Source organism: Rhizobium sp. P1_E6 (genome assembly GCF_056405875.1).
Map to the genome: position 1 here is coordinate 113,633 of NZ_JBFUBG010000002.1, position 56,730 is coordinate 170,362.

At 60.8% G+C, this 56,730-nt stretch carries 55 protein-coding genes and 1 tRNA gene (2 of these 56 only partly in view); 32 read left to right on the top strand and 24 right to left on the bottom strand.

Translation table 11 applies throughout. From position 1 onward, the window contains the following. From AC1D35_RS02115 to AC1D35_RS02130, 4 genes are all read right to left on the bottom strand, one after another. Positions 1-598: the 5' portion of a transglutaminase-like cysteine peptidase gene (locus tag AC1D35_RS02115; protein WP_113295476.1), read on the bottom strand. 8 nt of this gene lie to the left of the window's left edge; the window shows 598 of its 606 coding nt (coding positions 1-598); it begins with the start codon at positions 596-598; its stop codon lies off the left edge, out of view. A 383-nt stretch (positions 599-981) separates the two neighbouring features. After that, positions 982-1,941, bottom strand: a complete 960-nt coding sequence (pip, locus tag AC1D35_RS02120; protein ID WP_113309116.1) for a prolyl aminopeptidase — start codon at positions 1,939-1,941, stop codon at positions 982-984. Between the two features lie 180 nt (positions 1,942-2,121). Continuing rightward, on the bottom strand, positions 2,122-2,733 hold the full coding sequence (locus AC1D35_RS02125) for a PilZ domain-containing protein (protein WP_113295478.1): 612 nt from the start codon (positions 2,731-2,733) through the stop codon (positions 2,122-2,124). A 123-nt stretch (positions 2,734-2,856) separates the two neighbouring features. Then, the gene (locus AC1D35_RS02130; RefSeq protein ID WP_113309115.1) at positions 2,857-3,474 is read right to left on the bottom strand and encodes a PAS domain-containing protein; all 618 of its coding nucleotides are present in this window, start codon (positions 3,472-3,474) and stop codon (positions 2,857-2,859) included. Positions 3,475-3,865: 391 nt separating this feature from the next. On the opposite strand from AC1D35_RS02130, the gene AC1D35_RS02135 reads away from it, so the two are divergent. After that, a complete protein-coding gene (locus AC1D35_RS02135) occupies positions 3,866-4,645 on the top strand; it encodes a rhomboid family intramembrane serine protease (protein ID WP_477938201.1) in 780 nt (259 codons plus the stop codon). A 99-nt stretch (positions 4,646-4,744) separates the two neighbouring features. Then, entirely contained in the window at positions 4,745-5,179 is a 435-nt protein-coding gene (locus AC1D35_RS02140; protein WP_477938202.1) for a CBS domain-containing protein, read from the top strand. Positions 5,180-5,254: 75 nt separating this feature from the next. On the opposite strand, the gene AC1D35_RS02145 is transcribed toward AC1D35_RS02140, so the two are convergent. The 3 genes from AC1D35_RS02145 to folE all read right to left on the bottom strand — a co-directional run bounded on the left by AC1D35_RS02145 (position 5,255) and on the right by folE (position 7,432). Continuing rightward, entirely contained in the window at positions 5,255-6,223 is a 969-nt protein-coding gene (locus tag AC1D35_RS02145) for a patatin-like phospholipase family protein (protein ID WP_113295481.1), read from the bottom strand. A gap of 116 nt (positions 6,224-6,339) precedes the next feature. Then, entirely contained in the window at positions 6,340-6,792 is a 453-nt protein-coding gene (hisI, locus tag AC1D35_RS02150) for a phosphoribosyl-AMP cyclohydrolase (protein ID WP_113295482.1), read from the bottom strand. Positions 6,793-6,817: 25 nt separating this feature from the next. Further along, a complete protein-coding gene (gene folE, locus AC1D35_RS02155; protein ID WP_113309114.1) occupies positions 6,818-7,432 on the bottom strand; it encodes a GTP cyclohydrolase I FolE in 615 nt (204 codons plus the stop codon). A gap of 307 nt (positions 7,433-7,739) precedes the next feature. Between folE and AC1D35_RS02160 the strand changes: the two genes are divergently transcribed. From AC1D35_RS02160 to AC1D35_RS02180, 5 genes are all read left to right on the top strand, one after another. Beyond that, entirely contained in the window at positions 7,740-8,186 is a 447-nt protein-coding gene (locus AC1D35_RS02160) for an iron-sulfur cluster assembly scaffold protein (protein WP_113295484.1), read from the top strand. Positions 8,187-8,189: 3 nt separating this feature from the next. Then, the gene (gene yidD, locus AC1D35_RS02165; RefSeq protein ID WP_113309113.1) at positions 8,190-8,591 is read left to right on the top strand and encodes a membrane protein insertion efficiency factor YidD; all 402 of its coding nucleotides are present in this window, start codon (positions 8,190-8,192) and stop codon (positions 8,589-8,591) included. Position 8,592: 1 nt separating this feature from the next. After that, positions 8,593-9,120 carry a DUF1697 domain-containing protein gene (locus tag AC1D35_RS02170; protein WP_113509253.1) on the top strand — a complete coding sequence of 176 codons (528 nt, stop codon included), beginning with the start codon at positions 8,593-8,595 and terminating at the stop codon, positions 9,118-9,120. 122 nt (positions 9,121-9,242) lie between these two features. Further along, on the top strand, positions 9,243-11,249 hold the full coding sequence (gene thrS / locus AC1D35_RS02175) for a threonine--tRNA ligase (protein ID WP_477938203.1): 2,007 nt from the start codon (positions 9,243-9,245) through the stop codon (positions 11,247-11,249). A 123-nt stretch (positions 11,250-11,372) separates the two neighbouring features. Further along, positions 11,373-12,212 carry a lysophospholipid acyltransferase family protein gene (locus AC1D35_RS02180; RefSeq protein WP_113295488.1) on the top strand — a complete coding sequence of 280 codons (840 nt, stop codon included), beginning with the start codon at positions 11,373-11,375 and terminating at the stop codon, positions 12,210-12,212. 33 nt (positions 12,213-12,245) lie between these two features. Here the strand turns inward: AC1D35_RS02180 and AC1D35_RS02185 are convergent, their stop codons facing one another. Then, positions 12,246-13,352 carry a hypothetical protein gene (locus AC1D35_RS02185; protein ID WP_477853269.1) on the bottom strand — a complete coding sequence of 369 codons (1,107 nt, stop codon included), beginning with the start codon at positions 13,350-13,352 and terminating at the stop codon, positions 12,246-12,248. 113 nt (positions 13,353-13,465) lie between these two features. Between AC1D35_RS02185 and AC1D35_RS02190 the strand changes: the two genes are divergently transcribed. The 3 genes from AC1D35_RS02190 to AC1D35_RS02200 all read left to right on the top strand — a co-directional run bounded on the left by AC1D35_RS02190 (position 13,466) and on the right by AC1D35_RS02200 (position 15,907). Further along, entirely contained in the window at positions 13,466-14,050 is a 585-nt protein-coding gene (locus tag AC1D35_RS02190) for a nitroreductase family protein (protein ID WP_113295490.1), read from the top strand. Beyond that, positions 14,050-14,652 (top strand): flavin reductase family protein, encoded by a 603-nt coding sequence (locus AC1D35_RS02195; protein ID WP_113509250.1) that lies wholly within the window; start codon positions 14,050-14,052, stop codon positions 14,650-14,652. The genes AC1D35_RS02190 and AC1D35_RS02195 overlap by 1 nt, the downstream gene beginning before the upstream one ends. 124 nt (positions 14,653-14,776) lie before the next feature. Then, complete coding sequence (locus AC1D35_RS02200; protein WP_113509302.1) at positions 14,777-15,907, top strand: DUF2336 domain-containing protein; 1,131 nt, start codon at positions 14,777-14,779, stop codon at positions 15,905-15,907. Here AC1D35_RS02200 and AC1D35_RS02205 read toward each other — a convergent pair. Further along, positions 15,904-16,311 (bottom strand): hypothetical protein, encoded by a 408-nt coding sequence (locus AC1D35_RS02205; RefSeq protein ID WP_477853271.1) that lies wholly within the window; start codon positions 16,309-16,311, stop codon positions 15,904-15,906. The genes AC1D35_RS02200 and AC1D35_RS02205 overlap by 4 nt on opposite strands. A 129-nt stretch (positions 16,312-16,440) precedes the next feature. Between AC1D35_RS02205 and AC1D35_RS02210 the strand changes: the two genes are divergently transcribed. Beyond that, entirely contained in the window at positions 16,441-16,899 is a 459-nt protein-coding gene (locus AC1D35_RS02210) for a GNAT family N-acetyltransferase (RefSeq protein ID WP_477853273.1), read from the top strand. Position 16,900: 1 nt separating this feature from the next. Here the strand turns inward: AC1D35_RS02210 and AC1D35_RS02215 are convergent, their stop codons facing one another. The 3 genes from AC1D35_RS02215 to parE all read right to left on the bottom strand — a co-directional run bounded on the left by AC1D35_RS02215 (position 16,901) and on the right by parE (position 21,551). Then, a complete protein-coding gene (locus AC1D35_RS02215) occupies positions 16,901-18,085 on the bottom strand; it encodes an AI-2E family transporter (protein WP_477938204.1) in 1,185 nt (394 codons plus the stop codon). Between the two features lie 116 nt (positions 18,086-18,201). Next, positions 18,202-19,338 carry an esterase-like activity of phytase family protein gene (locus tag AC1D35_RS02220; RefSeq protein WP_477938205.1) on the bottom strand — a complete coding sequence of 379 codons (1,137 nt, stop codon included), beginning with the start codon at positions 19,336-19,338 and terminating at the stop codon, positions 18,202-18,204. 143 nt (positions 19,339-19,481) lie between these two features. Beyond that, positions 19,482-21,551: a DNA topoisomerase IV subunit B gene (gene parE, locus AC1D35_RS02225; protein WP_113309104.1), complete on the bottom strand. Its 2,070-nt coding sequence runs from the start codon at positions 21,549-21,551 to the stop codon at positions 19,482-19,484. A gap of 205 nt (positions 21,552-21,756) precedes the next feature. On the opposite strand from parE, the gene AC1D35_RS02230 reads away from it, so the two are divergent. The 4 genes from AC1D35_RS02230 to AC1D35_RS02245 all read left to right on the top strand — a co-directional run bounded on the left by AC1D35_RS02230 (position 21,757) and on the right by AC1D35_RS02245 (position 25,945). Next, the gene (locus tag AC1D35_RS02230; RefSeq protein WP_477853280.1) at positions 21,757-22,641 is read left to right on the top strand and encodes an alpha/beta hydrolase; all 885 of its coding nucleotides are present in this window, start codon (positions 21,757-21,759) and stop codon (positions 22,639-22,641) included. Positions 22,642-22,767: 126 nt separating this feature from the next. Next, positions 22,768-23,538, top strand: coding sequence for a triose-phosphate isomerase (gene tpiA / locus AC1D35_RS02235; RefSeq protein WP_113309102.1), 771 nt, complete (start codon positions 22,768-22,770; stop codon positions 23,536-23,538). Between the two features lie 107 nt (positions 23,539-23,645). Beyond that, entirely contained in the window at positions 23,646-24,173 is a 528-nt protein-coding gene (gene secG / locus AC1D35_RS02240) for a preprotein translocase subunit SecG (protein WP_477853282.1), read from the top strand. A 143-nt stretch (positions 24,174-24,316) separates the two neighbouring features. Next, a complete protein-coding gene (locus AC1D35_RS02245) occupies positions 24,317-25,945 on the top strand; it encodes a CTP synthase (RefSeq protein ID WP_477853283.1) in 1,629 nt (542 codons plus the stop codon). A 44-nt stretch (positions 25,946-25,989) separates the two neighbouring features. Here AC1D35_RS02245 and AC1D35_RS02250 read toward each other — a convergent pair whose 3' ends face one another. Beyond that, positions 25,990-27,078 carry a citrate synthase/methylcitrate synthase gene (locus AC1D35_RS02250; protein WP_113295502.1) on the bottom strand — a complete coding sequence of 363 codons (1,089 nt, stop codon included), beginning with the start codon at positions 27,076-27,078 and terminating at the stop codon, positions 25,990-25,992. Positions 27,079-27,162: 84 nt separating this feature from the next. On the opposite strand from AC1D35_RS02250, the gene AC1D35_RS02255 reads away from it, so the two are divergent. The 4 genes from AC1D35_RS02255 (at position 27,163) to AC1D35_RS02270 (ending at position 32,791) form a co-directional block, all read left to right on the top strand. Continuing rightward, positions 27,163-28,302, top strand: coding sequence for a citrate synthase (locus AC1D35_RS02255; protein ID WP_113309099.1), 1,140 nt, complete (start codon positions 27,163-27,165; stop codon positions 28,300-28,302). A 138-nt stretch (positions 28,303-28,440) separates the two neighbouring features. Beyond that, positions 28,441-28,959 carry a FecR domain-containing protein gene (locus tag AC1D35_RS02260; RefSeq protein ID WP_113295730.1) on the top strand — a complete coding sequence of 173 codons (519 nt, stop codon included), beginning with the start codon at positions 28,441-28,443 and terminating at the stop codon, positions 28,957-28,959. Positions 28,960-28,967: 8 nt separating this feature from the next. Further along, entirely contained in the window at positions 28,968-30,824 is a 1,857-nt protein-coding gene (locus AC1D35_RS02265; RefSeq protein ID WP_477938206.1) for a CHASE2 domain-containing protein, read from the top strand. A 98-nt stretch (positions 30,825-30,922) separates the two neighbouring features. Next, a complete protein-coding gene (locus tag AC1D35_RS02270; protein WP_477938207.1) occupies positions 30,923-32,791 on the top strand; it encodes a DEAD/DEAH box helicase in 1,869 nt (622 codons plus the stop codon). A gap of 53 nt (positions 32,792-32,844) precedes the next feature. On the opposite strand, the gene AC1D35_RS02275 is transcribed toward AC1D35_RS02270, so the two are convergent. After that, positions 32,845-33,627: an alpha/beta hydrolase gene (locus tag AC1D35_RS02275; protein WP_113309096.1), complete on the bottom strand. Its 783-nt coding sequence runs from the start codon at positions 33,625-33,627 to the stop codon at positions 32,845-32,847. 166 nt (positions 33,628-33,793) lie between these two features. Here AC1D35_RS02275 and AC1D35_RS02280 point away from each other — a divergent pair, with 166 nt between their 5' ends. From AC1D35_RS02280 to AC1D35_RS02290, 3 genes are all read left to right on the top strand, one after another. Next, the gene (locus AC1D35_RS02280; RefSeq protein ID WP_113309095.1) at positions 33,794-34,456 is read left to right on the top strand and encodes a class I SAM-dependent methyltransferase; all 663 of its coding nucleotides are present in this window, start codon (positions 33,794-33,796) and stop codon (positions 34,454-34,456) included. An 88-nt stretch (positions 34,457-34,544) separates the two neighbouring features. After that, positions 34,545-34,997 carry a MarR family transcriptional regulator gene (locus AC1D35_RS02285; RefSeq protein ID WP_113309094.1) on the top strand — a complete coding sequence of 151 codons (453 nt, stop codon included), beginning with the start codon at positions 34,545-34,547 and terminating at the stop codon, positions 34,995-34,997. Next, the gene (locus AC1D35_RS02290) at positions 34,994-36,235 is read left to right on the top strand and encodes a multidrug effflux MFS transporter (RefSeq protein ID WP_477853297.1); all 1,242 of its coding nucleotides are present in this window, start codon (positions 34,994-34,996) and stop codon (positions 36,233-36,235) included. The genes AC1D35_RS02285 and AC1D35_RS02290 overlap by 4 nt, the downstream gene beginning before the upstream one ends. Here AC1D35_RS02290 and AC1D35_RS02295 read toward each other — a convergent pair. Genes AC1D35_RS02295 through AC1D35_RS02315 form a run of 5 tightly spaced genes read right to left on the bottom strand, consistent with a single transcriptional unit; the run spans position 36,204 to position 41,667 of the window. After that, complete coding sequence (locus tag AC1D35_RS02295) at positions 36,204-37,427, bottom strand: molybdopterin molybdotransferase MoeA (protein ID WP_113309093.1); 1,224 nt, start codon at positions 37,425-37,427, stop codon at positions 36,204-36,206. The two genes, AC1D35_RS02290 and AC1D35_RS02295, sit on opposite strands and share 32 nt — an antisense overlap. Further along, complete coding sequence (moaC, locus tag AC1D35_RS02300) at positions 37,424-37,921, bottom strand: cyclic pyranopterin monophosphate synthase MoaC (protein ID WP_113309092.1); 498 nt, start codon at positions 37,919-37,921, stop codon at positions 37,424-37,426. The genes AC1D35_RS02295 and moaC overlap by 4 nt, the downstream gene beginning before the upstream one ends. A 1-nt stretch (position 37,922) precedes the next feature. Then, positions 37,923-38,735 carry an indole-3-glycerol phosphate synthase TrpC gene (gene trpC / locus AC1D35_RS02305; protein ID WP_113309091.1) on the bottom strand — a complete coding sequence of 271 codons (813 nt, stop codon included), beginning with the start codon at positions 38,733-38,735 and terminating at the stop codon, positions 37,923-37,925. Between the two features lie 9 nt (positions 38,736-38,744). Then, positions 38,745-39,761, bottom strand: a complete 1,017-nt coding sequence (gene trpD / locus AC1D35_RS02310) for an anthranilate phosphoribosyltransferase (RefSeq protein ID WP_113309090.1) — start codon at positions 39,759-39,761, stop codon at positions 38,745-38,747. 13 nt (positions 39,762-39,774) lie between these two features. Further along, complete coding sequence (locus AC1D35_RS02315; protein WP_113309089.1) at positions 39,775-41,667, bottom strand: SurA N-terminal domain-containing protein; 1,893 nt, start codon at positions 41,665-41,667, stop codon at positions 39,775-39,777. A gap of 320 nt (positions 41,668-41,987) precedes the next feature. On the opposite strand from AC1D35_RS02315, the gene AC1D35_RS02320 reads away from it, so the two are divergent. Beyond that, the gene (locus AC1D35_RS02320) at positions 41,988-42,269 is read left to right on the top strand and encodes a hypothetical protein (protein ID WP_113309088.1); all 282 of its coding nucleotides are present in this window, start codon (positions 41,988-41,990) and stop codon (positions 42,267-42,269) included. A 64-nt stretch (positions 42,270-42,333) separates the two neighbouring features. Here the strand turns inward: AC1D35_RS02320 and AC1D35_RS02325 are convergent, their stop codons facing one another. Then, a complete protein-coding gene (locus AC1D35_RS02325; protein WP_113309087.1) occupies positions 42,334-42,588 on the bottom strand; it encodes a GlsB/YeaQ/YmgE family stress response membrane protein in 255 nt (84 codons plus the stop codon). A 702-nt stretch (positions 42,589-43,290) separates the two neighbouring features. Here AC1D35_RS02325 and AC1D35_RS02330 point away from each other — a divergent pair. Together AC1D35_RS02330 and AC1D35_RS02335 are read left to right on the top strand one after the other, a co-directional pair. Next, positions 43,291-44,976 carry a flagellin N-terminal helical domain-containing protein gene (locus AC1D35_RS02330; RefSeq protein ID WP_113309086.1) on the top strand — a complete coding sequence of 562 codons (1,686 nt, stop codon included), beginning with the start codon at positions 43,291-43,293 and terminating at the stop codon, positions 44,974-44,976. 156 nt (positions 44,977-45,132) lie between these two features. Further along, the gene (locus tag AC1D35_RS02335; protein WP_113295518.1) at positions 45,133-46,032 is read left to right on the top strand and encodes a DMT family transporter; all 900 of its coding nucleotides are present in this window, start codon (positions 45,133-45,135) and stop codon (positions 46,030-46,032) included. A gap of 25 nt (positions 46,033-46,057) precedes the next feature. On the opposite strand, the gene AC1D35_RS02340 is transcribed toward AC1D35_RS02335, so the two are convergent. Further along, entirely contained in the window at positions 46,058-47,194 is a 1,137-nt protein-coding gene (locus AC1D35_RS02340; RefSeq protein ID WP_113309085.1) for an NAD(P)/FAD-dependent oxidoreductase, read from the bottom strand. A 214-nt stretch (positions 47,195-47,408) separates the two neighbouring features. Further along, positions 47,409-47,498, bottom strand: a tRNA-Ser gene (locus AC1D35_RS02345). Positions 47,499-48,008: 510 nt separating this feature from the next. Here AC1D35_RS02345 and AC1D35_RS02350 point away from each other — a divergent pair. From AC1D35_RS02350 to AC1D35_RS02365, 4 genes are all read left to right on the top strand, one after another. After that, positions 48,009-49,187, top strand: a complete 1,179-nt coding sequence (locus AC1D35_RS02350; protein WP_113309084.1) for a septal ring lytic transglycosylase RlpA family protein — start codon at positions 48,009-48,011, stop codon at positions 49,185-49,187. A gap of 83 nt (positions 49,188-49,270) precedes the next feature. Beyond that, complete coding sequence (locus AC1D35_RS02355) at positions 49,271-50,464, top strand: D-alanyl-D-alanine carboxypeptidase family protein (protein WP_113295521.1); 1,194 nt, start codon at positions 49,271-49,273, stop codon at positions 50,462-50,464. A 135-nt stretch (positions 50,465-50,599) separates the two neighbouring features. Next, positions 50,600-51,277: a dTMP kinase gene (gene tmk, locus AC1D35_RS02360; RefSeq protein WP_113309083.1), complete on the top strand. Its 678-nt coding sequence runs from the start codon at positions 50,600-50,602 to the stop codon at positions 51,275-51,277. Continuing rightward, on the top strand, positions 51,270-52,295 hold the full coding sequence (locus AC1D35_RS02365) for a DNA polymerase III subunit delta' (protein WP_477853308.1): 1,026 nt from the start codon (positions 51,270-51,272) through the stop codon (positions 52,293-52,295). Before tmk ends, AC1D35_RS02365 begins: the two co-directional genes overlap by 8 nt. Before the next feature lie 103 nt (positions 52,296-52,398). On the opposite strand, the gene AC1D35_RS02370 is transcribed toward AC1D35_RS02365, so the two are convergent. Beyond that, complete coding sequence (locus AC1D35_RS02370; protein ID WP_477938208.1) at positions 52,399-53,187, bottom strand: sulfite exporter TauE/SafE family protein; 789 nt, start codon at positions 53,185-53,187, stop codon at positions 52,399-52,401. Between the two features lie 234 nt (positions 53,188-53,421). On the opposite strand from AC1D35_RS02370, the gene metG reads away from it, so the two are divergent. From metG to AC1D35_RS02385, 3 genes are read left to right on the top strand one after another with little or no spacing between them, the layout of a single operon-like run. Further along, on the top strand, positions 53,422-54,972 hold the full coding sequence (metG, locus tag AC1D35_RS02375; protein ID WP_113310084.1) for a methionine--tRNA ligase: 1,551 nt from the start codon (positions 53,422-53,424) through the stop codon (positions 54,970-54,972). A 4-nt stretch (positions 54,973-54,976) separates the two neighbouring features. After that, a complete protein-coding gene (locus tag AC1D35_RS02380) occupies positions 54,977-55,759 on the top strand; it encodes a TatD family hydrolase (protein ID WP_113310085.1) in 783 nt (260 codons plus the stop codon). A gap of 4 nt (positions 55,760-55,763) precedes the next feature. Then, positions 55,764-56,576, top strand: a complete 813-nt coding sequence (locus AC1D35_RS02385; RefSeq protein ID WP_113295527.1) for an MBL fold metallo-hydrolase — start codon at positions 55,764-55,766, stop codon at positions 56,574-56,576. Here AC1D35_RS02385 and AC1D35_RS02390 read toward each other — a convergent pair. Continuing rightward, a protein-coding gene (locus tag AC1D35_RS02390; protein ID WP_113310086.1) for a TerC family protein crosses the window boundary here: on the bottom strand, positions 56,573-56,730 show its 3' portion. It continues 454 nt past the right edge of the window; 158 of the gene's 612 nt are visible here — the last part of the coding sequence; its start codon lies off the right edge, out of view — the gene reads right to left on this strand; its stop codon occupies positions 56,573-56,575. The genes AC1D35_RS02385 and AC1D35_RS02390 overlap by 4 nt on opposite strands.

Genomic DNA, 56,730 nt, shown 5'->3' on the forward strand with positions numbered 1-56,730 from the left:
CGCTGCCGACCGCGACGGCGCGGCCATCCTGCAGCTTCGTCCAGCGGGCCGGATCGTCGGCGGACTGGCGCTTCAGGTAGGTGTATTCGGTATCCGACCACAGCAGCACCTTGTTGCGCATGTTGTCGAGAACAAAGTCGCCGTGATCGGTGCGAACCGTAAGCACCGCATGGCCTTCGCCATTTGGCTGCAGCACGACAGTCATCAGCGTGTCTGATGGAGAGAAGCCGGCATCGATCAGCATCTTGCGCTTCAGCAACGCGAAATCCTCACAGTCGCCGACGGTGCGCGGATAGGCCCAGCGCTCTTCGACACCGTAGATCTCTTTGTCCGTCATCGGCTGGATGGTGGAGTTGACCGTGTAGTTGACCTTGAGAATCTCCTTCCAGCGATCCTCGGTCAGGATTGCCGGGCCGGCATCGCCGCCGGCATAGGCGCATTCGCTCGGATTGGCCTGACAGAATTCATAGTGCCCGATCGGCGGGCTCGCATTGCCTGCAAGTGTCATGCTGGCGGGTGATGCCTGTCCTGCGCCCGCCATTGCCACTGTCATGCCAACGGCCAGAAGGCCGCGTTTCAGTAGATTTCGAATTGACATTATCGTCTCCCCGTTATGAGGATGACAATGACACGGACGTTTTTATCTCACGCAAAATTACGCAATAGAATTAAAGGCTTACTTGAATCAAATGCGCGTCGAACTTGATTCAAATTCAGCTCGAATACGCCTAAAATTAAAGACGCATTCGTCTCGAATTCGATTAAAATTGAAGGATTGGGAAAAACGCTTTCGAACCGAAAATGGCCGGAAACCGGACAGGGTGTTAACGATTTTCGACATGCTGGGTAAATTTCTGCGACGAGTTGCACCGAAAACTGCGGCTGGCGGCAATCCTGTTGAAGCGCACAAACAGGCGTCATGGCCGCCCTAAAACGCGATTCCGCCTCATTTCCCAATCTTCAACCGAAAAAATAATTTCGTCAGAGATCGCGAAATCTGTTCGTCGCAGCGACGATCGCGGCGGCAATATCGGCATTTGCAGTGGAATGGGCCGCTTTCGGCAGCACGATGAGCTCGGCGCCGGGCCATGCGCGGGCAAGTTCCCAGGCGGTGACAAGCGGTGCTTCTATATCGAAACGTCCGTGGATGAGGAGCCCGGGAATGCCCGCGAGGCGACCGGCATTTTCCAGGAGTGTGCCGTCTTCCAACCACGCACCCTCACGGAAATAGTGGGTGATGATGCGGGCGCGCGTCAGAAGATAGCGCGGATCGGACCAGCGCCGGGGCAGGCCGGCGGGATCGGCAAGCAGAATCGTCGCCGCTTCCCATTCGTGCCAGTCGCGCGCCGCCTTCAGCCGCACCTGCTCTTCGGAAGCGTTGAGCAGTCTGTGATAGGCGCTCACCCGGTCGATGCTGCGGAGTGCCGGCGGCAGCGCCTCACCGAACCGGTGCCATTCCTCCGGAAAGAGCGGCGCCATGCCGCGATAAAGCCAGTCGATCTCGGAACGCCGTGTCGTGGTGACGCCTGCAATGACGATGCCACCGACATGGTCGGGATGGGATTGCGCATAGGCGAGCGCCAGCGTCGAGCCCCAGGAATTTCCGAAGATGATCCACCGGTCTACGCCGAAGAGGCTGCGCAGCCTCTCGATATCCCCGATGAGGTGGGCGGTCGTATTGCGGGAGAGGTCGGTTGCTGCGTCAGCGGCATTCGGCAGGCTGCGCCCGCAATTGCGCTGATCGAAGAGGATGATGCGGTAGGCGGACGGATCGAAATAGCGCCGTGCAGCGGTGGAGCAGCCGGAACCCGGTCCGCCATGCAGGACGAGTGCTGTCTTGCCCGCCGGATTGCCGCAGGCCTCCCAATAGACGAGGTTGCCGTCGCCCGTGTCGAGCAAGCCGTGTTCATAAGGTTCGATTTCGGGAAACAGGATTGACATGACCGCGCCACTCGTTGAGGCGCGCTGTATCCTTCAATTCTGTGACGGATAGATGACGAAGCTGCATAGGCCCGAAAACCGGACGCAAAGACGCAAACCACCGATCACTTTTGCTGGAAGTGCTTCTTGCTTTGCGCAATTCCGGACGCAAAACCGCTGATCACTTTTGCTGGAATTGCTTTAGAGAAATTCGCGCAGTGTTTCGCGCGACTGGACCGAAAGGAACTCGATCGCAACACCTTCCGAGAAGTGGCGAACGACGCGGCCGCGCATGTTGCCCAGACGAGCAGGCGTGCCGAGCGGCGGGCGCACTTCGCAATCGACGGCAGCGCCCGAAAGTGAAAGGTCCATGATACGGCAGGTATAGCGCGTGCCGTCATCGAGGGTGAGATCGGTCTTGGTTTCGCGCGGGGTCAGACGATCATGACGGCGATCTTCCGGCAGGCCGAGCTCGTGTTTGTTGGCGAGCCAGGTGAGCTGAGCCGCGAGCTTCTCGCGCTTACGCTCGGTGGCGTTGATCGACATGGTGAAACCACGCATATCGACCGTCTGCACATGGCCTTCGACGCGGCCGAGATGATCGATATAGGCAACGACACGCTCATTGGCCCGCGGGCGACCGGCACAGGTGACATACATGTCGCCGGGCGACATATCGATCACCGTGCACTCGAATTCTTCGTAATTCGCAAGCATCAGGCGGCCCTGCATATTGATGGGGACGCGCTGGAACACTCCCTGTTCAGGGCGCGGCGCAGGTCTGTGCGTCTGAGCGGACTGGAACGAGTGCATCAAAGGGCTTCTTCATGAAATTGCTAGGCCCAATCCTTACCCCCAATCCATTAACAGAAGGTTGTAGGAACTAGCTGTCATATAACCCTAAAGTACTATGGGCGGCGACCCAAAATGGGGCAGTCACCGGGCGGTTGCCCCGTGCAGGAAATGCGACATGGCGCGCAGCATGGCCCGGCCGAAAGTGGGTTGTTTTTCGGTCGTGACTTCGACGGGGCGACGGGGCTCCATTTGTACCGCGCGGCCAAACTTGCCGTGCAGCAGGCGGCTGCGGTCGAGGGCGAGAAGCTCCAGCGGCACGATTTCCAGCCAGCTTGCAACAACGGCAGGTGCGATGGCGCCGAGCAGCCGGTCGCAGCCGCCTTGCGGCGAACGCAGCGGCATCATGATGATCTCGAAGGCAGCATGGTGGCCGGCGGTGCTGTAGCCCGTTGCGTTGAAAAGCGTCGGGATGGCGTGATCCATGACGCCTTTGGCCGTCCTTTCGATATCCTCGTGCTGGCCGTTGGCCCAGAGGGCGGAGAAACGCTCGCAGCGAAGATCGCGGCCGAAAAGATCGCAGATCTTGGTGCCGGCCAGGCGGAAACGAATATGCCGGTCCGCTTCTGTCTCCAAAATGAAGAGCCTCGACAGGAGGTGAGGGATCGCGCCGGGCTCGATCTGCGATTTCAGCGGAGCATCCTCTCCAACACGCAGAGCATTCCAGTAGTCGAAGATGTCGATCGTGGTTTGAAGGCGCATGACGCTGTCTCATTTCGGTTCATTGGCGGGCGATTTTCGCCCCTTCACCTTCTACCTTGCGGATTTCATGCCAAATCCGGGGAGTTAAGGTTAAGGAAGGGTTTCGCTTGAGCGCGGAGCCCCGTCATGAGACCGTCTCTCCATCACTTCGAACAGTGAAGTTCTGCACAAGACTGCCAGGGCAGGGGTCATCCATAGAGCGTCGTTCGCCCATGCGGGCGAACAAAGGACGCTCTACTCTTTGAGTACGCATCAGGCTTTCCGAAAATCGATTTCGATTTTCGGGCCGATGGTTGGGAATGCTCAGGCAAGCCGTCCGGCCATACCGGACGGCTTTTTTTTTGAAGCCGGCTCCTGTATGGCTGAGACCTCAAAACGAGGCGACAAAAGCATGAATGAACAGACGTCCGGGCCCGACCAGGCATTCCAGCCTTCACAGCCCGAACCGCCGGCCCGCCCGCCGCGTCAGCCGGTTTTCAATCTTCCGCCGGCATTGCTCGCTACGCTGCTGCTTCTGATCCTGATCTATGCCGTGCAATCACTTCTGCCGGTCGATTGGTTCAACTGGTTTCTGTTCAGCTTCGGCTTCATTCCGCTGCGTTRTGCCGTTTCACTCGCAGAGCAGGGGCCGCAGCTCTATTGGACGCCCGTCACCTATTCGCTGCTGCATGGAAGCGTCGAGCATATCGTCTTCAACGGGCTATGGCTGATGGCCTTCGGCGCGCCGGTCGTGCGCCGCATCGGCACGGCCCGATACATCATCTTCTGGATTCTTTCTTCTGTCGCCTCGGCTGCGCTGCACACGGCGCTGAACTGGGGCAGCGAAGCGCTGCTTATCGGCGCATCCGGCGTTGTCTCCGGTCTGATGGGCGCTGCCTGCCGCTTTGCCTTCCCCTCCGGGCGGCAGATGTTCGGCCCGGCGCATCTCAATCCGCGCCTGTCTATAGTGCAGGCGGTTCGGAGCCGCACCGTGGTCATGTTCATGCTTTTCTGGCTGGTCGGCAACGCGCTGATCGCCGTCGGCATTCCGCTTGTCGGCGACGGCAGCCAGGAAATCGCCTGGGATGCGCATATCGGCGGTTTCGTCTTCGGCTTTTTCCTCTTTGCTCTGTTCGACCGAAAACTGCCGCAGGAACCCGTGCCGACTCCTGACGACGAGTTGCAATCCTGAGCCAAGCAGTGCACCATTGACCAATCCGCGATGGGAGGAGAGACCACCGCGGAGCCTGTGTTCCCGACAAGTGTTTCACTTTCGCCATAGGAGGTCCAAATGGCCAGTTCCGTCAAAGCAATACTCGATCTGARGGGTCGGGACGTCGTCACAACCGGGCCGAATACCACGGTTTCGGAAGCGGCTCAGAKTCTCAGCAAGAAGAAGATCGGCGCGATCGTCGTCGTCGGCATGGAGAACAAGATTTCCGGCATGTTCACCGAGCGCGATCTCGTGCATGTCATCGCAAAGGCCGGCAAGGACGGGCTCGACCAGACGCTTTCTTCCGTCATGACCTCGAAGGTCTTCCGCTGCAACGAGCAGACCTCGGTTAACGAGCTCATGGAGTTGATGACCAGCAAGCGCTTCCGCCATATTCCGGTCGAGGCTAACGGCAAGCTCGCCGGCATCATCTCGATCGGTGACGTAGTGAAGTCGCGCATCGCTGAGGTCGAGCGCGAGGCCGAAGAGATCAAGGCCTATATTGCAAGCTAGGCTCTTTTTTCGAGCAATTCCCGACGCAAAACCGCGGCACACTTTTGCTGGAATTTCTTCGGATAACGCTCTGCATCAGGGGTGCCTGGCGTAGAGTTCCTGCATCCGCTGCAACTCGGGTAGCCTTACCCGGGCTTCCTCATAGCCACGTTCGATGGCTTCCCCTGCACGATGGAACTCCGACAGACCGATGTCCGACAGGCGCGGCTGTAGCGAAATGTCAGGCGGATCGCCGGCAAGGCGGGCGCGGGCGATGCGATCCTGAATGATGTTGAAAGCCTGCACCATGACGCCGGTCATGCCCATCCTTGCGGCGTAGGGCGCATTCCTCTGCTGCTGCACTTCGGCAGGCGAGAGGCTGGCATTGTGGCGGACGACGGCGGAGCGGCCGTAGAGATCGTAGTTGAGGTTGACGGCGACGACGAGCGGCTGCTCGTAGCTGCGGCAGACGGAAACCGGCACGGGATTGACGAGCGCGCCATCGACCAATGTGCGGTTATTGCTGCGCACCGGCTCGAAAATGCCGGGCAGGGCATAGGAGGCGCGGATCGCCGTGATCAGCGAGCCATTGGCGATCCAGACTTCGTGGCCGGTATTGACCTCGGCTGCGACTGCGACAAAGGGCCGGTCGAGATCCTCGATCGTCAGGCCTTCCAGATGCTCCTGCATGCGCTTGGTCAGCCGCATGCCGCCGAAGAGGCCGGAGCCGCCGATCGTCAGATCGAGCAGGCTTGCAATGCGGCGCATGGTGAGCGAACGAGCGAAGTTCTCCAGTTCGTCTAGCTTCCCGGCGAGATAGCAGCCGCCGACGAGCGCGCCGATCGATGTGCCGGCGATCATGCCGATCTCGATGCCGGCCTCGTCGAGCGCACGGAGCACGCCGATATGCGCCCAGCCACGGGCGGCACCGCCGCCAAGCGCCAAAGCGAGCTTTGCTTTCTTTTCGGATAAGGATTGAACTGGGGGAATTGTCGTATCCTGAAGCGCTACCGTGCCGGAACTTCCGCCCTCGGCGCTTTGACGATGCATATTCCAGCCCAGCATGGCGTCCCTCCCTCCAGGCAGAACACTCGGGTTTCTATTAGCCGCCCCGAACCCTTTCCAAATTGTATATAGAGGCGACTTGCGTCGCAATAAGGGGCAGGTGGCCGGGATCTAGCCTATTTTGCGTAAACATCCTTCGGATCGAAATGCAGATCGTCATCGACGATGGTCAGAACAGGCTTTCCATCTTCCAGGGTGACGGTGCGGTAGAAGCAGGAGCGGCGGCCGGTATGGCAAGTGGCGTCGTGGCCGGCGACCTCGACCTTCAGCCAGATGGCGTCCTGATCGCAGTCTGTGCGGATTTCCCTGACGGTCTGGAGATTGCCCGAGGTCTCGCCCTTCTTCCAGAGTTTGCCGCGCGAGCGGCTGAAATAGTGGGCGAAGCCGGTCTGGATGGTCAGCGCCAGGGCCTGCGCATTCATATGAGCGACCATCAGGAGTTCGCCGTCACCGGCATCGGTGACGATGGCCGTGATCAGGCCGCGATCGTCGAAGCGTGGCGTGAAATCGCCAGCATCCTCCAGCTCGGATTTGTCTTCCGACGGCTGATTGAAAATCAGTTCACTCATCGCGGCCCTCCTGAGGGAGCCGGTATCAGCGGCCCCGCACCATTGTCATGAATCGAACCTGATCGGCCGGTTCAGTCTTGAACGTTCCTGTAAAGGTTGTCGTCAATGTGGTCGAGCCCTGCTTCTGAACGCCGCGCATGGCCATGCACATATGTTCGGCCTCGATCATGACGGCGACACCGCGCGGACGCAGCGTTTCGTCGATGGCCTTGGCGATCTGTGAGGTCATCGTTTCCTGCGTCTGCAGGCGGCGACCATAGATTTCAACGACACGGGCAATCTTGGAGAGGCCCAGAACCCGTCCGTCCGGCATATAGGCGACATGCGCCTTGCCGATGATCGGCACCATGTGGTGTTCGCAGTGAGAGAAGAAGGGAATGTCCTTCACCAGCACCATGTCGTCATAACCTGCGACCTCCTCGAAGGTACGGCCGAGCACGTCTTCCGGGCTCATCTCGTAACCCGCGAAGAGCTCGCGATAGGACTTGGCGACGCGGGCAGGCGTATCCAGCAGGCCCTCACGTGCCGGATCGTCACCAGCCCAGCGCAACAGGACACGAACGGCGTCCTCGGCCTCCTGCTGGGAGGGGCGATCGGATTCACGGGTGGTATGCGGAAAATTCTTGACGATGGCGTCCATATTCAATGGTCTCCTGGTCCGCAACGCGGACCGCAATCGGACTAGCCACTGGTATCCCAAGCGGGAATTCTTGCACCTTTGGCAGGCTCCGGGGCTTTCCAGGCTCGCTTTCTCGAACCCTTCCGGCACGGTTTCCCAATCAAACTCATTCGAGGCCATTGCATTTCGATGGCCCTCGAACGACATACATATAGTAAGACGACCCGGCTATGTAAGTACGTTGTCGTTTGACTGTGTGTTTTTTGTTTACACGACAATCACATAGGAATTAGCGTCGATTTTAGGCGTTTTTGGAGCCAAATCCGTCATGGACGACATCTATAACAGCAAAATCCTCGAATTTGCCGGCAATATTTCCCTGACCGGTATGCTTGACGATGCGGATGCGAGCGCCCAGGCGCATTCCAGGCTCTGCGGTTCGAAAGTGCGCATCTGGCTGAAAATGGACGGCGATACGATCAGCGCCTTTTCGCATGACGTCAAGGCCTGCGCGCTCGGCCAGGCTTCCTCCTCGATCATGGCCCGTCACGTCATCGGCGCGACATCAGGCGAAGTACGCAAGGCGCGCGAGGACATGCTCGCCATGCTGAAGGCGGATGGCGAGGGGCCGGATGGACGATTTGCCGACATGCGCTATCTTCTCCCCGTGAGAGAATACAAAGCGCGCCACGCCTCCACCATGCTGACCTTCGATGCCGTCGTCGACGCGATCGGCCAGGTCGAGGCCAAGCGTGCTGAAGTCGTCGAGGCCTAAGTTATGTGCGAATTCTGCCTGCTGCGCGAGGAGGAAGACGAGGGCGGTGCGGCTGCGCCGCAGCCTCGCGCTCAGCCGCAGCAGAAATTTTCGCGCAATTACCGGGGGCCGTTCCGCAAGACGCCGGACCGACTTTTCGGCATGGGGCTGATCCGGCTCTATCAGCTGACACTCTCCGGCTTCGTCGGCAATGCCTGCCGGCACATTCCGACCTGTTCCGAATATGGTTATGAGGCCGTCGCCCGCCACGGGCTTTGGGCCGGCGGGTGGATGACGCTTTTCCGCGTCGGCCGATGCGGTCCGGGCGGCACGAGCGGACTCGACCTCGTGCCTGACAACCTCGAATCCCGTTTCCGCTGGTTTACGCCCTGGCGCTACTTCGTGCTTGGGCGAAAGGAGGCATAAGGTGTGTACCTTCATCGCACTGCTGCATAGCATCGTCCTGACCTCCGAGCGGCGTGTGATCATGGAGGATCTGCGAAAGCTTGCTGAAGAGCTGGGTTATCGTGAACCGCGCACGCTGGTTTCCACCGGCAACCTCGTCTTCGAGGCGGACGGGATGCGGCCGCATGAAGTCGAAGAGCAGCTGGAAGAGGCCTTTGAAGAAAAGTTCGGCAAGCATGTCGATATCATCGTGCGCAGCGACTGCACCTGGATGGCGCTCTGCAGCGCCAATCCCTTCAAGGACGGCATAGGCGATCAGGTGATCGTGCGCGTCAGCCGGTTGCCGATCGATCCGGAAAAGGTGGAGGCACTGAAGCCGCTCCTTTCGGATGGGCAGCGAATGAAGCTGGTTGGCTGCGATCTCTGGATCGATTTTCACGGTAAGCCGAGCGAGTCGAAACTGCTCTCGGCGCTTACGACCAAACGCATGGGCGTGGGAACGATGCGCAATTGGAACACCGTGCGCGGCCTCTTCGAAATGGTCGCCTAAGCAGGCTTTTCCTTTACTACCACCGTAAATATCATTATCAGGCGGCAGCGCATCCGCGGCCGGATGACGCTTCCGTTTCAACCACCCGCATTCGTTGGCGGGACTGGACAAGGAGAATTTAAATGTCCCAATCTATTTCCCTGACATTTCCCGATGGTTCGGTGCGCAGTTTCCCGGCTGGCGCAACCGGCAAGGATGTCGCCGAATCCATTTCCAAGTCGCTTGCCAAGAGCGCCGTCGCCATTGCGATCGACGGTACCGTGCAAGACCTTTCCGACACTGTCACCGACGGCAAGATCGAGATCGTCACGCGCAAGGACCCGCGCGCGCTGGAGCTTATCCGGCATGACGCCGCGCACGTGATGGCAGAAGCCGTGCAGGAACTGTGGCCCGGCACCCAGGTGACCATCGGTCCCGTGATCGAGAACGGTTTCTACTACGACTTCGCCAAGAACGAGCCCTTCACGCCCGACGATCTGCCGAAGATCGAAAAGAAGATGAAGGAGATCATTGCCCGCAATGCGCCCTTCACAAAGCAGATCTGGTCGCGCGAAAAGGCCAAGGAAGTGTTTGCCGCCAAGGGCGAACAGTACAAGGTCGAGCTCGTCGACGCGATCCCTGAAGGACAGGATCTGAAGATCTACAATCAGGGCGAATGGTTCGACCTTTGCCGCGGCCCGCACATGGCCTCCACCGGCCAGATCGGCAGCGCCTTCAAGCTGATGAAGGTTGCCGGCGCCTATTGGCGCGGCGACAGCAACAACGCCATGCTGTCGCGCATCTACGGCACGGCATGGGCCGACCAGGCCGATCTCGACAACTATCTGCACATGCTGGCGGAAGCCGAAAAGCGCGACCACCGCAAGCTCGGCCGTGAAATGGACCTGTTCCATTTCCAGGAAGAAGGCCCGGGCGTCGTTTTCTGGCATGGCAAGGGCTGGCGCATCTTCCAGTCGCTCGTCTCCTACATGCGGCGCCGGCTGGCCGTCGATTATGAAGAAGTCAATGCACCTCAGGTGCTCGACACCTCGCTCTGGGAAACCTCGGGGCACTGGGGCTGGTACCAGGAGAACATGTTTGCCGTGAAATCAGCGCATGCGATGACGCATCCGGAAGACAAGGAAGCGGACAACCGCGTCTTTGCGCTGAAGCCGATGAACTGCCCTGGTCACGTGCAGATCTTCAAGCATGGCTTGAAGTCCTATCGCGAACTGCCGATCCGCTTCGCCGAATTCGGCCTGGTGCATCGCTACGAGCCTTCGGGCGCGCTGCACGGGCTGATGCGTGTGCGCGGCTTCACGCAGGACGACGCGCACATCTTCTGCACCGACGAGCAGATGGCGGCCGAATGCCTGAAGATCAACGACCTGATCCTGTCGGTCTATGAAGACTTCGGCTTCAAGGAAATCGTCGTCAAGCTCTCCACCCGTCCGGACAAGCGTGTCGGCTCCGATGCGCTCTGGGATCGTGCGGAAGCCGTCATGACCGATGTGCTGAATACGATCGAGGCTCAATCCGAAGGACGCATCAAGACCGGCATCCTGCCGGGCGAGGGCGCCTTCTACGGGCCGAAGTTCGAATATACGCTGAAGGACGCGATCGGCCGCGAATGGCAGTGCGGCACGACGCAGGTGGACTTCAACCTGCCGGAACGTTTCGGCGCCTTCTACATCGACAGCAATTCGGAGAAGACGCAGCCGGTCATGATCCATCGCGCCATCTGCGGCTCGATGGAGCGCTTCCTCGGCATCCTGATCGAGAACTTCGCCGGCCATCTGCCGCTGTGGGTCTCGCCGCTGCAGGTCGTCGTTGCGACGATCACCTCGGAGGCCGATGGCTACGGCCAGGAAGTGGCTGACGCGCTGCGCGACGCCGGGCTGCATGTCCAGACCGACTTCCGTAACGAGAAGATCAATTACAAGATCCGCGAACATTCCGTTACGAAAGTTCCCGTCATCATCGTCTGCGGCAAGAAGGAAGCGGAAGAGCGCACGGTCAATATCCGCCGCCTCGGCAGCCAGGAACAGACGTCGATGTCGCTGGATTCGGCGATCGAAAGCCTTGCCCTGGAGGCGACTGCGCCCGATATCCGTCGTAAGATCGAGGCAAAGAAGGCTAAAGCCGCCTGAAATTGCCTATTGGATGATGGCAGCGCCCGGCATTGATCTGCTCGGCGCTGTCAGAAATCTGACATGCAACAGTAATATAGCCGCCATAAAACAGGGGACGGGTTCATCCCGCCAGGCATTCCAGTGCGCTTCAAAGAGCTTTCCTACGCGAACGAAAGAGATCCGCGTTTCAAGCGCTGGCTCATCCGCTCCATCGAGGGGCTTTCGGGCCGCGATCGCTATGTGCGGCTCTATGACATGTGGCGCAGCGATATCGTCGGCAAGAGCGAGCGCGTCTTCGGCAAGATGCTCGATCTCATCGATGTCGAGATCAATGTGAAGGGCAGCTGGCCGCTCGCGCCGGTACCGGACGAGCCGATCGTCATCGTCGCCAACCATCCCTTCGGCATCGGCGACGGAATTGCGGTGCTGGCGCTTGCTGAACAGCTCGGACGTCCGTTCCGGGTGCTGATCCACAACGATCTCCTGAAGGTGCCGGAAATGGCGCCCTATTCGCTGCCGATCTCCTTCGAGGAGACCAAGGAAGCGATGGCGATGAACATGAAGAGCCGTCACGAGGCGGTTCGCCTGCTGAAGGAAGGCACGACGATCGTGATTTTCCCGGCCGGCGGCGTGGCCACCGCCAAGAAGGGCTTCGGCCGCGCCGAGGACCTGCCGTGGAAGATGTTCCCGGCCAAGCTCATCCAGGCGACCCGCGCCAGCGTATTGCCGATCTATTTCGAGGGCCAGAATGGCCGGCTCTTCCATCTCGCCAGCAGGGTTTCGATGACGCTGCGCCTGTCGCTGCTCATCCGCGAGTTCCGCCGTCTTTCAGGCAGCACGATCACCGCACATGTGGGCAGGGTACTGTCCTTCGAAGAATTGAGCAGCGGCAGCGACCGCAAGGATTTGCTCGCCCGTCTCTTTGACGCTGTCTTCTCTATGGCGCCGAAGAAGAAGGCCTTCCTCAAGCGCGCAAGCTGAAAACTCAAAACTCCTGATATCCGGGATACGGCGTCAGTCGAGGCTGGCGCCGCCGTCGCTTTGAAGATCTTCATAGGACGGCAAGGGCGGCTGCGGCGGGATCTCACCGCCCGGCTGGGGCACGCCCTTCGGCCCGGCCGCGGTCTGTCCAGGCGGCACGGCCGTTGCAGCCGGGGCAATCGGCTGCTGGGCCTGCTGGTCCTTCATGAGCACTTCGACATCGGTATTGACGCCGGCAGCGACGGTGAAGTCGCGCTGGTAGATCTTGTCCTTGTTGCGGGCAACGGCGGTGTATTCACCTTCAGACAGGACCATGGCCGGGAAGGCGCTCACACTTTCACCGACACTGTCGCCGGCCGCCGTCAGGATCGACCATGCGGTATCGGCGATCGCTTCGCCGCCGGTATCCGAGACCAGCTTGAAATTGATCTGCGCTGCCCTGTGCTGGATCGTTGCTTCGGTCAGTTTGCCAGCTTCCACCTGGATGTCGGCGCGGATCGTGGCGTTGACACTGCCATACTCGGAAACGACGTGATAGGTGCCGGCATTAAGGCGCACGACCGTATTCGGCGGCACATCGGCCATCACGAGGCCGCGCTCGCCATCGTCGCGGATCTCAGCGGAATAGATCGAGAAGCTCAGCTGGTTGGGACGGATGCGGACATCAGAACCGGAAACGGCATTCAACAGCAGGCCGCCGGCATCGAGTACCATCACCTGTCTATCGACTTCACCTTCATCCGGCACCGTCAGCTTCTTGGTGACGCCGGCGCGGCCGAAAGAGACGTTGACGAAATAGTCGCCGGCAGCGAGCTGGAAAGCAGCGGTGCCGCCCCGGGAGCTGGCGATAAGCGGCAGCTTGCCATCGGTTCCGGCGACCGGGCTGAATACATACCAGGAAAGCCCGTCTTCGACAGGCGCGCCATCAGCCGTGAGTTTGGCCTCCAGAGAGACGTCGCGCAGATGCGCGCCCCCCTGTGCCGTGCCTGGCGCGATAAACGCGTTGAGCTTCGGCATTTTCGGCGTCGATTCGAGCTGCTTGAATTCCTTGAAAGCGTCCTGGGCAGCAGCGCCAAACGGCGTCAGCATCATCAGGGCAATAGCAAGGCCGATCCGTGCAAAAGGCAAAATGCCAAACATCCTGTTCGTGAACCGATTGACTTCTGAAATGGCAGAGTCCACTTCAAGACCAATGCCATGGCAAATTCAAGACCTCTGGCCATCCTCTGCATACAAATGAGAGTTTCTTCCGTATGAAATCCGACATCAAGCTGATCGATTACCTCTCCGTGCGCCGTTCCATCCCTGCGTTCCAGATGTGCGAACCGGGACCGGAAAAGGACGAGATCGAGGAAATCCTGCGCCTTTCATCGCGCGTTCCCGATCACGGCAAGCTCGCGCCCTGGCGCTTCATCGTCTATCGCGGCGAGGAACGCGTGCGGCTGGGCGAAGAGCTGCTGAAGCTCGCGCTCGAAGCAAAACCCGACCTCTCGGAGGAAATGATCCAGGTGGAGCGCACGCGCTTTACCCGTGCACCCGTCGTCGTCGGGATCGTCAGCAAGGCCGGCCCGCATTTCAAGATCCCTGAATGGGAACAGATCATGTCGGCGGGCGCGCTGTGCCTCAACGTCATCCTGGCTGCCAATGCGCATGGCTATGTCGCCAACTGGCTGACGGAATGGTTCGCCTTCGACGAGCGTGCCTATCCGCTGCTCGGCGTCCAGCCGGGCGAGAAGGTCGCCGGCTTCATCCATATCGGCTCCACTACCTTCCCGCCCGTCGAGCGTCCGCGCCCCGAACTGACCGAGACGGTCACGTGGGTCGGCGGGGAAGGCTGATGTTCTATACGACGGATACCAACCGGCACGGTCTGGCGCACGATCCCTTCAAGGCGATCGTCTCACCACGCCCGATCGGCTGGATCGGCAGCAAGGGCAGGGATGGGTCGCTCAATCTCGCACCCTATTCCTTCTTCAACGCGGTTGCCGACACGCCAAAGCTGGTGATGTTTTCGTCGAGCGGACACAAGCATAGCCAGCAAAACGCCAGGGAGACTGGTGTTTTCACCTGCAATTTCGTCAGCCGCAATCTGGCTGACAAAATGAACCTTACCTCCGCTGCCTTGCCCTACGGCACGAGCGAATTCGAATTCGCAGGATTGACGCCGAGGCGGGCCGAGCTGATCGATGCGCCCTGTGTGGCCGAGGCTTTTGCCGTGCTCGAATGCAAGGTGACCGAGATCATCGAGCCGAAGACGCTGTCCGGTGAACCGACCGAGAATGTCTTCGTTTTCGGACAGGTCGTCGGCATCCATATCGATGAGGCTGTTGTCAGCAACGGGCGGCTCGACATGGCGCTGGCGCGGCCGGTCGCACGCATGGGCTATATGGATTATTGCGAGGGCAGCGACGTCTTCGAAATGTTCAGGCCGAAGATCTGACAGTCGCCGCGCGGGTTCGGCCAGACCCTAATAAACATGGTGAACCAATCATAAACTTTTTCCGGCTACCGTCCTCGTATTGAATGAGGCGCGAAGGAATCGCGTTCAGTGCTGGGGCGTGGTCGTGATCATTGAGGCATTTCTTCGTTGGGCCGAAACGGCCAAGGCCGCTGACAGGGCGGCCGCTGCAAGTGCTCTGGGACGCGTCTATCTCAAATCCGAAATGTCGGACGAGCGGCGCGACGCCGCTGAAAAGGCGATGACCTATCTGCTCGACGATCCGTCACCACGTGTGCGTCTTGCACTGGCCGAAGCGATCGCCTGGTCACCACATGCGCCGCGCAATATCATTCTTTTGCTCGCCGAGGACCAGCCGGAAATCGCCTGTCATGCAGTGACCTGCTCGCCGATCCTGACCGATGCCGATCTCGTCGACCTCGCCGCGCGCGGCAGCGGCGCAACGCGGATGCTGATTGCAGCACGCGCCCATGTGACGCGTCCCGTTTCGGCGGCACTCGCCGAAGTCGGCGACGAGGACGAAGTACTCTGCCTGCTCGAAAATGACGGTGCGTCGATTTCCGCCCAGTCCCTGAAACGGATTGCGGAACGGCTCGGTGATATCAGCGACGTCAGAAACCTGCTTCTCGACCGCATCGACCTGCCGGCCGATGCCCGCCAGCTCCTGACCCAGCATGTCAGCAATGCGCTTGTCGGCCTGCCTCTGGCCCAGGCGGCAATCGGCCTGCAAAGGCTGCAACGCATCAGTCGCGAGGCGACGGAAGCGGCGATCGTTTCCATCGCCGGCGATATCGCGCCGATCGAAGTGCCCGACCTCGTCGAGCATCTTCGCCTGAACGAACGGCTGACGCCGTCCTTTCTCATGCATGCCCTCTGCTGCGGCAAGGTGGAATTCTTCGCCTGCGCCATTGTCAATCTGTCGGGCTGCAGCGACCGGCGCGTGCGGGCAATCCTTGCTACCGGACGGATGCATGCCGTGCGCGCGCTTTATGAATCGGCCGGTCTGCCGCGCGACATCAGCATCATTTTCGTGGAAGCGACCTTTCTCTGGCGCGAGGCTTCCCGCAAGACGTCAGGCTCGTTGCTCGGCAGCATTTGCGGACGCCTGCTTCAGAAATTCCATAGCCGGATAGGGCAGCATGACGCCGTCGGCGAGTTGCTCGACATGGTCGAGAAACTGCACGTGGCCGACCAGCGCCGGTCGGCCCGCGTATATGCTTCGCTTGCAGCTGCCTAGTCGGTAAACCGGGCCGCAGCCCAGGAATAGCTCGAAGAGACGAAATGCAACGGCTTCGCCAGGGTGTTTTTCACGTCCTGGCCGGAAGGCAGATTGGCACGCACACGCCCGGCAATCGTATCCACAAAACCACCAACGCCATCCCGTTCTTCGGCTACCTCGGCCACTGCCGGAGCAGCAGGCGCCGGCTTGGCCGGTTCGGCAGCGGCAAGCGCCTTCGGCGCCTCGCAGACAGCAATGACAGTCGGATAGTTGGCATTCGCATAAATCCTCAACCGTTGTTCGGCCTCGGCATCGCAGGCGACGACGGTTTCCCAGCGTTTATCTACCGTGGCGACGTAATTGCACTGGCTGACGGAATCGTCGCAACCGAGGATCGTCATGGCGATGAGGACGGCTTGCATATTCTGCTTCCATGGCTATTGAGCATGTCCCCATCTTCGAAAGCGCAATTCCAACGGAATGAAGGCAGCGACATTAACTTTTCGTCATACCGGCGAAAAATCGCGCCCATTACCGCAAAAGGAGTGAGAATGTCCGTCACCATTGCCCTGGAGCCGCCGCGTCAGGATGGCGTGATCCGCCTTCTCAATCTTTCGGATGCCTATGCGCAGTCACTCTATCCGCCAGAGAGCAACCACCTCGTCGATATTTCGACGCTGGAAAAGCCCTCCGTCAGTTTCCTTGTGGCGCGCAACGACAGCGAGATCGTCGGCTGCTGCGCGCTGGTCGAGGCGGGCGACGGGACGGCCGAGATCAAGCGCATGTTCGTCGATCCGCAGGCCCGCGGCTTGAGGGTCGCGAGCCGGCTCATGGACCGGCTGGAGGAGATCGGCAGGGAGAAGGGTCTTCATGTAATCCGTCTGGAGACCGGCATTTACCAGCCGGAGGCGATCGGCCTTTACAGGAAATATGGATACGGGGATATCGAGCCGTTCGGCTCCTATCTGCCGGATCCGCTCAGCCTTTTCATGGAAAAGCGGTTTATCTGACTTAACCCTCGGCAGCCCGCGGCACGGGCGGCGCGTGCTCGTCGAGAATGATCTGCGGACCCACATCGGCGGTGCGGACTTCGTGTATCCATTCGCGCCAGATTGCGACCAGCAGAGCCATCAGTACCGGACCAATGAAAAGGCCGAGAAAACCCATCGTCTTCACGCCGCCGACGAGGCCGAAGAAGGTGGGCAGGAAAGGCAGCTTGATCGGTCCGCCGACAAGTTTCGGCCGCAGCGTCTTGTCGACGATGAAGAGTTCGACGGTACCCCAGACGAACAGGCCGATGCCGGCGACATGCGAGCCGCTGGCCAGCAGATAGACGGATACCAGCGTGAAGGAGAGCGGGGCGCCGCCGGGGATCAGCGCCATGACGCCGGTCAGCACGCCAAGCGTGACGGGCGAGGGAACGCCGGCGATCCAGTAGGCCACACCGAGTACGATGCCTTCGCCGATCGCGATCAGGGTCATGCCCATGACGGTGGAGCTGATGGTAGCAGGTACGACACGGGAAATACGCTCCCAGCGGTTCGGCAGGATGCGCTCGCCGAGCATGTCGATCTGCTTGGAAAAGGAGAAACCGTCGCGATAGACGAAGAAGAGCGCGATCAGCATGAAGAGCAGCGTCAGGAACAGGTGGAAGGCACCGCCGCCAGCCGCCAGAACCGCACGGTAGATATTGCCGATATTGGCGCCGCTGACAGCCTGGATGAGCTCACCCATGGCGCCGGGGCTGCCGATATATTTCGTCCAGAGCTCGTCGAGGTAGGAACCGGCCAGAGGCAGGGCGACGATCCATTGCGGCGTTTCCGCACCAAAGCGGTTGGCGTGGATCGCCCAGGCAACCCAGGTGCGCACTTCACCGGTCGTATAGGTGCCCGCGAGGCCGATCGGAATGACGAGGAAGGTGACGATGAGGATGATCGCGATCGTTGCGGCAACGGTCGTATTGCCGCCCACACGCGCCAGGAGCTTGCGGTAGAGCGGCCAGCTCGCAAAGCCGATTACGAGAGCGGCCAGCACCGGCACGACGAAGCCATAGAAGAAATAAACGCCGGCTGCGGCGACCAGTATGAGCAACCAGCGGGCTGCTGAAATGGAGGGTATCAGCGGCGTACGCGTCGTCGCCGACGGCCCTAGCCATCGCGGCTCCGTATTGCTTTTCTGACGATCAAACACACCCACGCGCGCCTCTTTTTATTGTTGCCCTATTTTATGGGCTATGAACCGGGCGGTTTCAAGGTCCGCCCGGATAAAGGGTATACAAAGCGTGGTTATCTGGTCGGTAAATCCTTGAGATATTATTGCGGGCGACGGTTGATCTTGAAGGCGTAGAACTGACTCTTCTGGCCGGTCGAGAAATTATTGTCCGAGCCGAGGATCAAAATATCGGTTCCATCCTTCGCCTTGCCGATCGCCATAGCCTCGATATTGTCAGGCGTCAGGCCGATGGCGCGCAGGTCGAGCACCTGGCTCTTGCGGGCTGGCACCACGCGCTGGTCGTTCTTGGCGAGCGAGGCGATACTGGAAACGTCGGTCGCGCCGTCGAGATCCATCATGAAGAGCTTGATGTTGTTGCCGAAGCCCTGCGCATAGCTGCGTTCAACGGCGAGCAGGCGATGATCGTCAAGGGCGACCATTTCCGACATGCCGTTGTCGTTGCCACCGTCGGGTTTAACGGCGGCCTGCGGGATCGGCGAGACCGGATAGACGTATTGAGCCTTCGGCTCGCCCGTTGCGCCGTCATAACGGATGATGCGCGAGAGGCTGCCGGTCGTCAGATTGGGGTTCGGGCCATCCTGATAGAGAGCTGCTTCGACGCCGACGAAAACGTCACCGGACGGAGACACCGCCAGATTTTCGAAAGCGAGGTTGTCGCGGATGCCGGTGGACTTGTCGGCGGTCGGCGCAAAACCGTCAGGCAGCTTGAACTCGCGCACGAAGGCTCCATCAGGAGAAGCGACGCGGACGAAAGGCGAGATGAGCGCCTTCGCATCACCTTCGCTGCCCCAATAGATGCCGTCCTTGCCGAAGCGGATGGATTCCGGATCGACGGTGCGGATGGCGAAAGGCTGGCCGTTCTTGTCCTGCAGGGTGACGTGCTTGGCCACGGTCACGCCCTCCAGGCCTTCAGCACTGACATCGATATCGAGATCGAAGAAGCGGGCGGGGGCCTTTTCGGAGCGGTCATCGCTGATGGCGATGTAGTGGCCGGTAGCAACATCGAAATCGAGGCCGGAAATGYCGCCGAATTCGACGCCGTTTTCCATCTGGCCGGTCGGGATAACGAATTCACCGAGATAGGAAAGAGAGATCGCTGCCGCACAATCGCCGAAGGGGCAGGCGGTCTCGACCGTCGCGCCAATATCGGTCGCGTAAACGGAAGCGGTTCTGGACAGGAGAACGAAAGCGGCAGTCGCGAGAAAACGCTTGGTCATGACAAACATCCGGCAAAAGGTTGAAACAAAACGGCCGGCGCTGCGGAAACCTCGAGGGAGGACAGAGCGCCGGCCGTTCTATTGCGCCGGTAATTTGACGGACTCGTAACGGTTCTTCGTCAGTTCGATGAATTCGCAGTGCCTTAAATATCGAGGTCCTCGGCAAAGGCCGCACGCTCCTGGATGAAGCGGAAACGGGCTTCGGCCTTGGTTCCCATCAGGTCGTCGACGGCATTGCGCGTTCCCTCGAAATCCACCTCGTCGATCAGCACCCGCAGAAGCGTGCGCTTGGACGGATCCATGGTGGTTTCCTTGAGCTGGGCGGGCAGCATTTCGCCGAGACCTTTGAAGCGGCTGATCTCGATCTTGGCCTTGCCCTTGAATTCGGTCTCCATCAGCTCGGCGCGGTGATCGTCGTCGCGGGCATAGGCGGACTTTGCCCCTTGCGTGATCTTGTAGAGCGGCGGCACGGCAAGGAAGAGATGACCGCCGCGGACGAGCTCCGGCATCTCCTGATAGAAGAAGGTGATGAGCAGCGAAGCGATATGCGCACCATCGACGTCGGCATCGGTCATGACGATGACGCGTTCGTAACGCAGATCTTCTTCACGGTATTTCGAGCGGGTGCCGCAGCCGAGCGCCTGGACGAGATCGGAGATTTGCTGGTTGGCGCCGAGCTTTTCGCGGCCGGCGCTGGCAACGTTGAGGATCTTGCCGCGCAGCGGCAGGATCGCCTGGTTGGCGCGGTTGCGCGCCTGCTTGGCCGAGCCACCTGCCGAGTCACCCTCGACCAGGAAAAGTTCAGCACCTACGGCGGTGTTCTGCGAGCAGTCAGCAAGCTTGCCGGGCAGGCGCAGCTTGCGCACGGCCGTCTTGCGGTTGACTTCCTTCTCCTTGCGGCGGCGCAGGCGCTCTTCGGCGCGCTCGATCACCCAGTCGAGAAGCTTCTCGGCCTCGTTCGGATTGTCGGCAAGATAATGGTCGAAGGGGTCGCGCAGCGCATTTTCGACGAGGCGCTGGGCTTCGACGCTCGCCAGTCGATCCTTGGTCTGGCCGACGAATTCCGGCTCGCGGATGAAGACCGAGAGCATGCCGACGGCCGAGATCATCACATCATCGGTGGTGATCTGTGCGGCACGCTTGTTCTGCGTCAGCTCGGCATAGCTCTTCAGGCCCTTGGTCATCGCAATGCGAAGACCGGCCTCATGCGTGCCGCCTTCGGGCGTCGGGATGGTGTTGCAGTAGGAATGGACCTGCGGATCGCCGCCATACCAGGTGATCGCCCATTCCAGTGCACCGTGGCCGGCTACCTTCTCGGTCTTGCCGGCGAAGATCTCGCGGGTGACGGTGAATTCCTTGCCCATCGTTGCCTGCAGGTAATCCTTCAGGCCGCCGGGGAAGTGGAAGACGGCCTTGTCGGGCAGGTCCGATCCTTCCGGCAGCACGCCCGGATCGCAGCTCCAGCGGATTTCGACGCCGCCGAAGAGATAGGCCTTGGAGCGGGCCATGCGGAACACACGCGCCGCATCGAACTTCGCATGATCACCGAAAATCTGCGGGTCGGGATGAAAGCGAACCTTGGTGCCGCGACGGTTATGCACATCGCCCAGCTCTTCGAGCCCGCCCTGCGGCACGCCGCGCGAGAAGCGCTGGCGATAGAGCTTGCGGTTACGGGCGACCTCGACTTCGAGATGATCCGACAGAGCGTTGACGACAGAGACGCCGACGCCGTGCAGACCGCCCGAGGTCTCATAGGCCTTGCCGTCGAATTTACCGCCGGCATGCAGCTTGGTCATGATGACTTCGAGCGTCGATTTGCCGGGAACCTGCGGATGGTTCTCGACCGGAATGCCGCGGCCGTTGTCGGTGACCGTCAGATAGCCCTGGGTATCGAGATGAACATCGATGAAATCGGCATGGCCGGCCACCGCTTCGTCCATCGAGTTGTCGATGACTTCGGCAAAAAGGTGGTGCAGCGCCTTCTCGTCGGTGCCGCCGATATACATGCCGGGGCGCATGCGCACCGGTTCCAGGCCTTCCAGAACGCGGATCGAGGAGGCGCCGTAATCATCGCCGTTCGATGTCGCCGGGGCGGGGCGGGGGGCGGCGGGTGCGGCGGCCACTGCAGGCTTTTCGGCCGGCGCAGCAGGCTTTGCGGCCTCCTGCTTCTGTGTCAGGGGCACTCCGGAAAAGAGGTCGTTGCTGTCTTCCATGGAACCGTTCAGATCTTCATTCTCGTGAAGGGCCGCCGCTGGCCCACAATATCTGCATTCGGCATCGCGTTTGCGAATCAGGGGAATTCTGACAGAAAGCGCCCCGATACGCGACGCGCCCCGGATTTGCGGAGCTTTTCAAGATGTGATTTGCGTTGCCGGGCGGCGAATGGCAAGTCGCGGCAGCTCTCTGGGAACCATACGCATGCCGATGTCCACAAGTCATTGCACCATTATCACCGCAATTGCGGCCTTTTTCCTGTCCGCGGCTGTCACGACCGCCGAGGCCGATGCCCTGCCGCCCTACAAGGACGATCTGTTTTCGAAGCAGACCGTGCTGCGGACGGGCGATGACGGCGCCTTCGACATGATCGATTACGACGAGATGCGCGACATCAACGGGCGCGATCAGATCCCGCAAAAGCGGGTGCAGCAGAAATATGTCTCGCTCGGCGTGAAGAAGCTGCAGGCTGATGAGACGCTGTCGCTCGACGGCATCAGGCTCGATGTCACCAGGGTGGGACCGACTGAGAACGCCGCCTTCACGGTCATCTTCATCCACGGCCGCGACGGCGACCGGCGGCTCGGCGCCAACGACTATTCCTTCGGCGGCAATTTCAACCGGCTGAAGAACCTTACGGCCGGCAATGGCGGCGTCTATTATTCGCCGACCGTCAAGACCTTCGATGCCAATGGCGTTGCGGCCATTGCGGGGCTTATCCGCTACGCGAGCGCCCAATCTCCCGGCCGGACTGTCATCCTCAGCTGCGCCTCCATGGGCAGCCAGATCTGCTGGGGCATCACGCGCGATGCTGACAGCGTCAAGCGGCTGAAGGGCATGCTGATCATGAGCGGCGTCTCGGACCCGGATTTCACCAAGAGCCCGTTTTACAAGGCGAAGCTGCCGCTCTGGTTTGCGCATGGCAGCCGAGACCCGGTCTATGCCGCAGCCAACCAGCAGGCGCTGTTCGAGAAGCTCTACAAGGCGAAGTACCCGACGCATTTCACCCTGTTCCAGAACGGCAATCACGGCACGCCGATCCGCATGATTGACTGGCGGAAAGTATTGAACTGGATATTGGCGTCCTGAAGGGGCGGATTTAACGCCGCGCAGAGCTTTCAAACGATCATATTCCCCCAAGGTTAAGCGGGGCGCTTTCCTTTATTGCAGGCTTTTGCTAAGGCCGCCCGGATATGCAGATTTTGGGAGAGCAGCATGACACCTGACGTACGCCCGCTGGTGGCGGGGAACTGGAAGATGAATGGCACGCGCGCCTCATTGGACCAGATCAAGGCGATAGCCCAAGGCGTCAGCACCCCCTTGTCCGAAAAAGTCGAAGCCTTGATCTGCCCGCCGGCGACGCTGCTCTACGTGGCGACGGCGCTCGCCACCGACAGCCCGCTTGCGATCGGCGGCCAGGACTGCCACCAGGCCGAATGCGGCGCGCATACGGGCGATATTTCGGCTGACATGATCGCCGACTGCTTCGGCACCTATGTGATCGTCGGCCATTCGGAGCGCCGCACCAATCATGCCGAGACCGATCATCTGGTGCGTGCCAAGGCACAGGCCGCCTATCAGGCCGATCTGACCGCGATCGTCTGCGTTGGCGAAACCGGAGACGAGCGCGACGCTTACCAGACACTCGACATCCTCAAGCGCCAGCTTTCGGGTTCGTTGCCCGAGGAGGCAACGGCGGAGAATACCGTTATCGCCTACGAACCTGTCTGGGCGATCGGCACCGGCCTGACGCCGACCGCACAGGATGTGGAGATCGTCCACGCCTTCATCCGCGACGAGCTCGTCCTGCGCTTCGGCAAAGAGGGCAGGGGCATGCGCATTCTCTATGGCGGTTCGGTCAAGCCCGGAAATGCCCTCGAGCTCTTGGCCGTCGACAATGTTGACGGCGCTCTCATTGGCGGGGCGAGCTTGAAAGCCACTGATTTCCTCGCCATCTACGGCGCATATGAAACGCTGCTTGCCTGAAGCGATTGCATATTCCTGGCCGAAGGGCTTGGAATAGCTGAAGACCTCATGTAAAGAGCCGCCAGATTTTACTTTATGTCCGTCCTCAGACGGGCAGGACTGGACCCATGCAGACCGTATTGATTGTCATCCATCTCATGATCGTGCTCGCGCTCGTCGGCGTCGTGCTTATCCAGCGCTCCGAAGGCGGTGGCCTCGGAATCGGCGGCGGATCGGGCTTCATGTCGGCCCGCGGCACGGCCAATGCGCTGACGCGTACGACAGCGATTTTGGCGACGCTATTTTTCCTGACCTCGCTTGGTCTCGGTATCCTGACCCGTTACGAAGGTCGCCCGACCGATATTCTCAACCGCATTCCGGCAACGAGCGGACAGGGCAACGGCATTCTCGATTCGCTCGGCGGTGCCAACGCACCGGCTCCGGCCCAGCCTGCGGATAACAGCGGCATTCCGAATAGCGGTGCAGCGGCGCCGGCGACGACTGCTCCGGCAACGCAGACACCAGCAACTCCGGCTCCGGCTGCAAGCGCCCCTGCGGCGACTGCTCCGGCAGCTCCGACGACGGCTCCGGCTCAGCCTGAGGCACCGGCCGCCACCGTGCCGGCACAGCCTTCCGGCGTCCCCACGGGACAATAAGCCGGTCCAGAAAATAAACCGCCGGCAGGCCCTCGGGTCTGCCGGTTTTCTTTTGTTCTGATTCCTGCGCCATGCACCAAAAGTTCTGGAAAAGAATTTTTGGGCTGGTGGAATCGTTTTTGAAAAGGTATCCGGTGACTCCCATGGCGCGATACGTATTCATCACTGGCGGCGTGGTTTCTTCCCTCGGAAAAGGAATTGCGGCCGCGGCTCTCGGAGCGTTGTTGCAGGCCCGTGGTTATCGGGTGCGGCTTCGCAAACTTGACCCCTATCTGAACGTGGATCCGGGCACTATGAGCCCGACCCAGCACGGCGAAGTCTTCGTCACCGATGACGGTGCCGAAACCGATCTCGATCTCGGCCACTACGAGCGTTTTACCGGACGCTCGGCGACCAAGACCGACAACATCACCACCGGCCGCATCTACAAGAACATCATCGACAAGGAACGCCGCGGCGATTATCTCGGCGCGACCGTTCAGGTCATTCCGCATGTCACCAACGAGATCAAGGATTTCGTTATCGAGGGCAATGACGATTACGACTTCGTCATCTGCGAGATCGGCGGAACGGTCGGCGATATCGAGGCCATGCCCTTCATGGAGGCGATCCGCCAGCTCGGCAACGACTTGCCGCGCGGCACGGCTGTTTACGTCCACCTGACGCTGATGCCCTATATTCCGGCAGCCGGCGAATTGAAGACCAAGCCGACGCAGCATTCCGTGAAGGAACTGCAGGCGCTCGGCATTCATCCCGATATCCTGCTGGTGCGCGCCGATCGGGAAATCCCGGAAGCCGAACGCCGCAAGCTTTCGCTGTTCTGTAACGTGCGTCCGTCCGCCGTCATCCAGGCGCTCGACGTTGCCAATATCTACGACGTGCCGATGGCTTATCACAAGGAAGGCCTCGACGACGAAGTTCTGGCCGCCTTCGGCATCGAGCCGGCTCCCAAGCCGCGTCTCGACCAGTGGGAAGAGGTCTGCAACCGCATCCGCACGCCGGAAGGCGAGGTGACGATTGCGATCGTCGGCAAATATACCGGCCTCAAGGATGCCTACAAGTCGCTGATCGAAGCGCTGCATCACGGCGGTATCGCCAATCGCGTCAAGGTCAAGCTCGAGTGGATCGAGTCGGAAGTCTTCGAAAAGGAAGATCCGGCACCCTACCTCGAGAAGGTCCACGGCATCCTGGTGCCCGGCGGCTTCGGCGAACGCGGTTCGGAAGGCAAGATCCATGCGGCGCGTTTTGCCCGCGAGCGCAAGGTGCCGTATTTCGGCATCTGCTTCGGCATGCAGATGGCCGTCATCGAGGCTGCCCGCAATCTCGCCGATGTTCCAAACGCCTCGTCGACCGAATTCGGCCCGACGCCGGAACCGGTCGTCGGTCTGATGACCGAGTGGGTCAAGGGCAATGCTTTGGAGAAGCGTGCCGCTTCCGGCAATCTCGGCGGCACGATGCGTCTCGGCGCTTACAAGGCAGCGCTGAAGAAGGGCACGAAGATTTCGGATATCTACGGCTCGACCGATATTTCCGAGCGTCACCGCCACCGCTACGAAGTCAATATCGACTACAAGGACCGGCTGGAAGATTGCGGCCTCGTCTTCTCCGGCATGTCGCCGGACGGTGTGCTGCCTGAGACGATCGAATATCCTGACCATCCGTGGTTCATCGGCGTTCAGTACCATCCGGAACTGAAGTCCCGGCCGCTTGACCCGCATCCGCTCTTTGCCAGCTTCATCGAAGCGGCAACCGAGCAGAGCCGGCTGGTTTAAAGTTCAGCCGCTCCCTTAAAAAGGGAGCGGCTTTTTTCTTCAGGTCATGCGGCTTCCGGCAATGGTCCGACATAGACCGAACGCGGACGGATGAGGCGGCCTTCCAGCGCCTGCTCACGGGCATGGGCGATCCAGCCGACGGTGCGACCGATCGCGAAAACGCCGGTAAAGGCGTCGCGTGGAAAGCCAAGGCTTTCCAACAGCAGAGCGGTATAGAATTCCACATTTACATCCAGCGGCCGGTCCGGCTTGCGCTCCCTGAGAACCGCAAGTGCTGCTTGCTCCACGGCTTCGGCAAGAGCGATACGCCCTGCATTGACCTGGCCTGCGGCAACGATCGGCTTCAGCGCATTTTTCAGGGCATCGGCCCGCGGGTCGCGTACCCGATAGACGCGGTGGCCGAAACCCATCAGCCGCTCACCGCGATCGAGCGCTGAACGCAGCCAGGAGCCGGCATTGGCCTCGCTGCCGATACCGTCCAGCATATCAAGCACCGGTCCCGGCGCGCCGCCATGCAGAGGTCCCTTAAGCGCACTGATGGCCGCCAGCACCGACGAGGTGAGGCCGGCGCGGGTGGAGGCGATGATGCGCGACGCGAAGGTCGAGGCATTCAGGCCGTGATCCGAAATCGTCACGAGATAGGTGTCGAGGGCGGCGGTCTGCTCGGCACTCGGCGCGGCACCTGTGAGCATTCGCAGGATATCGGCGGACTGCGAGAGGCCTGCATTCGGCTTCACCGGCTTTTCGCCGCGTTGCAGTCGCAGGACCGCCGGCAGGAAGACAGCGGGTGCGGCAAGAAGGCGAAGCGCGGTATCGATTTCCTCGCCATCGGGCAGACGAGCGACGAGCGCGCGCATGGCATCAACCGGCGGCAGCGCCAGCAGGCGGGAATCGGCGGCCTTGACTTCGGCGAATACCTCCGTTCGTGCCTTACCGAGCCGGCGGCGTAATTCGCCAGCATCGAGATGCGGTTCGATCAGGCCGTCCAGCAGCAGGGCCGCAACGTCCTCATAGGTGCTGCGTCCCGCCAGATGATCCAGCGACACGCCGCGGATAATCAGTCGTCCGGCTTCACCGTCGACATCCGAGAGCTGGGTTTCAGCGGCAATGACATCTTCCAAACCGTTTTTCATGGGTCTTTCTCCTTTACCGGATGAAAGATCCGCCCTAGTTTGGTTGACGTCAATCTTGATGTAATTAATCAATATGAGGCTGACATGACCTGGTTGACGGCTGAGGAAGCACTGGCCGAACTCGGCACCAAGCCGCAAACGCTCTATGCCAATGTCAGCCGCGGACGGATCCACTCCAAGGCAGATCCGTCTGATCCACGCCGCAGCCTCTATCAGGAAAGCGACGTCAAGCGGCTTGCCGAGCGGCATACGGGCCGGCGCAAAAGCGAGACGGTTGCCGCCGAAGCGATCCGCTGGGGCGATCCGGTGCTGACATCCTCGATCTCGACCATCGCCGCCGGACGATTGCTTTATCGGGGGCAGGATGCGGCGGAGCTTTCAGCTCATGCGACGCTGGAGGATACGGCGCTGCTTCTCTGGAATGCGGAGAGTTTCGCTTGCGTACCGGCATCGGCCTTGGAGCCGGCATCTCCCTCCATCCGGGCGGCACTTCTGGCGCTGGCTGGACGAGTGAGCGCCGATCTGCCGTCCCTCGGGCGCGCACGCCCGGCCTTGCAGATGGAAGCATGTAGCGTGCTGTCCACCGTTGCCGATGCGCTGGCGCCGGGACCGGCGGACCATCCCCTACATGACCGTCTCTCCGCATGCTGGGGCAGGCCGGAAGCGGCCGAATGCCTGCGGCGGGCGCTTGTCGTGCTGGCTGATCATGAGCTCAACGCCTCCACCTTCGCGGTCCGCGTCACTGTTTCGACGGGGGCAGCACTTTCTGCTGCCGTGCTTTCGGGCCTCGCGACGCTGACAGGACCGCTGCACGGTTCGGCATGGCGGAGCGTCGATGCCCTCGCCGAGGCTGCATCCACCTTCGGGGCAGAACAGGCGATCCGCGGCCTGTTGTTGCGGGGAAACAGGTTAGTGGCCTTCGGACATCCACTTTACCCCGACGGCGATGTGCGAGCGAGCGTGCTGCTGTCATCCTTCGAAGCGCCGCCGGTTTTTCGCGATGTTCGGCAAGCCGGCGAGGAAATAGTGGGCGAGAAGGTGAACGTCGATTTCGCGCTTGCCGCCATGACAGCAGCCTTCGATCTGCCCGAGGAGGCACCGATCATCATCTTTGCGCTGGCGCGCACGGCCGGCTGGCTGGCGCATGCGATGGAGCAGATCGAAAGCGGCCATCTGATCCGCCCGCGTGCCCGCTATGTCGGGCCTTCGCCAGCCGAGACCTGAGTTGGGCGACGCGCGCTCCGAATGGCTTGCGCAGTCTCACGTTTTTGCATAGGGAAACCGGCGAATTCAGCTAGTATGAGCCGGCCGGCGCCATTCGAGGATGTACCGGCGGGTCACGAGGGGCGGATCATGAAAGCCATGTCAGCAATCTCCCGCAGCCTGTTTTCCGCGGTGCTGATCATCAGCCTGCTGCCTGATGGCCCAGCTTATGCCCAGTCTGCCGGCTGCGCGATTTCGCGTGCGGCGAACGGCAACCAGATTTTCCGTTGCCCCGGTGGCGTCAACATCACAGCTGAGCGTGGCGCATCCTTCACGCTCACCGACCGCAATCGCGACGGCAGCCCGGATTCGCTTGCATTGCGCAGCAAGGCTGCCCTTGTCGACGTCGATAGCAGCCAGCACCGCGGCGGCTTCCAGGTGGTGACGCCGCAGGCGATCGCCGCCGTTCGAGGCACGCAATGGGCCGTCGATGTCAAAGGCGGCACGACCTCCGTACTGGTAACCCGTGGTCGCGTCGGCGTACGCCGTCCGACAGGCGCAGCCGTCGTGCTCGGACCTGGCGAGGGTGTGGATGTAACACGCGGAACCGCTGCGCTCACCGTCCGCACGTGGCCGGCGCCGCGCGTCGCGGCCCTTCTTGCACGCCTCGGTCAATAAGTGGTCTCATGAACCATCGGCGTCAGACCGTTATCGCGCTGCTGCTCGCCGGTCTGTGGGGCGCGGTACTCGGCTATTTCCATCTGCAGTCGGACTCCGGCCTCATGGAGCGCATGGAGGCCACGCTGGCCGATCTGCGCAGCACGATCGTCGGCGTCCGCGCGCCGCCCGATATCGTTTCCATTATCGCGATCGATGACAGTACCGCCGCAACACATGGCTATCCGCTCAAGCGGGAGACGCTTGCGCAACTCGTCACGTCGATCGGAGCGTTGAAACCAAAGGCTTTGGCTCTCGATATATTGCTCGTCGATCCCGACACGGAGGAGGGGGATGCGGCGCTCGCAACAGCTATCAAAGCGGCGCCCAGCATCATCGCCGGTGCTGCGACCTTCCCGCAAAGTCTCCAATCGGTGACGGTAAACGCGGAGGATCCGCTTGCGGCGGTTCCCGAGGCGCAGCAGCTCCTGCTGCCGCAGCCTCGCTTCGCAGAGGCTGCGGCGCTAGGCATCGTCAATGTGGCGACGGACCAGAGCGGTGTGCCGAGATTCATTCCGCTGTTTTCTCGCGCTGCCGACCGTCTGGATGCAGCCTTTCCACTAAGGGTCGCATCGATTGCGCTCGGCGCCGAACCATTGATCGAGGCGGACGGCATCCGGCTTGGCGCCCGCCGCATTCCAACGGATACGGGCCAGCGCCTGCCGCTGACGTTCTACGGACCTGCAGGCAGCATCCGCACTTTCAGCGCTGCCGATGCGCTCGATGGCAAGCTGCCGGCGGATGCCATCACCGGCAAGGTGGTGGTGATCGGTGCGACCGTGACCGGCGGCGGCGATGTCTTTCCCACCCCGTTCGATCCCATCCTGCCAGGTGTCGAAGTCATGTCGACGGCAATTACCCATCTGATCGCAGGCGACGGCATGGTGCGCGACAGCAGGACACGACAGGCGGATGCCGGCATTGCGACGGCCTTGCCTGTTCTCCTGGTCGCACTGATCGCATGGCGCCGCGGTGCCCTCGGCTTCGTCATCATCGGCCTGACGGTCATTGTCTGGGCGATGCTCAACCTTGCCGCTTTCGCAAACGGCTACTGGCTGAGTGCTGCATTGCCGATTGCGGCCGCCCTCCCACCCGCAGTTATTTTCGGCGCCACTGAACTCTGGCGCGACCGCAGCCGTGCGCGGCACTTCGCCGATCAGTCCGAGCGGCTGCAGCGCATCGAGGCGCCGGGCCTGGGCGAGTGGCTGGCGCGCGACCCGGCCTTCCTGGCCGAGCCGGTTCGGCAGAATGCTTCCGTCGTCTTCATCGACCTCTCGGGCTTCACCGGCCTCAGCGAAGCGGTCGGGCCGGCGGCGGTGCGGGAGATCCTCAGCAGTTTCTTCGAACTCATCGACGAGGAAGTGCGGCTGCTTGGCGGGGCGATCACCAGCTTCATGGGCGACGGCGCCATGATCCTCTTCGGGCTGCCGGAACCGACGGCGGACGATGCAGCCCGGGCAGCAGCCTGCGCCGTGCGGCTTGCCGACCGCACGCGCAGCTTCCTTGCAGGCCATCTGGAGCTTCGTCGCAGGAAGATCGGTTTCAAGCTCGGCGCTCATTGCGGCACGATCGTCGCCTCACGGCTCGGCAGCGGCGACCGGCAGCAGATCACTGCGACGGGTGATACCGTCAATGTCGCACAGCGGCTCATGGAGGTGGCGGCGAGCCGCGGCGCTGAACTTGCGCTGAGCGCCGACCTGCTCGACGCGGCCGGTCCGGAGGCTGTTCCGTCGCAGGCAGGACGGCTGACTGGACCGTTCGAGACGAAGCTTCGTGGCCGCTCGGGCAGCATCGCCATCTACACATGGCGTGGCGAGACACTTTGACATTCGCACCCGGAGCGAGTAGGAACGGCCCAACTCTTCGGCCGGACGATTCCGGCTACGGCGCGTTATGCGTCTGACAGCTCCGAAAGATCGAACACATGACTGACTATAACGGCGTCTCTCCGGCGATCGCCAAGGCGTTGCAGAAGCGCGGCTATACCGAGCTCACCCCTGTCCAGAAGGCGATGCTCGATCCGGCGCTCGCTGCATCGGATGCACTCGTCTCCGCGCAGACCGGCTCAGGCAAGACCGTCGCATTCGGGCTTGCACTCGCGCCGACGCTTCTCGAAAGCGCCGAACGGTTCGGCCCTGCCGCTGCTCCCGTTGCCCTCGTGATCGCGCCGACGCGCGAACTGGCGCTGCAGGTGAAGCGCGAGCTGGAATGGCTTTATGAAATAACCGGTGCTGTCATCGTCAGCTGCGTTGGCGGCATGGACATTCGCAGCGAGCGCCGTGCGCTGGAGCGTGGCGCCCATATTGTCGTCGGCACGCCAGGACGCCTCTGCGACCACATCCGTCGCAACGCGCTTGACATGAGCGAGCTCAAGGCAGCGGTGCTGGACGAAGCGGACGAGATGCTCGATCTCGGCTTCCGCGAAGATCTGGAATTCATCCTTGACGCCGCACCGGCCGAACGCCGGACGCTGATGTTTTCCGCCACGGTTCCCGCAGCCATCGCCAAGCTGGCGAAAAGCTATCAGCGCGACGCAGTGCGCATCAGCACGCAGGCGGAAGAAAAGCAGCATATCGATATCGAATATCGCGCGCTCGCCGTGTCGCCGAGCGACCGCGAAAACGCGATCATCAACGTTCTGCGCTATTACGAAGCGCGCAATGCGATCGTCTTCTGTTCGACGCGCGCAGCCGTCAATCACCTGACCGCGCGGTTCCACAACCGCAATTTCCACGTCGTGGCGCTCTCGGGCGAACTGACGCAGAACGAGCGCAGCCATGCGCTGCAGGCGATGCGCGACGGGCGTGCGCGGGTTTGCATTGCAACCGACGTTGCCGCACGCGGCATCGACCTGCCAGGTCTCGATCTCGTCGTGCATGCCGATCTGCCGACCAATCCAGACACGCTTCTGCATCGCAGCGGCCGTACGGGCCGCGCCGGGCGCAAGGGTGTCAGCGCGATCATCGTGCCGCTCAATGCACGCCGCAAGGCCGAGCGACTTCTTGAAAATGCCGGCATCGCCGCCACCTGGGCGCGGCCGCCCTCGGTGGAGGAAGTGACGGAGCGTGATGACGAGCGGCTGCTGGCCGACCCGATCTTCGCCGACAAGCCGCTGGAGGAAGAGCTGGGGCTGGTGCAGAAGCTCATCGCCAGCCACGGCGCCGAGACGCTTGCCGCCGCCTTCGTGCGTCTTTACCGCTCCAACCAGTCGGCGCCGGAAGACCTGATCGAAGTTTCGGTGCAGGACGATCGCGTCCGCAAGCGCCGCGAAGGCGAGCCACGCGAATTCGCACCGGCGCAAAAGGGACCGCGCGATGATTTCGGCCCGAGCGTCTGGTTCTCGGTCTCCGTCGGCCGCAAGCAGAATGCCGAACCGCGCTGGCTGATCCCGATGCTCTGCCGCGCCGGCAACGTGACCAAGCGCGAGATCGGCGCGATCAAGATGCAGCCGGACGAGACATTCGTGGAAATCGCCGCCGACAGCGCCGACAGCTTCCTCGGTGCACTTGGCCCGAACAAGACGATGGAACGCGGCATCCGCGTGGCCAGGCTGAACGGCACGCCCGACTTCAGCAAGCCGGCCAAGCCCGCCTACGCCAAGAAGCCGTTCGAAGACCGCGGCGAGGATCGTTTCCGCAGCGACAAGCCAAAGGGCAAGTTCGGGAAGGACAGGCCCGCTGGCGCTGGACGTCAGGACGACAAGCCCTGGACGAAGAAAGACCCGAAGCCGAAATTCGAAGGCGCCAAGTTCGAGGGCGGCAAGGGCAAGTTCAGCAAGAAGAAAGACCGCTGAGGCGGTCGCCGGCCGCGCCGGTAAGGTGACGCGGCTGGCATCCTACAGCGGCTTCAGCCCTTGTTGCTGAGGCCGGCTGCTGCGAGGATGAGATTGGCGACAGCCTGCGGCTGAGAGATCAGCGAGACATGGCTGGCGTCGAGTTCGATCGTTGTCGCGTTCATGCGCTTTGCCATGAAGCGTTCGAGATCCGGATTAATGGTCCGGTCATTCTTCGAAACCGCGTACCATGACGGTTTGGAACGCCAGGCGGCGACCGTCGTCCTGGCAGTGAACAGCGTGTCGGAAATGCGGCCCTGCACGGCGTAAAGCGCCTTGGCGCGGGCAACCGGCAGGTCGCCGGCAAAATCCCGGACGAAGGCTTCTTCGCTCAACTGGGCGTAACCGCCGGCCTGAACAAGGCCGGCGCTGGCCGGTGGCGTCGGATATTGCTTGGCAAGCGCGGTATAATCCTCACCAGCATCCGGCGCGCGGGCGGCGATATAGACGAGCGCGGTCACCTTCGGGTCGACACCGGCTTCGGTAACGAGCATGCCGGAATAGGAATGGCCGACGAGCACTGTCGGGCCATCCATGAGCGCCAGGATGCGCTTGGTCGCCTCGACATCATCGGCGAAGGAGGTGAGAGGGTTCTGCACGGCCATCACATTCAGGCCGGCAGCCTGGAGATGGGGGATGACATCCAGCCAGCAGGAAGCATCGGCATAGGCGCCGTGAACGAGAACGACATTCTTTGCCTTGGCGATATCGGCGGCCCGGCCGGCGGCCGGAAACATGCTGAGTGCGGCCCCTGCAGCGAGCGCGGCCGAGAATGAACGTCTGGTCATCGGTTGCATAATGGAGTCCTCCGGCTTGTAGGAAATTTGGGGCGATACCCTTTGGATCGCTGCGGAAACGTTACGCCGAGACTCGGGCTTGGATAACTATACAAAGGTCCAGCGAGGTATTATGCCGTCCAGCACGGCCAGATGGCCTGTCGTAACGAGGGGCAACCGATATCAGATGAGACCGGCTTCCGCAGATGATCGTCTCGACCTGGCGGCCTTCATCGAGGCAAACTTGCCGCTTGCCAGCGTACCTTCCATACCCAAGGTAAGGCTGCATGTGGCGACACCGAGGAGCGGCCTCTATCGCCTTGCAATGGCTGACGATTCCGATTTGATGCCGCCCTATTGGGCTTATCCCTGGGCGGGCGGGGCGGTGCTTGCCCACTATCTTTTCGACCATCCCGAAGAGGTGGCCGGCAAACGTGTCGTCGATCTCGGCACCGGCTCCGGCCTCGTCGCCATCGCAGCGATGAAATGCGGTGCAGCCCAAGTGCTCGCTATCGATATCGATGCGAAGGCGATCGCTGCAGCGCGGCTGAATGCTCATGCCAACGATGTCAAGATCGAGACGCGGCTCGGCGACATTATCGAAGAYGAGCCGCCTGAAGCCGATATGATCCTGGCAGGCGATGTCTTCTATGACGAGGCGCTGGCGGAGCGTGTTCTGGCTTTCCTTGAACGCTGCCGTGCAGCCGGGCTCGACGTGCTCATCGGCGATCCGGGGAGGGCGCCTCTGCCCGCTACGTCCCTGGAGAAAATTGCGGAATATCCGGTGCCGGATTTCGGCGGGCCTGCTCAGGGTACGGCCGCCAATAGTGCGGTTTTCCGCTTAAGGTGAGTGAAGGAGGATTGCGCGGGTGGCGCGTCACTTCGCCTTGCGTTAAATTAGATGATATGTCATCTATTGTTATCTCATCGATATTCTCATGACCGAAGACAAGATCACAACCTCATTCGGGAGCCTCGTCTCCCAGACCGCGCGCTACTGGCGCCGGGTCGCCAACCTGCGCCTGCAGCCTTTTGGACTGACGGAAGCGACATGGCTGCCGCTGCTGCGCATCGCCCGCTCGCCGGCGCCGATGCACCAGAAGGAGCTTGCAGCCTCGCTCTCGCTCGACAATTCCTCCGTCGTGCGCCTGATCGACAATCTGGAGAAAGCCGGGCTGGTCGAGCGGCGGGAAGGCGAGGACAGGCGGGCCAAGGAGATCCTGCTGACGGAGGAGGGCAGGAAGACCGTGGAGGAGGTCGAACGCGTGGCGCAGGGCATTCGTGAGGAGGCGCTTGGTCTTCTCCCGCGTGAGGACATCGAAACCACATGGCGTGTGCTCGACCACATCAGCGACGTACTTGCCCGACAGCTCGAGGAGCCCGAACAGTGAATTCGCATCCCGGCCCGATGACCGAAGCCAGACCGCTTGGTGTAAAGCTTCACATACCAGTCTGGCTGCTCGGGCTCATCACCTTCAGCGGTACGCTTGCCATGCATATTTTCGTGCCGGCCCTGCCGGCGGCGGCGAGCGATCTCGGCGCGTCGATCGGCGAGATGCAACTGACCGTCAGCCTCTACATCTTCGGTCTTGCCGTCGGCCAGCTCATCTATGGGCCGCTTTCGGACCGCTATGGCCGCCGGCCGGTGCTGATGAGCGGGCTTGTGCTCTATACGATCGCCGGCGTGGCAGCGCTGGTCTCACCCGGCGTGCATGCACTGATCGCAGCAAGGCTCTTTCAGGCTTTCGGCGGTTGTGCCGGCCTCGTCATTGCCCGCGCCATCGTCCGCGATACGTCCAGCCCCGATGAAACAGCCAAGCGGCTCGCCATCATGAACCTCATGGTGACGGTAGGACCGGGGCTCGCACCTGTTGTCGGGGGTGCGCTTGCAGCCACGCTGGGCTGGCGCTCGATCTTCGTGGCACTCTGCGGGCTTGGCATCGTCAACCTGCTGCTGACCTGGCGCAAGGTGCCGGAAACAGGCACCCGCAATGTCGAGACTTCGATGAAGGCGCTTGGCCGCGACTATCTCGGCCTGCTTTCCTCGCGCTCCTTTGTCGGTTATGCCATCGGCGGCGGCTGTGCGACGACCTCCATGTATGCTTTCACCGCATCCGCGCCCTTCATCGTCATCAACGAACTCGGCCGTCCGGCAACAGAAGTCGGCATCTGCCTGGCGCTGCTGATCTTCGGCTACTGGATCGGCAGCATGATCGCCACGCGGCTGATCGGCCGGTTTGCGATGAAGCGACTGATGGTGATGTCCAACCTCGTCAGCATCGCAGCCGCGATCGTCTTCTTCAGCTTTGCGGTGACCGACCATCTGACGCTCTTGCCCATGATGGCCTCCATCATGGTCTATACGATCGGCGCCGGCGTGGCCTCGCCCAATGCGCTGACGCTCGCAGTCAGCGTCAACCCAAAGGTCACCGGTTCTGCCTCCGGTCTCTACGGCTCGACACAGATGGCAGTCGGGGCCGTCTGCAGCGCTCTTTCCGGCATCGGTGGCGATCCGGGGCTTGCAGCGGCGACCGTCATTCTCGGCGCCAGCGTGCTGGCGCAGCTCTGCTTCTGGGTTGCTGTCGCTTCGGGAAATGTCAGGCGAGAAGATCTGGCCGCAGAAGCATGACCGGGCAGGTGGCACCGGCCGGCAGTTCCGGCGCATGCGGCGGGCGGATGATCAGGCAGTCCGAATGGGCAAAGGTCTTCATCATAGACGAATCCTGCTTGTCGAAGGGTTCGACCAGCCAGTTGCCGTCGGCCGATTTCGAAAGCTTCGCGCGCATATAATCCTGTCGGTGATCATTGGCCCGCAGCGTGACGGCTGCTTCAACCGTTGTCTCGCGCCGGACCGACGGCAGCGAGGCGAGCTTGCGGATCAGCGGCTCAAGGAAAAGCAGAGAACAGACGAGGCTAGAGACCGGATTGCCTGGCAGGCCGAGCACATGCGTCTCGCCAAAACTGCCGACCATCAGCGGCTTCCCGGGGCGCATGGCGATGCGCCAGAAATCGAGCTGCATGCCGGCCTCAATCAGCGTAGCCTGCACCAGATCGTGGTCGCCGACCGAGGCACCCCCAAGCGTGACGATGACATCGACCTTGGCATTGCGCGCCTTGTCGATCGCCGCAGTGATCTCAGCCCTGTCATCGGGCACGATGCCAAGATCGAGCACATCAGCGCCGGCCCTGCGGGCAAGGGCTGCTACGCCAAAGGTGTTGGATGCGATGATCTGCGAAGGACCGGGCGTGCTTCCGGGGGGCAGAAGCTCGTCGCCGGTTGCAAGGATCGCGATCAGCGGACGGCGCAGGACCTCGACTGATGGCCGGTTCATGCCGGCAGCAGCCGTCAACCGAGAGAAATCGAGCACAGTGCCGGCGGCCAACACCACTTCGCCCTCGGCAAAATCCTGGCCTCGCGGGCGCACATGCTGACCCTGCCTTACCGGGAATTTGGTTCTGATGCCGCTTTCGATCTTCTCCGCATCCTCCTGCAGCAGGACGCTATCGGCCCAAGACGGCACCGGCGCACCGGTGAAGATCCTGATAGCCTCTCCCCGACCGACGCTTCCCTCGAAGCCGTGGCCAGCCGCAGACGTGCCGACGACCGTCAGAACGGCACCGGGCTCCGGCGCATCTTCACGGCGCAGCGCATAACCATCCATGGCGGAGGAATTGAAGGGCGGCTGTGTCAGGCCAGCCGTCAGATCAACGGCAAGGACGCGGCCTTCGGCCTCGGCAAGCGGCAGCGTTTCGGACGTAGTGACGGGATTTGCGCTGGAGAGCAGGCGGCTCAGGGCTTCAGCGACCGGTAGAAGGTTCATCTCGCCTCCGGATGACGGAAATCGCCGGATTTGCCGCCGGATTTTTCCAGCAGCCTGACGCCACCGATTTCCATGGCCTTGTCGGCGGCCTTGGCCATGTCGTAGATCGTCAGGCAGGCGACCGAAACGGCGGTCAGCGCCTCCATCTCCACACCGGTCTTGCCGGTGAGTTTGGCACTCGCCGTGACGCGCAAGCCGGGCAGGGAAGCATCTTCCTCGATTTCGACCGTGACCTTCGTCAGCATCAGCGGATGGCAGAGCGGGATGAGATCGGCAGTCCGCTTGGCGGCCATGATACCGGCAAGGCGCGCGGTGCCGATGACATCGCCCTTCCTTGCATTGCCTTCGCGGATAAGAGCAAGCGTTTCCGGCGCCATCTTCACATGGCCCTCGGCGGTGGCGATGCGCACGGTCTCGGCCTTGTCGGAAACATCGACCATATGCGCCTCGCCGGAGGCGCCGATATGAGTGAGGCTGGGCTTTCCGCCGCTCATATCATTCAGCCGCGATGGCGGCTTCACCAAACAGCAGTGCGCGCGTGGCGGCCGTCACGTCGTCTTTGCGCATCAGGCTTTCGCCGACGAGGAAGGTGTTGATGTCGACGGCCTGAAGGCGCTTGCAATCTGCATTGGTGAAGATGCCGCTCTCGCCGACGAGGAGCCTGTCATCAGGAACCATTGTTGCCAGCGTCTCGCTGACGGTGAGGCTGACTTCGAAGGTGCGCAGGTTGCGGTTGTTGATGCCGACGAGCGGCGAGGAAAGCTTCAGCGCTCGCTCCATTTCCTCGATATCATGAACTTCGACCAGCACATCCATGCCAAGCGAGAAGGCTTCGTCCTGCAGACGCTCGGCATCGTCATCCGTCAGCGAAGCCATGATGAGCAGGATGCAGTCGCCACCCCAGGCGCGGGCTTCATGGACCTGATAGGTCTCAAACATGAAATCCTTGCGCAGCGCGGGCAGGGCGCAGGCGGCACGTGCTGCCGTCAGGAATTCCGGCGCGCCCTGGAAGCTCGGCGTATCCGTCAATACCGAAAGGCAGGCGGCGCCACCGGCTTCGTACGCCTTGGCAAGTGCAGGCGGATCAAAATCCGGACGGATCAGGCCTTTGGACGGGCTTGCCTTCTTGATCTCGGCAATCAGGCCGATCTCTCCCGCATCACGCTTGGCGACCAGCGCCTTGTGGAAGCCGCGCGGCGCGGACTGGCCGGCCTGCATGGCCTTCAGATCAGCAAGCGAGGTCTTCGCCTTGGCGGCAGCGATTTCCTCACGCTTGTAGGCTTCGATCTTCTTCAGGATATCGGTCATGCGGCAATCCTAGTCGATATCGTTGGACACGGCGATCAGTTTGTCGAGCGCAGACGCCGTGGCGCCGCTATCGAGCGATTCCGTTGCGAGCTTCATACCGTCGCGGATCGTCCCGACCTTGCCTGCGATGACGAGCGAGGCGGCGGCATTGGCGAGCGCGATATCGCGATAGGCGTTCTTTGCGCCCGCAAGCACATCACGCAGGGCTGCAGCATTGACGGCGCCGTCCCCGCCCTTGATGTCGGCGAGCACGCAGGGCGCTATGCCGAAATCATCAGGCGAAAGCTCAAAGGTTCGGATCTGACCGTTTTCGAGCGCGGCAACGCTGGTCTTGCCGGTCGTGGTGATTTCATCGAGGCCATCGCCATGGACGACCCAGACGCTTTCGGAGCCGAGATCGCGCATGACTTCGGCAAGCGGCACGACCCATTGCGGCGCGAAGACGCCGAGAAGCTGGCGCTTGACGCCGGCCGGATTGGAAAGCGGGCCGAGCAGGTTGAAGATGGTGCGCGTACCGAGTTCGACGCGGGAAGCGCCAACGTGGCGCATGGCCGAGTGATGCTGTTGCGCGAACATGAAGCCGACACCGGCCTCGGCAATGCAGCGCGAGATCATTTCGGGGGTGACCTCGAGATTAACGCCGAGCGCAGCAAGGCTATCGGCAGCGCCTGATTTCGAGCTCAGCGCGCGATTGCCGTGCTTGGCGACCGGAACGCCGGCGCCGGCAACGATCAGCGCCGCCAACGTCGAGATGTTATAGGTGCCGCTGGCATCGCCGCCGGTGCCGACAATATCGATCGCGTCGGCCGGCGCTTCCACCCGCAGCATCTTGGAGCGCATCGTGGTAACGGCGCCGACGATCTCATCGACCGTCTCGCCGCGAACACGGAGCGCCATCAGGAAGCCGCCGATCTGCGAAGGCGTTGCCTGGCCGGACATCAGGATATCGAAGGCCTGGCGGGCCTCGTCGCGGGTCAGGGGCTCACGGCTTGCTGCCTTGGCCAGAAGCGGCTTCAGATCGGACATGCGGCGCTTCCCCTTAGCGGACGGTCGCCTGTTCGGCGAGGTTCTGGTTGACCTGTGCACCGTACTGGGTCTGCAGCAGATTGACCATCTGATCGAGAATGTCGTCACCGGCGCCATTTGCGATGGCGGCGATCTGCTGATCGCGGTTATCAAGCGCATCGGTCGTCGGCTCGTCGTTGACCTCGGTCACCTTGAGCAGGATCTGCGTGCTCGGATCGGCGCCGACAGCCGTTGCCACGGTATCCGCAGGACCGGAGAAGGCGGCGTTGATGCCGACACGGCCGAGAACCGGATCGTCGGTCGAGCGGGTAAAGCCGCTCTTGCTTTCGACGGCGATGCCGAGCGGCGTGGCGATGTCGGCCAGCGAGGTGCCCTTCTGCGCCTCGGCCTTCAGCTCATCGGCCTTTTTGGCGAGCTCGGCCTTCTGCTGCTCGGCGGTCCAGTCCTGAACCGCCCTGTCACGCACTTCAGCAAGCGGACGATCGCGATCAGGCATGACGTCGCGCACGTCGAACCAGACATAACCGTCATTGCCGACGGCAATGGCGGAGGCATCGGCGCCGACATCGGTCTTGAAGGCTTCCGGCAGCAACTGCTGCTGGGCCGGAATATCCTTGACCGGATTTCCGTCCTTGTCCGCACCCGTCATGTCGATGGCGTCGATGGTGACGGCCTTCAGCTTCAGCTGATTGGCGATCTCTTCGAGGGACGTGCCGCCGGCGCGCATTTCCTCGATGCGGTCGTGAACGTTGATGACTTCCTGCGAGGCATTGGCGACCGAAAGCTGCTTGCGGATCTCTTCCTTGACCTCGTCGAAGCTCTTGGTGGTCTCCGGCTTGATATTGGTCACGCGCAGGATCACCGGACCGAAGCTGCCGTCGACGACAGCCGTGGTTCCACCATCCGTCTTCACCCCAAAGGCAGCTTCGGCAACGGCCTGGTCCGGAACCTTGTCCTTGGTGAATTCGCCGAGCAGCACATCGCTTGCGGTCTTGCCCTGATCGGTGACGAGCTGATCGAAGCTCGTGCCGCTCTTCAGCGCGGTTTCAGCCGCGTTGGCGAGATCCTTGCTGGCGAAGGTCAGCTGCTCCAGCGTGCGGCTTTCCGGCGTCGTGTAGGCCGCCTTGGCCTTGTCGAAGGCTTCCTTGATCTGGTCGTCGGTGACCGTCGTGGGATCGGCGATATCGCCAGGCTGAAGCTTCAGATAGCCGATCTTGCGGTACTCCGGCGCACGGTAGCGCTGCTTGGCGTCTTCGAACCACTTGGACAGAACATCATCGGCGGGCGCCTTGATCGGCTCGATATTGGCGTTGGTGAGCAGCAGGTAATCGACGCTGCGGCTCTCATTGCCATAGAGTTTCAGCGCGTTGACGAGGGTCGCAGGCGCCTGGAAGCCGTTGGAGACGGCTTCGATGATCTGGCTGCGCACAGCCTGCTTGCTGCGATCCTTGATATAGTCGTCTTCCCGGATGCCGGCATTGCGCAGACGAGAGGTGAAGAGCGAGCGGTCGAACTGGCCGTTGACCGCCTTGAAGGCCGGATCCTCGCCGATCAACTGGGCGAGCCGGTCTTCGGAAAGGCCGAGGCCCATGTCATCGGCAAGCTGGTCCAGCGAGGCACCGGCCAGAAGCTGGGCAAGCACCTGCTGCTCGACGCCGAAAGCACGGGCCTGCTCCGGCGTCAGGCGCACACCGTATTGCTGACCGAGCGCTGCGACCTGACGCTGATAGGCGAGACGGAATTCATTGACGTCCACATGCTGGTCGCCGACAGTGACCACCGTCGTGCTGTTGCCGCCGCTTATCAGCTCACGCGACACGCCCCAGATGCCGAAGGAGGCGACGAGCAGGAGCAGGAGCAGCTTGGCAACCCAGGTCTGAGCAGCTCTTCTCAGAATATGGAACATGGAAACGCAAACCTCGCATTATCATTGGCCCAAAAGGGCAGACATTCGTCGTTCCATAAAACAAAGCTGCGAGGAAATGAAGGCTTGTCACACGAAAAGCTTGCGGGGCGTGCACACGCTCTCGCCACGGCACCCGCCCGAAAATCGGAATCGATTTTCGGAAAGCCTGATGCGCAGATTCAAAAGCGTTAGAGCATCCCTTATGCATCCGAATGCATGCACGCTTCTTGAGGTGCCTTGAGCGACAAAAGATGCCTGGTTGCGGAACCTTTCCAGTCTTCATTTCGTTGAAGCGGCATTCCACTAAACAGGAGCAGACCATGGCCGAATTGAAAACCGCTTCCGTCGAATCCACCGCTGCGCGCGTCAAGGCCGAAGTTGCCGCCGAAGATCTGTCCGCGCAGGTTGCTGCGTTGCGTGAGGATCTGAGTCGCCTTTCGGACAGTGTGATCGCGCTGGGGCAGGGCGCGAGGACCGCAGTGGCCGACGAAGCCTCCGTCATGACCGAGCGCGTCCGCGACAAGGTGCGTGAAGAGCCACTGACAGCAATCGCCATTACGGCCGGTGTTGCCTATCTCTTCGGTCTCCTCAGCCGTCGCTAAATAAAAAAAGCCGGACGCATGACGTCCGGCCTTTAATCTTTCTGGCGATCTTTTTCCTGTCAGCTCAGCGGCGGATGAGGCGTCCGATCGCGATCAGTATGCATGCGCCGACAAAGCCAGTGACCAGGTAGCCTAGCCAGCCGCTGAGTGGCTGGATGTGAAGGATACCGAGAATCCAATTGGCGACAATCGCGCCTATGATGCCAAGCAATATGTTCATGAACACGCCCATATTGCTGTTCATGAACTTTTCCGCCAGCCATCCGGCGAAGCCGCCGATAATGATAGCTGCAATCCAACCTACACTTTCGTTTTCCATGGCAATCTCCCTCCTGGCAAAACGTGAGATACAACGCGCACAATCGAAAAAAGTTCCGCTGGGGCAGCGGCTTAGCACTGTCAGGGATGAAGCAACGTCACCGGCGCAGAAAGCGCGTGAACCGCAATCTGAAACATCAGGCCTGAAAACGCCAGTGCGGCAAAGCCGGCCGGCATCAGCAAACTCTTGGTGAACATCAAATCCCCCTTTATCGGGAGCAAGCATAGTTCATCGCCTCAACTGCGCAAGCCGCTTATTAATAAGTAGTTAAGCATGAAATTTAAGTAAAATCGTCACGACATTACATGCGCTACGACTAATATTAAATTATCAGGATATTACATTATCTGGAACAGGCGCTTCTCAATTTTCATGAGTAAGCAGTCGTTCAACGCCACCTGGAGGAGATCGATATGCGTCCCTCCCTTTTCATCGAGAATGAGGAACAGCCCGCGAGACTGGCGCCGGATGGCCAAAATCGCGCGGAATACTGTCCTTTAGGCAGCACGGCAAGATTGTATCTCAATTGAAGTAAGCCGGCCCGAGAAAGACCCAATAAAGGTACAGCAAGAGTAAAAACAATTCGAGATTTCACGCTTCCTTTTACGCAGGATTAACCCAACCTGACGTCAATTCATAGCTAACAGAATCTCAAGAAGATCGATTCATCGACCCTGCTGTTTCTCGTATTTCAGGCCGCGTATGTCTTCTATTAATACAAATTATTCCAGCATGGCGGCGTTACAAACCCTCCGGTCTGTGACGGCAGATCTCTATGCGACGCAGAATAGAGTTTCGACCGGCCTGCGGGTCGAGAAGGCATCCGACAATGCAGCCTACTGGTCCGTTGCAACGACGATGCGCACGGACAACAGGGCGCTTTCAGCGGTTTCCGATGCCTTGGGCCTCGGCGAAGCGATGACGGATACCAGTTCTTCCGCGCTTGCCTCGATCGTCGATATCATCGGCGACATGAAAGCCAAGCTGATAGCGGCGACCGAGAAGAGTGTCGACAAGGCAAAAATCCAGGATGAGCTCGATGCGCTGAACGGCAGACTGGTGGCGACCGCCAGTTCTGCCTCCTTTTCCGGCGAGAACTGGCTAAATACCGACATTCCCGGCCTCGACCTTATGACGCAATATAACAAGAGTATCGTTTCGGCCTTCATTCGCGGAGGCGACGGCAGTGTCAGCGTCGACACGACCGATGTCGATCTCACACGGTTGGCGCTTTTCAATTCGAGCGGCGGAGGGCTGCTGCAAGCGGATGAAAAATCGCTTGGGCTGATCGGCGGATTGCGGAATGCCGATTTTACCGGCGTCGGGCAAAGGGGTTACAGTGTCTACTGGTTCTTCGGCCCCGCCACTCTTCCCAATCCAAGCACCGGCGTCTTCACCGCAACGGACAAGATGACCTTCGACCTCACCGTCGACGGCGCGGAAACGCGCACGGTGACGATCGACAGGAATACGATCGACGCTGCATTGGGAACGACCAATGGTTATATCGCCAACGCCAATGATTTTGCCACCGTTATACGCCTGGCAATGTCCAACATGGGCTGGTCACCTGGCAGCGTCACATCCCCGGGAGGCCTGCTTTATTTTACCAGCGGCGAAATTCCGGGTAGCAGTGCATCGAGCATGGTCATTTCAAACGTGACCTCGACGCTTGCCGGCGGTTATGCTTTTGCGCTCAATGTACCTGCATTACAACGGCAGGACGGCACCGTCGCGAGCTATCAGTTCGGATTTGCAGGTCCATTCGCCGTGCAGCGTGATGTCGCGTTTTCTTTCAGCGTGAATGTCAACAATGGCGCCACGAAAACCGTGACCATCAACCGCAGCCTTGTCGACAGCGTTCTCGGCACGAATGACGGAAAGATCAATACTGCCGGCGATTATGCGCGCATCCTTGGTGCCGTGCTGGCCGGAAGCGGAATGCAGGCCACTGCGGCAGGCTCGAATATATTGCTTCAGGCGGATTCGGCCATGCATCCGCAAGCGGGCGCGACGCGATCAACCATCCGGCTTTTCGGCGTTACCGACAATATCGGCTATGCGCCCAATTTCGATATTACCGATATCGACATCACGAATCCCGCCAATGACCTGCAAAACTATATCGGCGGTATCAACATGATGGAGCAGAAAGTTATTCAGGCTGCAAGCTATCTGGGCGATGTCAGCAAGCGGCTCAATATGCAGGACAATTTCGTCAATACGTTGCAGGATTCCGTCGCAAGCGGCATCGGGCGGCTCATCGATGCCAATATGGAGGAAGAATCCTCACGGCTGACGGCCCTGCAGAGCCAGCAGCAACTCGCCCTGCAATCTCTCTGGATCGCCAACAGCGCACCGCAAAACGTGCTCCAGCTCTTCCAGTAAGATGCCCCGCAATGGACGCCGAAATGCCTCATCGGGGTGCGTCACGACCTCGCATCGATGGCAGTAGCTTTGCTGCCTGGCAGCGGATAAGAGACATTCTGCGGCGAGCCTCGCGACGGAGACTCCTATCGCAAAGTCGGGTGCGGCGAGGTTTGCATGAAGTCCGAAACAGTAGAAGTACGGCCGCTGGCAGGCATCGCGCTTGCTTGCGCCGGTTACGCTTGCTTTGCCCTGCAGGATGCCTTGGTCAAATGGCTCGTGGCCGACTACGAGGTTCCGGAAATCCTGTTCATGCGCAGCATGGTCATCGTGATCATCACCGGCGTTCTCGTGCGCTATCGCCGCCATCCTTCGATCTTCAAGAGCCCCTATAGAGGCACGGTCGTGCTTCGCTCGGCGCTGATGCTGATCGCCTGGCTGCTGTTTTACAATGCCGCCCGGTATCTGGGACTTGCCGAGCTGACGACGCTCTATTTCTCGGCGCCGATCATCGTCATGTTCCTGTCGATCCTGGTTCTCAAGGAAACAATCGGACCGGGGCGCTGGATCGCCTGCGTCGGCGGCTTCATCGGCGTCACCATCGCCGCAAACCCCACGCATTCGCCGAACCTGCTGCCGGCCGCCATGTGCCTCACCGCGGGTTTCTGCTGGGCCTGGAGCACGATCCTCATCCGGCTCGTCAGCCGCAGCGAGACGACACTCACTCAGATGTTCGCGACAAGCTTGCTGTTCGCGATTGCCTGCGCCCTGTCGTTCCCCTGGATCTGGAAAACGCCCGATGCCACAGGCTGGGCTTTGATGCTGGGTCTCGGCCTCGTCGCCACACTCGGGCAATTCCTTCTCTATGAAGGGTTCCGATACGCGCCGGCCTCGGCGCTCGCGCCCGTCGAATATAGCGGGCTCTTGTGGGCCTTCGTTTACGGCTATCTCATCTGGGCGGAAATCCCGGCGGTAAACGTCTTCGTAGGCGCGCTCATCATCGTCGCCTCGAGCCTGGTATTGATTGCCTGGGAGCGCCATGGCGAGCCCGGCCGGAAGAAGCGCGCGGCTTGCTGAGAGAAACGTATCGGAATGGCTGACGTCAGTGAGGATTTCCAACGAACGCCTTGCCGGCAAGCCGCGCCACGCTCTGCCCGATAGCCAGTGAGGCAGTCAGGCCGGGGCTTTCGATCCCATACAGCGCTATATAGGCGGGGTGTCCCGTTTTCTCCGGCCCTTGAAGCACGAAGTCGCCACCACCGCCCGAAACCGGACCAGCGATTTTTGGACGTATGCCTGAATAGGCGGGCTGCAGGGCACCATTCTCCAGATCGGGCCAATAGCGGCGGATTGCGGAATAAAATTTATCCGCGCGACGCGGGTCGACATCATAGTCGATCGTCTCAACCCACTCGACATCAGGACCGAAGCGCGCCTGGCCTGCAAGGTCGAGCGTCAGGTGCACACCGAGACCACCGGGTTCGGGGACCGGGTAGATCAGCTGCGTCGCCGGCGCGCGGCCGGTCAGTGCGAAGTAGCATCCCTTGGCATAGTGACGTGGCGGGATCGTGCTGACGTCCAGGCCCAACAGTTTTTCGGACAGCGCCCAGGCATTCAAGCCTGCAGCATTCACCACGAGGCCTGCTTCAATTTTGACCGGATCGCGGCCGCCGACTGATAGATGAATCTTGTTCGCAGCCAACTCGCCTTCGATGACAGGAGAATTGCAGACGATCGCTCCCCCGTTTGCCTCGATATCCGTGATATATGCCTGCATGAGACTGTGACTGTCGATGATGCCTGTTGACGGGGAGACAAGCGCCGCGAAGCCCCTGATCCGGGGTTGTCTGCGGGTAAGCTCCGCTGCGTCGATCAGGTAGCAGTCCTCCACTCCATTTGCTTCAGCCTGCCTGGACAGCTTTTCGAGGTAACCGAGTTCCTCCTCGCTCGACGCAACGACGAGCTTGCCGCAAGCCTTGTGAGGGACGCTCCGCTCACGGCAATATTCGTAGAGCTTGTGTTTTCCCGCAACGCAGAGCTCTGCCTTCAAACTGCCAGTTGCATAGTAGAGCCCGGCGTGGATGACCTCGCTGTTGCGGGCAGACGTAATGCTGCCGGTCATTGGCTCCGCTTCGAGAAGCACCACCTCGCGGCCGGACATGGCAAGTTCGCGCGCTACCGCCAACCCCACGACCCCTCCACCCACGACGACGCAGTCGAGGTCCAGTACCTCCGTCATGCAGCTCCATCCTCCAACTGCGGGGAGGGGCCTCTCCGGTCGAATTTTGGGAGCCCCTGACAACGCAATTCAGCGCCAAGTATCATCTGTCGAACCTATCCCAAAATCATGACGATGGGGAAATACGATTCCGCGGGCGAGATCTGAGCCGTCACCCCAGAGAGGGAACGATGCTAGCCCGACAAGGCGAAAATACCGTTTTTTCAGATATTTATGGCGGAAGAGGTGGGATTCGAACCCACGGTACGGTTTCCCGCACGCCGGTTTTCAAGACCGGTTCCTTAAACCACTCGGACACTCTTCCATCCAGTTGATCTGGCTGATCTTTGCCGGAAGAATTCGTTTTTGACGAAGACTGCTTCCGTCGACAACCAAATCGCGGTTTGGCAGGCTTTATAGCGGTTCGGACTTCAGCGTCAACTTGCTCTCTCACATATCGAGCGGCAATTGCGCAGATAAACTGCTTCGATCGTCCGGCTCCCCCAGGCGTTACCCAATCTACTCAACTGTTTATAACATCGGGAAGAAATGCCCCATTGTGGGGCATCGCGACGGCTTCCAACCGAATAGTCCTGTCACGAAGCGAAACCGTCCGATGCGGGGATAATGCCCCTATTCCATTCCCGGACAGGTTAAAATCAACCAGACATTAACCATAGTCATTAGAATTCGAGCTATCGTCGGGAAATCGTTCGCAAATTTGCCACGATATTCACAAGATTAAAGTCTCGTTAGGCAGGCAGGTAATAAGGCAACTCCAACTCATTCACGAGTGAGTTTCTTAACCATAACGGTCTTGAGTGGCGTGGGGCATATGAAACTGAATTACGGGGCGGCGTCTTTCGCAACGACAGCTCGATGGCTGGCATTGTCGGCCATGTGCGTAACAGTGGCGGCCTGCGGCACGACACAAGCCGTTCCCAAGAAGAAATCCCACGGCAAGGAATATTTCTCCGAGAGCGAATACGGCGTCAAAGCCAGCCCGCGCGTTGCCAACGGCAACAACATCCCGAAGGGCGGCGGCCGCTACATCGTCGGCGATCCCTATGTGGTGAAGGGCAAGATGTATTACCCTCGGGAAGATTACTCCTATAACAAGGTAGGCATCGCTTCCTGGTACGGTTCCGCCTTCCATGGCCGGTTGACGGCAAATGGCGAAGTCTACGACCAGATGCACCTTTCCGCTGCGCATCCGACCTTTCCGCTGCCGAGCTATGCGCGCGTAACCAATACGGAGAACGGTTCGTCTGTGATCGTGCGGGTCAACGACCGTGGGCCGTACCATGAAGGCCGCATCATCGACCTTTCCAACAAGACGGCCTCCATGCTCGACCTGCAGCACAGCGGCACGGGCAATGTTCGCGTTCAATATGTCGGGAAGGCGCCGCTTGACGGCCACGACATGCCGTATCTGATGGCATCCTATGTTCCGAAGGGCAGCCGTATTCCGGGCGCCTATCCGGGCGGGGGCCAGATCGCGACCGGCGTGATGGTTGCCTCCAACAGCAAGAAGATCACCGGCGACCAACTGCAGAGCCTTGACGACTATTCCAGTCCTTCGCCTGCCAACGTACCGGTACCATTCTCCTCGACAGCCTATGCGGGCTCGACGCCGAATGCCAAGTATCCCGGCGCCAAGTATCAGGGCTCTACGCAGAGCGCCAGGTATACTGCGGCTCCGGCTGCACAGATGGCACCCGTGCCGATGCAGGCGCCGGCAGGCGGTCATTTCCTGGCCCCGCCGCCCGCCTTCGCCAATGGCGGACAGGCGATGGAGCAGATGGTGGTTCTGCCGGAAATCGGTCCCATTCCCTATGAGCGCCCGAATGGCTGGTCGAAGGGCACGTCGCTTGCCATGAACTACCAGGAAGCAGTCGTCGTCAACGTTCCGATCGCCTTCGACGCCGTGATGGTGCATAATGACGGGCTGACGCAGGACTCGATCCTCGCTTCCTTCAAGCGGCAGAATGGCGGCGCTGCACAGGCGCGATAAAAACCCACGATAAAGTGTAATTGCATCGGCTTCCGGCTCGCTTTACCCTCTTGAATCAGCCCGCACGATCAATGGGATTAGCGATGTTGAAGCCGCTGCTTCGCCTCTTTGCATGTCTGCTTTTACCTGCTTCTGCAGCCCTTGCCGCAGAAGGCACCGATGCCGGCTTTGTCACCAAGGCCACGCAAGCCTATATGATTGAAGCTTCGACGGGAACGGTGCTTCTCTCCAAGAACGAAAATCAGGTCTTTGCCCCTGCTTCGCTTGCCAAGCTGATGACGATGGATCTCGTTTTCAGTGCCGTCAGCAAGGGTCAGATTTCGCTCGATACGGAATATCCCGTCTCCGAATATGCCTGGCGCACCGGCGGCGCGCCTTCGCGTGCGGCCACGATGTTTGCAGCACTGAAATCGAAGGTCCGCGTCGAGGATCTGATCAAGGGCGTTGCGATCCAGGGCGCTAATGACGGCTGCATCATCCTTGCCGAGGGCATGGCCGGCAGCGAGGACCAGTTTGCGGCATCGATGACCCGGCGTGCTCGCGAGCTCGGTATGGAAAAGGCTGTCTTCGGCAATTCAACCGGGATTCCCGATGGCAAGAGCAAGGTGACGGCAAAGGAATTGGTGACGCTCGCCGTCGATCTGCAGGCTTCTTACCCCAATCTCTATCCCTATTTTGCCCAAGCGGATTTCGAGTGGAACAAGATCTTCCAGCGTAACCGCAATCCGCTGCTCGGCATGGATCTTGGCGCCGACGGGCTGGCGACGGGCTTTACGGAAGGCGAGGGCTATTCGATCGTCGCCTCGGTGCAGCGCGACGGACGGCGGCTCTTCGTGGCACTTGCCGGCATTGCCTCCGACAAGGAGCGTACGGAAGAAGCCAAACGCGTACTGGAATGGGGGCTGACGGCCTTCGAAAGCCATCAGGTCTTTGCAGACACGGAAGTCATCGGCGCTGCAAGCGTCTATGGCGGCACGGCGCGAACCGTCGATCTCGTCGCCAAGGCGCCGGTCAGCGTCTATGTTCCGATCAATAATCCCGACCGGCTCGCAGCCCGCATCGTCTATCGCTGGCCGCTGACGGCGCCCGTGAAGGCTGATACGGAGGTCGGTACATTGCGCATCGTTTCCGGCAACAGGATGCTGCGCGAAGTGCCGCTCTATACGGTGCAATCCGTCGAGGTGGGGTCGCTCACCAGCCGGGCGGTCGATGCGCTGCTGGAGCTTGGCGAATCGCTGTTCTTCTCCTGGCTGTGGGACACGTCCGAGCAGAGCTGAGACCGTTTTTGCGAGCGAATTTTCCGGCGATTAGCCGGGGAAGGTGAATATGTCGCCGCGGCAAAAGGTTTCGTTCCGCACTATCTTCGGATAGATAGAGGAAGAGCGCGGCGCTCAGAATGCGGGAAAGTATCATTGTCGTCCGGTACAGGATTGTTCGTTACGTTTGAAGGCGGAGAGGGCGCTGGGAAGTCCACGCAGATCCGCCGCCTTGCCGAGGCCCTGAAGGTCGACGGCCATGACGTGTTGTTGACCCGGGAGCCGGGAGGCTCGCCGGGAGCCGAAGCGGTGCGCCATGTGCTGCTTTCCGGTGCGGCAGAAGCTTACGGCACCCGCATGGAGGCGATCCTCTTTGCCGCCGCCCGCAACGATCACGTTGAAGAGGTCATCCGGCCAGCACTCGCCAAGGGCAAGATCGTGCTCTGCGACCGCTTCATGGATTCCTCGCGCGTCTATCAGGGTGTCACCGGCAATCTGGAAGCGGAGTTCATCGAGACGCTGCAGCGCATCGCCATCAACGGTGTGATGCCTGATTGCACACTGATCCTTGATATTCCTGCCAAGCTGGGACTGCAGCGCGTCAGCCAGCGAAACGCCGGCGGCCCTGACCGTTTCGAGAAGGAAACGCTCGAAACCCACGAGAAACGTCGCGAAGCCTATCTGGATATCGCCGCGCGCGAGCCGGAGCGCTGCCACGTCGTCAATGCCACGCAGCCCGAAGAGGCGATCGCCGCAGAGATCCTCACCATCATCAGGCAGTTGCTGAAACCATCAGTCGAAGAGCGGATGCCGGAAGCGGCGCATCATGAGTGAGGACAGGCCCGGACTGCTCGACGGCGCCATCTGGCCGGCCGAGAATACGAAGCTCTTCGGTCATGAAGAGGCTGAGGATTTCCTGGCGCAGTTCTACCGCTCAGGCAAGGGCCATCATGCGATCCTGATCGAAGGCCCCGAAGGCGTCGGCAAGGCGACGCTTGCCTTCCGCTTCGCCAATCATGTGCTGTCGCATCCCGACCCGACTGGCGCACCCGAACGAATTGGCGATCCGGACCTCAACTCCGCGGTCAGCCGCCAGATCGTCTCTGGTGCCTCGCACAATCTGCTGCATCTTGCGCGGCCTGTAGATGAAAAGACCGGGAAAGTGAAATCGGCGATCACCGTCGACGAGGTGCGCCGGGCCGGCAAATTCTTCTCGCAGACCTCGGGCACCGGCAATTGGCGGATCGTCATCATCGATCCTGCGGACGACATGAATCGGAACGCTGCAAACGCCATCCTGAAGATCCTCGAAGAGCCGCCGAAGCGGGCGATGTTCCTCGTCCTATCGCATGCGCCGGGAAAGCTGCTGCCGACGATCCGGTCGCGCTGCCTGCCGTTGAAGCTTGCGCCGCTCGACGATCAAGCGCTGGTTGCGGCACTAACTCATCTCGGTATTCAGGGAGAGGGACAGGCCCTGCTTTCCACCGCCAAGGGCAGCGTGGGCGAGGCGCTGAAATTGCTGAACTATGGCGGCGGGGATATTATCGAAGCCTATAACGCGGTTCTGTCCTCAGAAGGGCCTGCGGCGCGCAAGGCCATGCACCGGCTTGCCGATGCGCTTTCGGGCAAGGAAAGCGACACGATCTTCGATTTCTTCGTTAGTCATGTGGGTGATGATGTGATGAACCGCGCGCGCAACGCGGCAGGCGAGGGGCAGATTGCGACGGCGGAGCGCCTGGCGCGGCTCTATTCCGCGATCACCGAGAAGCTGACCATTTCCGACGCCTATAATCTCGACCGCAAGCAGACGATCATGGAAGTGCTTTCCGACATCAAACAGCCGGGTGCTTAGAACGTCCTGCGTTCATTCCGACGCACCAAGGATACTCTACCTCTTTATTTTTATTCGGTCCCGGACGCAAAACCGCTGCACACTTTTGCTGGAATTGTTCTGGTCAGCCGGCCAGCAATTTCCAGGCGACGATGGCAAGCGTAACGGCCAGCACGATACGGATTGTCCGCTCGTGCAGTTTCGGTGCGAGAAGGCTGCCGACGATGATGCCGGGAATGGAGCCGACGAGCAGGGCAAGCAGCATCGACCAATCGATCTCTCCAATGAGCCAGTAACCCGTGCCGCCGATCAGCGTCAGGGGCACCGCATGGACGATGTCGGAGCCGACGATCTCACGCACATCGAGCCGTGGGTAGAGGACGAGCAGGATCGTGACGCCGAGAGCGCCGGCGCCGACCGATGTCAGGGTGACGAGCACGCCAAGCACAAAACCGAGAACGACCGTGAAGACCGCGATGGTCGCCGGCTGCGGCGGCATCCGATCACCGATGGCGCGGCGGGCAAATTCGAGGATCTGGCTGCGGAAAACGAGCATGATCGCGGTCATGGCCAGAAGCCAGCCGAGCGCCGTGGTGATGGTGTTGGTCACGCCGATGCTCTTGCGGTCGACGCCGGCCATCAGCCAGAGCATTAGCAGCGCGGCCGGAACGCTGCCGGCTGCAAGACTGCCGACGATCTTCCAGTTGACGCGCCCATGCATGCCGTGAACGGCGGTCCCGGCCGTCTTGGTGATCGCCGCATAGAGAAGATCGGTCCCGACTGCCGTCRCCGGATGGACGCCGAAGAGGAGAACGAGCAGGGGCGTCATCAGCGAACCGCCGCCCACGCCGGTAATGCCGACAAGCGCTCCCACTACGAGACCGGACAGGGAATAGAGAGGCTCGAACGTCAAATACGCGCCTCCGACGGCGTGCGGCCATGACCATTCCGATCGATGAAAAATAGCACTTCGCTTCCGTCCCGCCCTCTTGTGAGAGAAGGGGTAGATTGCGCCAGAACGTGAGTCAAGTTCACCGCCGCGCGTCTCCGAAATCGTAGGCGGCTGCCAAACTTGATGTTTCGCTCGTGCGAGACATGCGCTAATAGCGGCTGACGATTTTTATAGAGTAAGCCGGAATTGGCCGCCATGACAGACAAGACCCCGTTCTACATCACGACCGCGATTTCCTACCCCAACGGCAAGCCCCATATCGGCCATGCCTACGAGCTGATTGCGACCGACGCGATGGCGCGCTACCAGCGCCTCGACGGCAAGGATGTCTTCTTTCTGACGGGGACCGACGAACACGGCCAGAAGATGCAGCAGACGGCGCGGGCGGAGGGCATCACGGCGCAGGCGCTTGCTGACCGCAACTCCGGCGAATTCCAGGCAATGGCGAAGCTGCTCAATGCTTCGAACGACGACTTCATCCGCACCACACAGGAGCGTCACCACGAGACCTCGCGGAACATCTGGAACCTGATGGCCGACAACGGCGATATCTACAAGGATTCCTATGCCGGCTGGTACTCGGTGCGAGACGAAGCCTATTACCAGGAAAATGAGACGGAGCTGCGCGCCGACGGCGTGCGCTATGGGCCGCAGGGCACCCCTGTCGAATGGGTGGAAGAGGCAAGCTACTTCTTCAAGCTCTCCGAATACCAGGACCGGCTGCTGAAGCATTACGAGGAGAACCCCGATTTCATCGGTCCGGCCGAACGCCGCAACGAGGTGATCTCCTTCGTCAAGTCGGGCCTGAAGGATTTGTCGATCTCGCGCACGACCTTCGACTGGGGCATCCAGGTGCCGAACGATCCCTCGCATGTCATGTATGTGTGGGTCGATGCGCTGACGAACTACATCACGGCGACCGGCTATATCGAAGACCGCAACGGACCGCGGGCGAAATATTGGCCGGCTGATGTGCACATCATCGGCAAGGACATCATCCGCTTCCACGCCGTCTACTGGCCGGCCTTCCTGATGTCGGCCAAGCTGCCGCTGCCGAAGCGCGTCTTTGCCCACGGCTTCCTGCTCAACAAGGGCGAGAAGATGTCGAAATCGCTCGGCAACGTCGTCGATCCGGTCAATCTGGTGAACCATTTCGGCCTCGACCAGGTACGCTATTTCTTCCTGCGCGAAGTCTCCTTCGGACAGGACGGCAGCTATAGCGAAGAGGCGATCGGCACGCGCATCAATTCCGACCTCGCCAACGGCATCGGCAACCTTGCCAGCCGTTCGCTGTCGATGATCGTGAAGAATTGCGATGGCCAGATTCCGGAATGCGGCCCGCTGACCGACGAGGACAAGGCCCTGCTGGCGCAGGCCGATGCTCTGTACGCCTCGACACGCGAGGACATGGGCAAGCAGCTGATCCACCGCGCGCTCGCCTCCATCATCGCCGTCGTCTCCGAGACCGACCGCTATTTCGCCGGCCAGCAGCCGTGGGCGCTGAAGAAGACCGATCCGGCGCGCATGGGCACGGTGCTTTATGTGACAGCAGAGGTCGTCCGTCAGATCGCCATCCTGCTGCAGCCGTTCGTACCGGACTCCGCCGACAAGCTGCTCGACCGCGTGGCCGCCCCTGCAGACAAGCGCGATTTCGCAGCGCTTGGCGAAGCGGGCCGCCTGGTGCCGGGAACGCCGCTCGAAGCACCGACGCCGGTCTTCCCGCGCTATGTAGCTCCGGAGGCTTAAGGCCGTGCTGGTCGATACGCATTGCCATCTGGACTTCGCCGAGTTCGAGGCGGAGCGCGACGAGATCGTTGCACGCGCCCATCAGGTCGGAGTTGCGCAGATGGTGACGATCTGCACCCGCGTGCGCAAGCTCGACGGGCTGCTTGCCATCACCGAGAAATATCCCTCCGTCTTCTGTTCGGTCGGAACGCATCCCAACAATGCGGGTGACGAACTGGATATCCAGACGGAAGATCTGGTGCGGCTCGCCAATGCTCATCAGAAGGTTGTCGCGATCGGCGAAGCGGGTCTCGACTATTTCTACGACACGCAGAAGCCCGAGGACCAGCAGACCGGCTTTCGTCGCCATATCGCTGCAGCGCGCGAAACGCAGCTTCCGCTCGTCATCCACAGCCGCAGCGCAGATGCCGACATGGCTGCAATCCTGACCGAAGAGACAGGGAAGGGGGCCTTCCCCTTCATTTTGCATTGCTTTTCTGCCGGTCCGGAGCTGGCGAAGACCGGTGTCGAGCTCGGCGGCTATATCTCCTTTTCCGGCATCCTGACCTTTCCGAAATCGGAGGAACTGCGCGAGATCGCCAAGTCGATCCCGCACGACCGGCTGCTCGTCGAAACGGATGCCCCGTATCTGGCGCCGAAGCGCTGGCGCGGCAAGCGCAATGAGCCGTCCTATGTGGTGAACACGGCCGAGGTGCTGGCCGATACGATCGGCCTTCCTTACGAGGAGGTCGCGCGGATCACCACCGATAACGCCTTCCGCCTGTTTTCGAAGATGCCGAGGATCTAGCGGCGTGTCACGGCGGCAGCGGTTCACCATTCTCGGCTGTTCGTCGTCACCGGGCGTGCCGCGCATCACCGGTGACTGGGGCGCCTGCAATCCGGACAATCCAAAGAACAAAAGAACGCGCGCGGCCTTTATGGTGCAGCAGTTTTCGGCAGATGGGGCTGCGACGACCGTCGTGGTCGATACCGGCCCGGATTTTCGCGAACAGATGATCAGGGCAGGGGTCGACCACGTGGATGCGGTTCTCTACACCCATCCGCATGCCGACCATATTCACGGCATCGACGATCTGCGTGGTTATTTCCACAATACCCGCCGGCGCGTACCGATCTTTGCCGAACCGTTCACCATGGGCAGGCTGCAGGAGGCCTTCGGCTACTGCCTGGAGACGCCGCCGGGCAGCAATTATCCGCCGATCGCGCTGCCGAACGTGATCGAGGACATGGAAAAGCCCGTTGAGATCCATGGGCCAGGCGGAACGATCGCCTTCATGCCGCATCTGCAGCAGCACGGCGACATCCATTCGCTCGGCTTCCGRATCGGGAATGTTGCCTATTGCAGCGATGTCAGCGATTTTCCGCCGCAAACGGTAGAGAAGCTGCAGAACCTCGACATTCTCATCATCGACGCTCTGCAATATGCCTATCATCCCAGCCATCTCTCGCTGGAACAGTCGCTCGACTGGATAGAGCGGCTAGGACCGAAGCGGGCGATCCTCACGCACATGCATACGCCGCTCGACTATGATGTGGTCATGGCGCAAACGCCGGACCATGTGGTACCGGCGTTCGACCAGATGAGCTTCGAGGTCGAGATTTAGCTGCCGATGTAAGGCGCAACCTCGAGGTATCCGCGATGGATCATGTCCAGCGAGACATAGAGGATGATCAGCAGGCCGACGTAGGCGATCCAGCGATGTTTGTTGAGCAGGCGGGCGATGAGGTTCGCTGCAATGCCCATCAGCGCGATCGAAA

Bases quoted from the DNA above. Each gene is read 5' to 3' on its own strand.
- AC1D35_RS02255 (WP_113309099.1), top strand. From the start codon at position 27,163: ATGACCTGGTTGACGGCTGAGGAAGCACTGGCCGAACTCGGCACCAAG.
- AC1D35_RS02275 (WP_113309096.1), bottom strand. From the start codon at position 33,627: ATGCAACCGATGACCAGACGTTCATTCTCGGCCGCGCTCGCTGCAGGG.
- AC1D35_RS02285 (WP_113309094.1), top strand. From the start codon at position 34,545: ATGACCGAAGACAAGATCACAACCTCATTCGGGAGCCTCGTCTCCCAG.
- thrS (WP_477938203.1), top strand. From the start codon at position 9,243: ATGTCCCAATCTATTTCCCTGACATTTCCCGATGGTTCGGTGCGCAGT.
- moaC (WP_113309092.1), bottom strand. From the start codon at position 37,921: ATGAGCGGCGGAAAGCCCAGCCTCACTCATATCGGCGCCTCCGGCGAG.
- AC1D35_RS02295 (WP_113309093.1), bottom strand. From the start codon at position 37,427: ATGAACCTTCTACCGGTCGCTGAAGCCCTGAGCCGCCTGCTCTCCAGC.
- tpiA (WP_113309102.1), top strand. From the start codon at position 22,768: ATGACACCTGACGTACGCCCGCTGGTGGCGGGGAACTGGAAGATGAAT.
- AC1D35_RS02195 (WP_113509250.1), top strand. From the start codon at position 14,050: ATGTTCTATACGACGGATACCAACCGGCACGGTCTGGCGCACGATCCC.
- AC1D35_RS02320 (WP_113309088.1), top strand. From the start codon at position 41,988: ATGGCCGAATTGAAAACCGCTTCCGTCGAATCCACCGCTGCGCGCGTC.
- AC1D35_RS02315 (WP_113309089.1), bottom strand. From the start codon at position 41,667: ATGTTCCATATTCTGAGAAGAGCTGCTCAGACCTGGGTTGCCAAGCTG.
- hisI (WP_113295482.1), bottom strand. From the start codon at position 6,792: ATGAGTGAACTGATTTTCAATCAGCCGTCGGAAGACAAATCCGAGCTG.
- AC1D35_RS02190 (WP_113295490.1), top strand. From the start codon at position 13,466: ATGAAATCCGACATCAAGCTGATCGATTACCTCTCCGTGCGCCGTTCC.
- AC1D35_RS02205 (WP_477853271.1), bottom strand. From the start codon at position 16,311: ATGCAAGCCGTCCTCATCGCCATGACGATCCTCGGTTGCGACGATTCC.
- AC1D35_RS02335 (WP_113295518.1), top strand. From the start codon at position 45,133: ATGAAGTCCGAAACAGTAGAAGTACGGCCGCTGGCAGGCATCGCGCTT.
- parE (WP_113309104.1), bottom strand. From the start codon at position 21,551: ATGGAAGACAGCAACGACCTCTTTTCCGGAGTGCCCCTGACACAGAAG.
- AC1D35_RS02125 (WP_113295478.1), bottom strand. From the start codon at position 2,733: ATGCACTCGTTCCAGTCCGCTCAGACGCACAGACCTGCGCCGCGCCCT.
- AC1D35_RS02340 (WP_113309085.1), bottom strand. From the start codon at position 47,194: ATGACGGAGGTACTGGACCTCGACTGCGTCGTCGTGGGTGGAGGGGTC.
- AC1D35_RS02260 (WP_113295730.1), top strand. From the start codon at position 28,441: ATGTCAGCAATCTCCCGCAGCCTGTTTTCCGCGGTGCTGATCATCAGC.
- AC1D35_RS02265 (WP_477938206.1), top strand. From the start codon at position 28,968: ATGAACCATCGGCGTCAGACCGTTATCGCGCTGCTGCTCGCCGGTCTG.
- AC1D35_RS02210 (WP_477853273.1), top strand. From the start codon at position 16,441: ATGTCCGTCACCATTGCCCTGGAGCCGCCGCGTCAGGATGGCGTGATC.
- secG (WP_477853282.1), top strand. From the start codon at position 23,646: ATGCAGACCGTATTGATTGTCATCCATCTCATGATCGTGCTCGCGCTC.
- AC1D35_RS02185 (WP_477853269.1), bottom strand. From the start codon at position 13,352: ATGTTTGGCATTTTGCCTTTTGCACGGATCGGCCTTGCTATTGCCCTG.
- AC1D35_RS02325 (WP_113309087.1), bottom strand. From the start codon at position 42,588: ATGGAAAACGAAAGTGTAGGTTGGATTGCAGCTATCATTATCGGCGGC.
- metG (WP_113310084.1), top strand. From the start codon at position 53,422: ATGACAGACAAGACCCCGTTCTACATCACGACCGCGATTTCCTACCCC.
- folE (WP_113309114.1), bottom strand. From the start codon at position 7,432: ATGGACGCCATCGTCAAGAATTTTCCGCATACCACCCGTGAATCCGAT.
- AC1D35_RS02160 (WP_113295484.1), top strand. From the start codon at position 7,740: ATGGACGACATCTATAACAGCAAAATCCTCGAATTTGCCGGCAATATT.
- AC1D35_RS02245 (WP_477853283.1), top strand. From the start codon at position 24,317: ATGGCGCGATACGTATTCATCACTGGCGGCGTGGTTTCTTCCCTCGGA.
- yidD (WP_113309113.1), top strand. From the start codon at position 8,190: ATGTGCGAATTCTGCCTGCTGCGCGAGGAGGAAGACGAGGGCGGTGCG.
- AC1D35_RS02350 (WP_113309084.1), top strand. From the start codon at position 48,009: ATGAAACTGAATTACGGGGCGGCGTCTTTCGCAACGACAGCTCGATGG.
- AC1D35_RS02130 (WP_113309115.1), bottom strand. From the start codon at position 3,474: ATGCGCCTTCAAACCACGATCGACATCTTCGACTACTGGAATGCTCTG.
- trpD (WP_113309090.1), bottom strand. From the start codon at position 39,761: ATGTCCGATCTGAAGCCGCTTCTGGCCAAGGCAGCAAGCCGTGAGCCC.
- AC1D35_RS02330 (WP_113309086.1), top strand. From the start codon at position 43,291: ATGTCTTCTATTAATACAAATTATTCCAGCATGGCGGCGTTACAAACC.
- trpC (WP_113309091.1), bottom strand. From the start codon at position 38,735: ATGACCGATATCCTGAAGAAGATCGAAGCCTACAAGCGTGAGGAAATC.
- AC1D35_RS02355 (WP_113295521.1), top strand. From the start codon at position 49,271: ATGTTGAAGCCGCTGCTTCGCCTCTTTGCATGTCTGCTTTTACCTGCT.
- AC1D35_RS02230 (WP_477853280.1), top strand. From the start codon at position 21,757: ATGCCGATGTCCACAAGTCATTGCACCATTATCACCGCAATTGCGGCC.
- AC1D35_RS02365 (WP_477853308.1), top strand. From the start codon at position 51,270: ATGAGTGAGGACAGGCCCGGACTGCTCGACGGCGCCATCTGGCCGGCC.
- AC1D35_RS02145 (WP_113295481.1), bottom strand. From the start codon at position 6,223: ATGCTGGGCTGGAATATGCATCGTCAAAGCGCCGAGGGCGGAAGTTCC.
- AC1D35_RS02250 (WP_113295502.1), bottom strand. From the start codon at position 27,078: ATGAAAAACGGTTTGGAAGATGTCATTGCCGCTGAAACCCAGCTCTCG.
- AC1D35_RS02270 (WP_477938207.1), top strand. From the start codon at position 30,923: ATGACTGACTATAACGGCGTCTCTCCGGCGATCGCCAAGGCGTTGCAG.
- pip (WP_113309116.1), bottom strand. From the start codon at position 1,941: ATGTCAATCCTGTTTCCCGAAATCGAACCTTATGAACACGGCTTGCTC.